The following is a 57671-nucleotide window of genomic DNA, read 5'->3' as shown; positions in this document are numbered from 1 at the left end:
TGTTGCTGGTACTGAGCAGGTGCTTGTTGTTGGTACTGAGCAGGTGCTTGTTGTTGGTACTGAGCAGGCGCTTGTTGTTGGTACTGAGCAGGCGCTTGTTGCTGATGTTGAGCAGGAGCTTGCTGTTGATACTGCTGTTGCTGAGCAGGACGTTCTGTTACATAACGGAAGATCTCAATAGTACCTTGATTAGAGACACCTTGTGTTGCATCAACGAAAATATTTAAGTGTTCTTCTTTTTTCTCAATCACTGTGCGGCCAGTTACATACACTCCTGCACCTTTTTTAAGAAGATTAGCCAAACCATTTAATTTTCCACGAGGTGCAAATCGAGATACGTTATGACCTGTAGGCTTACTAATTTTTTCGCCATTTAAGCCCAAGTACTCGTAATTAGTTATTACACGAAAAGAAATTACATCTCGTTCACCTGCTTGTCGAACTACTGCATCCGCACTTAAGTTACCTGCAACTGTTTGTTTATTAATGTTCATATTTACTTCCCCTTAATCTTAAATAAGGTGCCTGATTCTTTGAGTTTTCTAAATTTCAAATTATTATGCACGATTCATTATACTCTAAAAGCACTATTGCTGTTTAGGTCTATATTATATAACTATTAGTATTATACGGTCAAGTTGTTTAGCTTATTTTTTTACTTAATATATCTAATTTAATAACTTTAGATTTGGGTTTTGATTGCTGATCTAGAAGTGAAATGGATTCGATAGTTTGCTCTTCAAGTGTAAAATCAATTTCACCACATAATTTAGCAAATTTTAAACTGTTGTCGTTGTTGTGTTCGCCGATTTTAGAAACGGAGAGCAAAAGAGCGCGGTGCTCATCTAACAGCTCTTGAAAAGAGGCCAAAACAGAGCTAACTTTTTCAGAGCATACATGCCCACTTGCATTGACTTCAAGCCCAAGCTTATTAAGTAAATTATTTGAGTTATATTTATTGTTAAAATTTAAATTGATTATGCCCACTAGCTACACCACTTCCTTAGTTATCAGGTTATATACATTTTGCTTAAAAATAAAATTTGGGCGATTATACATATTTAGGTATAGTCTGGCAACTCGCATCGTTAAACATAAAACAAAAAACAAAAACCAATATAGTTGTTTTTCGTGTTTCTATTCTAGATAATGAGCTTAAAAACTTAAGGTCTATTCTAATGACGATAATGAAAATTAGTCCATCGAAGGATGCAAACAGGCGACTGTATTTTAATGTTCAAGAAATGGATAATGCTAAATCATTTCCTGTTTGGATAAATGAGGTGGCAGACGGAAAGGCTCTACTAGGCCACAGAGGCCGGATGTTCGTCTGTGGCAATGAATCGTCAGGAAAATGGCTAGAAGTATCTGCGCCACTTCGAAGAACTGACATTAATGGTAACTACGAATATGAGCCCAAGAAAAATGCAAGCGGTGATTTTGTTGGCAGCAATGGCAATGTTGTTACCAATGAAGATGATGCTGAAAGACAATATGTCTTTGTTACTGACAATAATAGTAATATAAAGTACGGCCTGATAGCATCAATAAAGGTAGTTAATACAAAGTTAGATAAGACAACAGGCAATCGTATACCTACCAAGTCAACTTATCTTAATTCTAAAGTGTATAGTGATAGTGAAGCATACGAAATAGCTAAATCAGTTTTTAATCTTCAAATATCAAGCAATGAAGATGAAAAGGCAGAGAACAAAACAATGATCAATGAACAAAAAAAATCGATGGGATCTTATTTTTCTATGTTTGTTGATTCTGGCTCTGAACACCTTTCTAAATTGGGTTTTGAATTCCGTGACAGTGGCTCTGATAGTCATTATTCTATGTGAGTTGGGCGCCGGATATCTATATCCGGCGGCTTATAAAAACTGGATACTAAGGGTTAAGCGACTTTTTAATTGATTCTGGGCATTTATATCGAATAACGACCTTTCTTTTCGCAATAACCGATTGACCTGTCTTAGGATTCCGTGCCTTTCTTCCCTCTGGTAAAATTGACGGATAAAACACACCAAAATTACGTATTTCCACGCGATAAGTTCCTTCTTTTACCATCTCTAACATAGCTAGCAATTGGTCTAGAGCAACTTTGACAAGTTTGGGATGCACATTTGGCAGTTTATCAATTGTATGCTTGATAATGTTTGGCTGGCCCACTCGTTCGTTTGTATTGCTTTTACCGCTCCCTGTTCTTAGTGTTACAGAATATCGAGGAGTGATTTCGGTGCTTTCAAGAGTTTTTAGGTTTCTTCCTGGTCTGCCGACTTTATAGCTTACGGTCAAACCGCCAATCTTTGTGAGCATAACCGTTTTCTTTTCTACCACAAAGTCAGTGATTGCAGAAAGCAATGCTTCAACTAAAGATGAAGCTTGTCCATTTTCAATGTCGGCCTCTTGTTCAACACGTAGCACTAAATTTTTTTTGGTTAAGTTTATAAGTTCCTTGCTAGGAACTTTTCTTGATATGAACTGAGCCATTAATATTACCTATTTCATTGTTTATACTGATTTAATTGTACTTAATATACATTTTATATGGTTTGTGTCAATATAGTAAGTGTGCAGGCTTCAGTTTTTTGGGGAGTGAGTAAGTTTAATTGCGCTATCAACTCACTTGCAGATAGCAGAATTAAACTTACATTTGAATTAGTAAAATCTAGTTAATCTGATTTCCGCTTCTTTTGATAAAAGTTTCTCTGTTACACGTTTTTTTATTTCAGGATCCTTAACTCCATTCATTATTTTATTTATTTGATTTAAGACTTCGTCCTCAATCTTATCTATGTTGTCTGATAAACCAGGCTCTATGTTTCTTTCATTGGTATAAATAACACCATAATTCTTAAATGACCCACTCTTGGTTACAACTGTGCGTTCATTAACAAAAGAATATCGAGTCAAACTATTCACATTTGAATTAACATCTAGACAAAATAAATAGCACAATAATGTTGGTGTCATCATAAAACTATTTGTTGATATTTGAGTTAAAATATTTAGATCATGGCCTTTGGTTTTGCCCCATCTTAAAAGCAACTCTACATTTTTATTATGTACGTCTGTGTAGCTATCCGTTATGAGAATATCTTTGCTAGTACTTAGCCCCTCTTTAGATGCTAGGCCTAATAAATGATTCATGATATTGGTGTTATGAGTGCACTTTCTCATAACTACGTCAGAATTAATGGAAAGGCTTATTTTTTTCTTGGTAGACTTAAAAGAGATAGAATAATACTTACAAATAATTGCAAATAAGTCAGACAGCTTAGCATTACCCATAAGCTCTCCCTGATAGTCATAAATCATCATAAGAGCATTAACAGGTATTTGGCTGATTGCTTTATTTGGTACAGCCTGACTCCTCTTTATCAAGCCTTTAAAGTACGCTTTATTAACAGCATCAGATATCTTGCCAAGGATCATTTTTTTTGAAGACAAAACCCTATTATGAAAGTCTTCATAGAAAACTAATTCATATGGGTATGTTTCAAGATTACTACTGGTGTGAGTATATTCATTGCAAAGAATAAGGGCCATCTCTGTTGCGCCCTCTATCCCAGAATCAAGATAGGTCAGTATATCTTCATTAAAAGCAATATAGCCTAATCCATCGGTCCATGAAATGCTTCTTATGCTTCTTCCTATCAGTATTTTTCTTTCTACTACAAACTCACCTAGCAACTTGCTGAACTCTCTAGCAGCCACTTTTGAGCCTGCTATCAAAGACTCTCTAGCTGCCGATTGCCTACTTGTCAGGTCTTTAATGCCTATCGTACTGATACTATCATCCAAACCCTTAGAGAGTAGTTCAATAGGAAGAATAACCTTATTAGAAATATCATCACTACTTCTACGTAACCCCCATATTGTACAAATGGTAGATATTTTTCTAACAAAATCAGGTACGGTTGAAACGCCCCACTTCTCAAGCTCAGAGTAACTTAATACAAATGCTACCTTTTGCATTGATATTGCCTCTGCATAGCTCTCATAGCTCTTTTCCACTATTGTCAAAGGCAACTTACTTGATGAAAAAGAGTTAATCGAAATCGCTCGACCTTTGTAGTCTTTAATTAATCCGTATTTAAATACGTCAAATACTTCATCGCTTTTAGACATTAAGCCTCTAATAATTACACCTCTCGTGTAATCATCTAATCTTCTTGAGCGTATTTTTTTTCTGGCTTCTTCGTATGCTTTTTTTCTAACAACTGAAGAAATATGGATCCATAATTCATCGTCATCACTGATTTCATTCCTAGCCATATTTAATACTAGGTTTTCTTTAGAAACAACGTCTGCATTTAAAGAACCATATTCGTAAGCTCTGATTGTTTTAACATAGGCACCTTGACTATAAATTCTTATGCCGTAGCCTGAATTACTCCATTTAATTTTTACTTTTTCGTCTTCATAATCCCAATCAGTGTCGTTCATTTGTCCTGAAGATAGCTTTTTATTTATAACAACATCATTAGAAAGGTAAAAGACTAAGTCTTCTAATTGATTGATGGTAGAAATGAGTTCATGTTTAGATAGAGGGTTGTATAATTTACCCTTGACTATACAGCCAGAAGTTTTTTTCTTGATGCCCGATTCAAGCTGGTATCCCATGTTGAGATTATTAACGTCGGTATGGATCCTAAATTCATTTGAAAGCCACGTTATTTCACCGAACTTCATTATTTGACCGCGACCTATTCTAAATAGGCCGAATTTTGCATCTCCTTCAACATGAGGCGTTCCGAATCTACCAAAGTGCTTTTTGATGTTTTCGACACTGTCGAACCCTTCGCCGTGATCAATAACTTCAAATCCATCTTGGCTAATGTTGACTTCAATGGTTTCAGAACCTTTGTCAATGCCATTAATGACTAATTCTCTTAGTCCAGTTGCTAAGGTGCCATTTTGAGAAAATATAAAACTTTTAATAACAGAGTCATCAACACTGAATGCATTTAAATTGTTCACTTAAAATCCTATTTTTCTCTTAATATATTGAAATTTTGATTAAAGTGCAACATCATGAATTAGAGCAGGAGGAAAGGAATTGTACACAAATGAAAATAATACGAATAGTGAGAAGAGTTAGAGAGTAGGCTTCGAAAAAAGTTACGAAGCCTAAAAATTAAATTAAACTAAATTAAATTATCCCTACGCTTCTTTTTAAATCATTTAGTTCTTTTTTCATTCCACTATTTAGCAATGGGAATCGAGCATAAGTTTTTGGATCAAGAGAATCTTGCTCAATGTGAAAACCTGGTGCTGAACGGTCTCGTTTCCACTGATTGCGAGAAAACAACTCAAAATATCTCACGATAAAGTTAACCAACTCTAAGTCTGTATATTCATTCGTTTTCTCTCTTAGAGACAAGAATAAATCACTTGGCCCACGACGAGAAACAATTGTTTCGCTGATAATTAAATCAAGAATATAAAATGGCATTAGGTCATCTTCATCATTTTGCTCTGTCGGCCTAAGCTCTGCTGTTGGCTTTTGATTAATAACAAGATCAAGTCCAGGGATAGTTATCGTATTATCGCCAATAGCAGTACCTTGAACATATAACCATTCAAGAATTTCCAGTACTTTGCTTTTTCTAATGCCTATAATTGGTGCTAAACATCCAGCACTATCGCCATCCATCGTTTGGTAACCAACAGCGGACTCACTCATATTACTTGTAGTCATCAGTAAGCGGCTTGTGGCGTTAGCAACCATCCATAAGCCCGGCACTCTTACTCTAGCTTGGATGTTCTGAAGAGTTATATCGTCAGTTTCCCAAGTTAGCTTTCTACCAATGTAGCTTTCAACCTTTTGAGTATATCCTAAAATTTCCTGATTGATATTCCATGCTCCGAAATGAGCCCCTATTGAATTAGCCAAGTTTTCAGCCGCGTCAAATGTAGTGTCGCTACTGTTCTCTGTGCCTTGATAAACACACCAAAGCATTTTTTGTGCAACTGCTTTCTTCAATTCTGGAGACGGTAATTTCAGCGCTTCTAATTCAGGATAAATGCTCTTCATCCAGCATGGTAGATCAGTAAAGCAGTTAACATTAAAGTCATTAAATACATTTTCAATGATTATTAAAATTTCAGCAGCACATAATGCTGAATCTGCGCCTCCGCTTAACGACAGCATGTAACCTTTAACGCCCGTTTTTTTCAGCCAATCATACATTCCTAGTGCAACTGCTCGCACCGTTTCTTCATGCTCTAAATTTTCAGACAATTCCCAACGACTTTGTTGACGATACTCGATGGGAGGCAGCACTTGCTCAGTGAGATCAAATCCTATTTTAATATGATTAGAAGTCGCATGGGTTAGAATGCTTTGACTGCTAGCTTGGTGCACTAATCTATTTTCCCATAAATCAATGTCAGCAACACTTACATCAATGTCATCGAAAAACAATCGGCGACCACGAGCGACAATTTTTCCATTGCTTGCAATGATGTTTCCACCATCATAAACCGTTCGACCTGACTCACAACCGTTGATGTTTGCATAAATGTACGCGGCACCAAATGCTCGAGATCCTTCGCATATTAATTGCTCTCTTATTTTATATTTCCCTACAGCAAAATGACTCGCACTAGGGTTAATAATAAGATCAACACCTTTCGAGAAAAGGTCTACACCAGGTCTTGAGGCAACCCAAGAGTCTTCACACACTTCATTACCAATGATTACTCCATCAAAGTCGAATGTAACATCACCCACAGGAACTTTACTGCCCATTATTTCCATTACTATGGATTCGCCTTTAGTCCACTTGTTGAACCATCTTGGTTCATAATGCACACCATTTTTTGCTAGATTCTGCTTTAAGTAGATACCTTGAATTTCAAGATTTCCATATTTGTTAGCAATGAATGCAGAAGCATTATACATGCGGTTGGCAACAACCAATGGGAATCCAACAACAACACTTACAGACTTTGGTATTTTTAGGTTTTCTAACGATTTAAACACCATATCTTCAGTGTCGGAAAAAAAGAACATATCTTCATTACCGTAGCCAGTAATTGATAACTCAGGTGTAACTATAATGCTTGCGCCTTTAGAAACGGCATCCGCTATGCCTTTATTAATTTTATCTACATTACCATCCCAATCTCTTGGGGTTAGGTTTGCGCTTATTGCGGCTACTCTAATTTTATTTCTTTTTAATGACATGCTTAATACCCCTAGAGGACTTGTGATTGTAGCTATACAAAATGAATGCATAGCTACAAAATTATGGCTTTTAACCTTTAACGTCGTATTTGAAAACTTTTTTTAGGTATTCAACGTAAGATTGATCATCACACATCGATTTGCCCGGTGAATCCGAAAGTTTTGCAACTGGGTTATCATTAAGCTCGACCATCTTCATTACAATGTTCATAGGTTTAACACCTTCTACATCACAAGTTAAATTAGTTCCGATACCAAAGCTAACGTTAATACGGTCTTTAAATCGAGAATATAGGTCTAATACTTCTTGGCCAAGCTTTAGTCCATCTGAGAAAATAAGCGTCTTGGTTTTTGGATCAATGCCTAATTTTTCATAGTGAGCAATGGCTTTTTCACCCCACTCAAAAGGACATCCAGAATCATGTCTCATGCCACTAAATAATAATGAAAAATACTTATCAAAATCATTTAAAAATGCATCCATTGAAATACAATCAGTAAGTGCATCGCCTAACTCACCTCTGTATTCATCAGCCCATGCTTGAAGTGCTGCTTTTTGAGAGTCAATAAGTCTATGACCAGACAGTGCTTGATGAGCCTGCCACCATTCGTGTGCTTGAGTGCCAATTGCTTTTAAGTCTAGCTCTCGAGCAATATGCACATTGCTTGTTCCAACAAAATGGTCTGGCATTGCATGTTTCAAGTAGTCAACCACAGCAAATTGTGTTTTAAATGACAGTCTACGTCGAGTACCAAAGTCAGCAATATTAAGATCCGATAGATCAATTTTTTGCTCTGATGCAAGCTGGTAAAACGAACTAACTTTTTGAGATAACTTATGACGAATGTCGTCTAAATCAATGTTCGGATGAAGAGCTTTGTTTCTAATTTCACTAACGATTGCAAGAATAATTATTTCCCACATTGTTATTTGAGCCCAGTTACCAGATGTTGTGATAGCCACTTGCCCTTTCTCTTCTCTTATTGAAACATCTTCAGGAAAAAGCTTAAACATTCTTAAATACCCTTTCACAAAAGAGCGCTTAAGTGCAGGTATCTTGTTTTCTAAAAAAGAAAGCTGATCAGAGGTAAATCGAAGATCACCTACCATTTTAACTTGCTTAATGATTTCAGGAATATATGGAATAAGGTCTTCACTATCACGACAAAGAAATTTCATTTTAGCTTCTGCTGCCATGTATCGACTAGATATTGGTTGCAACATGTATATCTTATACATGTCAGTATCCATAAGGCTATTGATAATAGGCATGCCATCTTCTGCGAAAACAGAGGCATTAGGGGTTAATAAATTCTTTTTCTTTCTAAATAGTAATTCTGACATATGTTTTCTCGACTTATTCGTTTAATTGAATTAAGTATAAATAGGTTACTATCACATTGCAAGTAACCTATGGCAATTTGACTGATTTTTTTTATTGATATATATTAAGTTCTAGAAAATAGCTCTGAAATTAAAATAACAACCAACAACATCGGCTAAAAATGACAATTAAATATAATATGCTATTGATCTCATTGATTGCATCGACAATGATGCCAGTAACATCACATGCAGAATCAAATAACAGCCAATATCAATACACCGGTTATAAAGCTTGGGCTTATTATACCTATGCAAAAGCAAATCTAAATAACATTGTAAATAAAGAAGTGTTCATGAGAGCATTCGAAGAGTACTCGTATCTTGATAAAGAAAAAGAAGTGTTAACAATCATAGATTATTCAAAACCTTCAAGTTCGAAAAGATTTTATGTTATTGATGTCAAAAATCCAAAGCTACTCTATAACACTTATGTCTCCCATGGCATTGGAAGTGGAAAATTATATGCCACTGAATTTTCTAACAATATAAACTCCCTACAAACATCACTTGGCTCATTCATTACTGCTGAAACATACTATGGAGCCAATGGATACTCATTAAAAATAGATGGCTTAGATAAAGGCATCAATGATAATGCGCGAAAGAGATACATTGTTGTTCACGGTGCCCCATACTCAAAGCATCAAGCAATTGAAGCAACAGGCATGCTGGGTCGAAGCGAAGGATGCCCAGCATTACCCTCAAACCTATCTAAAGAAATAATTAACACAATAAAAGGCGGGAGCATTATATATAGCTATGGGATAAAGTTCTCTAGTTAACACCAATCTTCATATTGACAATATTCATAATTTGCATACTATTAGCCCTTATTTTCAAATAAGGGTAAATTATGACAATTAAAGTTGGAGTTTTAGGCTCTGCATTCTCCCCACCCACTCTTGGGCATCTTTCTTTAATAGAGCAGTTTAACCAATTTGATGAAGTTTGGTTAATTCCTTCATTTTCCCATGCCTTCGGCAAGAATATGTACCCATACTCTTTTCGACTGTCTTTGCTTCAAGCATTTGCTCAAGATATAAATCAGAGTAAAGGTTATGAATTTGTTGTTTGCAAAGATATTGAAAGTAAGATCTCAAGCAATAAAACTGGTCCAATTTATACTTTTGATGTCCTTTCTTTTCTACAAAGTGAACTTGGAGAAAGTCACAAATTCAGTTTTATTGCAGGACCGGACAATAAGGAAGGCTGGAGCAAGTTTTATAATTCAGAAAAGATTCTTGATAAATGGGAAGTTGTTTTTGGATTAGAGTTTAAAGCGATTAGAAGTACTCTTGTTCGCGAGCTTATTGCTACAAATAAAGACTTTTCGTCATTAGTAACACCAGGAGTGCATGAAATATTGATTAACTCGCACATTACACAGGAAGAAGGCATCTGGTCTGTATCTCCGAAGGAGGGAGTTCTTTGAGCAACACAGAAGATATAGCAAGCGTTGAAATAAGCCGTGATGACATCTTGAACAGAAGAGTTAAGCGAGTGTATCTTCTTTTGCAGAACCATAAAGGAACACCAAATAATAAGCTGCAGATTGTTGTTTCTGGATACGACAACGTAACTGAAGAGCTTTATCAGATCAAAGAAGTCCGATACTTCTTTAAGAAATTACTTAAGCGCTTTAACAATATTCTTAGCCCCACTATTTCAAGTGAGTCAATATACATCGCGTTAATGTGCATGATCCCAACTAAAGGAACAGTTACATCAGAAGAAATGGGCTTTGAGCAAACGAGAGCGATTATGCGACTTTCCGATAAATCCATATACGGGAAAGAACTTTCTTCCCATATAGCCATATCTGCACTTTCTAAGTACGGCAATGGTGTTGGTGTCTTAAACATCGCTGCTAAAAATAAAGAAGATGATTTCATTCAATCTCTCATTGAAGGCCAGATGGATATTACTTTAAAGCTGGCTATGGAAAAAAATATTTTTATTAAAGTAAAAAACTGGAATCATAATGGCAATATTTTAATATGCTTTTATACAGGCAGAACACATCGATTTAAGGTGATTGAAGAAACTATTTTAAGAGAAAAAATGGATGACCTACACTCCCATTTGTCCAAAATTATATTAGATTTTTTAAGTAAATTAGAGCCTTATGTCAATTAATATCAATTAATAATTGACCATTTATACTAAATTTACTATAATTATAACTCAGAATTTTGGCCTCTGAGAATAGATAAACTGACACTTACTGTGTCAGTTTTTGTTTTATATTAATCCAAGGCACTTACATGTTACATAAAAACACACAAATAAAATCCGGCATTAGTGGTTCGTTTCACAAAGTATTTAACAGCAATTACTTTAGTGTTTCATATACTCAGTTTACATTTATGGTTTCACTTTATTTTGGAGTAATGTTAAACCTACCAATTTTTCTTGAGTTCCTTAAAGTTACTGAGGGAAACCCTTCAGTTGGAATATTATTTCTAATAACAATTCCTATTACCTTAGTAGCAGCATTTAATATTATTTATAGTGTTTTTGCGTTTCCCTATATAGTAAAACCGATCATCATTACATTATTGGTTACTTCTTCTCTTGCTAGTTTTGCTACTTTAAATTACGGAACTATTTTTGATCTGGATATGATTGAAAATATCCTGCAAACAGATTCATCTGAAGCTGGTTCATACTACAGTTCTAAAGCATTAATATATTTTATTTTCACAGGCTTGCTTCCATCTGTTTGGGTATTGTTTGCCAAGCTTGAAGTTAAAGATTCTATCTTTAAAGAAATTTTAAGCAGAGTTTGTTCAGTACTTTTATCCATTGTTGTTATTCTTACTGTTTGTGCATTTTTCTATAAAGATTACTCTTCTATTGGCCGAAACAATAAATATATGAATATGCTTATTGTTCCATCACACGCCTACTCAAGTTACAAGTACATTAAGAAGAATTACTTTGTTAACCCGATTGAATATAAACAAGTCGGAACAGATGCTAAAATTTTGCCAGCTAAAAATGGGAAGCCTACTCTAACCATTTTTGTATTAGGTGAAACAGCTCGAAGTGCGAATATTTCATATAATGGTTACGAAAGAAATACTAATCCTTATACGCTAGAAGATGATCTTATTTCTTTCCAAGATACTGAATCATGCGGCACTGCAACTGCTCATTCTGTACCTTGCATGTTTTCGTCGTTAAATAGAAATAACTATAAAAAACGAATTGCTAAAAATTCTGACAATTTTATTAATGTATTACAACATGCGGGTGTCAGTACTTTATGGATTGAAAATGATGGCGGCAGTAAAGGTGTTGATAAACGCACACCATCTATTACTATTGATAGAAGTGAAGTAAATGAATTTTGTGACGGAAATTCTTGTCACGATGGAGTCATGCTCAAAGATTTAAAAGACAGAATAGATTCAATTGATGACAATAATGATCTGTTCAAACAAAAGAATCCTAATGGTGACAAATTTGTTGCGATTCATTTAATGGGTAGTCATGGGCCTACTTATTGGAAACGATACCCTAAAGAAATAGGAGTATTCTCCCCTACTTGTGATCGAGCTGATATTGAAAATTGTTCAGACACTCAAATTACAAATACCTATGACAATACAATTGTATATACTGACTCAATTATTCATGAGGCAATTTCTATCCTTAAAGACTATAGTTCAGAATATAATGTTGCCTTGATTTACTTAAGTGACCACGGTGAGTCACTTGGTGAAAATGGCATTTATCTGCATGGCTATCCTTATTCATTTTCTCCAGATGAGCAACGTCATGTTCCTTTTTATCTTTGGATGTCAGATGACTTTATAAGTGAAAGAGGAATTAATGAGAATTGTCTAAGAGATATTGCTAAAAACAGTACTGTTTCACATGATAATTTATTTCACACCGTTTTGGGTATGGGCGGAGTTATCAGTGAAGCAATCAATCCAGATTTAGACCTTATTCAAAAGTGTAAATCATAGTGATATTTAAGTTAAAGATATAAGATTTCACTAATAATTCTTTAATAAAGCCTAAAATAACCATTATTTTAGGCTTTACTCATTAATATCCCTAAAAACAGCAAGTTTTACCTAAAAAAAAGGTGTGTTTTAAGCCCCTGTTCAACAGGATTTGCCACAACAATCCATCACAATGAAAATAATTAAAATAAAATATTTAATCCTTATAATTATTTAAAGATTAAATTATTAAATTTACAAACAATCACTAATCCAACTATCAAATATTACTTAAAGTGTCGGTTTCCGACACATAGTTTGACCAGGCCTAATTTTAAATCCATAACATTCAAATTATAAAAATAATTAATCGTCGGTTACCGACACTTCTAATTGTTAAGCCTTAAAATAGAACAGATGCTCACTTTGCTTAATTGAATTTATCAATATTTAAATCAATACGTTTTTACATAATACATCACAATACGTACTACAATAAATTACGTATAACTGTAATACGTAAGTACACCGTGCTCCTTTATTTCTGCTGCTTACATAGAATTAGAATGTTAAGGATTATGCATCACCATACGTAGTGCCTCATAGCCAGACAGATGCATCCAAAAAGCCATAGCTCTTATATCATTTTATATATAGACACCAACTGTAATTAAAGGTATATTTTCTGTTTTATACCAATTTAAATACGTATTCTAAGGGCATAATAATGAATGACACCATTTCAAATCCAATCAATAAAGAAGATGTTCGATTAGCAATAATTGAGATCAATGGAAATGGTGAAAAGCCCACGAATGAGCTAATTAGAAAAATACTTAATAGAGGCTCTTTTTCAACAATACAAAAATATAAGAAAGAGATACTTTTAGAGGAACAGACAACTATCAAGTCAGTTGTTTCATCAAAAATAATGGCACAAGTTGAACTTCTGGCATCTACTATTCTTGAAGAGTCAACATCAAAGCTTGTTGCAAGCGAGACTGAGTTTAAGGCCCAGTTAGAAAGTATCGAGGGCAGATTCATAAAGTCTGAAGAACGAGCTGAGAGGCTGTCCAGGAAGCTTGATGATGAGATGAAGGATAGCGCAAAGCTCAGAATTCAAATCACAGAACAATCTAAAGAGATGGATAAAACAAATAACACGTTAAATCTAAGAGATTTGAAAATCGAGTCCCTTTCACAAATCATTCAGAATAACGAAAATCAAATAAAGCACCTAATTAATGTCGATGGACAATTAAAACTAACGATAACTGAAAACAAAACTCAGTATGCAAAAGAAAAGAGCGCGTTAGAAACTAAGCATGCAGAGGAACGTAATAAGCTTTCTCAAATAATAGACGACACAGGCAATGAGCTTAAAGCCAATAAAGCATTATCTGAAGATCAAAATAGAGACATTATTGAGCTCTATGAACTCCTTGAAAAAGAGCAAGAGGCACAGAACACGCTAACTAAAAACTTAGCTGCAGAAACCAAGGCCTTATCTAAAGCGATTAAAATTAATTCAGAGCTAACAGCCCAACTGTCAGAAGAAAAAACTAAGCGTGACCAAGAATCAAAAAATACTAATGAAATTATTGCAACAATAAGAGAAAGAGAATTAAATCTTACGAATCAAAATAAATTACTAATTCAAGAAAAGAGCGATCTCCTAAGTATGATTTCAGATAAGCTTAATAAATAATCCGACACCAGAGTGTCGGATGTAGAGTAAATTAACTTAGTAAATCTTTTGTGATCTGCTCATGTGAATTTCTTTCATTCTCCCTTATGACATGGTCACACACACAAAGCATTGAAGAGAAGTAGATTAACACTGCAGAACCAACTAAGTAGCCACATGACGTTAGCTCTGGGGGTAAAATCATCACAAAATAATCCAATATCGATATGAATGAAATAATAATAAGAACTATCGATGATGCTGCTCTAATGTAAAGCATCTGCCCTTTTCTTGTGCTAAAAAAAGTGCTCACAAATAACGAATTAATTATCCAATTAATTGGAACCATTGAAATAGCATACATTAGGTATTTAAATATCCCATCTGAAGCTCTCTCTCTGTTTGCTAAGATTATCAACTCTTTTACTCTCATAAAATAGCTTTGATAATCCACAGAGATAAGATCTAAAAATACAAAGAAAGATGGTATAAGTAAAAGTATTAATAAAGCGAAAATAAATCCGCCTGAGACTGACTTTGAGATTTTAGATGCCGGTGATCTAATAAAGTTCTTAATGTCCTGCAGCCAGTTTACTTTATTGTGTAGCAATACACTTTTTGTAATGTGCTTCATTAGCGGGTATGAAAAGTATAGCCCGAACACGGAACCAATAAGAACCATGTCTATCGAAAGAAAAACACCTCTATCCATGGTCATTATCCCTTGTGTCATGTAATACATAGACACTCTTAGAATAACGCCTATAAGGATAATTCCGAGAATAAAGTCTTTAGGGCTTTTCATAAATATTTTATGGGCAATTTTAATGCTTTCAAAATATCCGTTGTTCTTTAATTCAATGTTCATTTATGTTTGGGCGCAACAAGACTTTTAGGTCTTTGCACTCTCTCCTGTTTAATTTGATTTAATTTAATTTTTTAAGTCGGATTTCAGGTGTTTTATACGACTGGCTCGTCTAAATTAAGCTCACTAAGATATCCGCTTACTTGCTTAATTCTTTTTTTGCACCCCTGAAATCCCTTTAGACCGACTTCGACTAGAGGAACAACTAAATCAATGTCTGGCTCTGACATGCTCAGCAATTCAGCACTACTGTTTTTCAATGAAAAGTAACTTTCCATATAAGATGGCGCCGAGCTTAGCTCTCCATGAACCAGGGCTAAAACCTGCTGTGCAAGTTCCGGTGACAGTGAATCCAAGTCGATAAATCGTGGTTGTTCTTTTTGCATTAAAATAATCCTTCTTCGTTTTCTAAGCTTTTTTATTGATTATATTTGCACTCAATATTCCGTCTTTCATTTGAATATCAACCACATCATTTTTGTTTATCTTTAACGTGCTACCCAGTGCTTTATTGTCATTATCTTTAATGATGGCATAACCTTGAGATAGCACTTTAACTGGATCTCTATAGAACACCGATAATGCCAATTCTTTTGATGATGACTCGGCCAGGGTTACCGTTCTTAATGCCACGTTAACCAGATTATCTCTTTCTAAACTAGCATTCATGTCAGCCTTAGAAATCACCACTCCTGCACTAGTCTTTAGCTCAAATGCTGCTTTTGATAATGTTTCACTTAGATTTGATACAGCATGAGCACTAAATCTATTTAAATCGTTCATCATATTTTTTGCAGATGTAGTCGTAGCGATGATGTCACCAGCTATACCTGAAATAACTAAGCTTGGCGTTGGCCTTCTTATGCAAGCTAGCTTATCCAAGACTGTTTCATCTCTATCATGGCCAATACCAACGATAACCGGTATCGGAAAACGACAAACTCTTCTGGCAATTTCAATTTCATTCATTGCATAGAGACCTGCTTTATCTCCGCCACCACGAATGATAACTAGCGCGTCGTATTGGGCGCCCATATAAATTTTTTTCGCTATTTCATCGAGTCGAACACACATTTCATTTAAGGAATCTTTACCTTGAAATTTGGCCGTGAAGTAATCAAAAGAACAAAGTTCATGTTTTGACAACAAGTCGGCCTGAGTTCTAAAATCTCCTAGCCCTGCGGCATTTTCCGGCGCAATAACAGCAATATTATTGTAATCAAAAGGAAATAGCTTATTCTTATTTGCATCAATGATGCCTTCTTGAGTAAGCGAATTGATTATTTTTGCTGTTTTAGCTTCCATGTCACCGACAGTAAATCTCGGCTCAAAAGCATTGATAACTAATCCTACGCCGTATTGCTCATGAAACTGGACAGTCGTTCTAAACAACACTTTCATATTCGGGCCAAGCTTAATCCCTGTCGCTTTTTCAAATCCAGCTATGATGCCGGAGTTGGAGTAAAATATCATCGCCCTTCCCTTGGCTATCTCCCTATTGTTTTCATCATATTCTGCTATTTCTATGTAGGTGTTTCTCCCATGCTTAATATCAATTATTTCAGCCTCAACCCAAACTGAGCTATTAAAAGCATTATCGACTGCTTGTTTAATGTGAGAGAGAACTTTGGACAGCTTTACGCCCTGGCTTGTTATAACGTCATCAGAAATATTCTCGCGGTACCAATTTGAAAAATGGAGGATCCAAAACTCTTTGAAAGGAACGACATCTATTCCCATTGGGACATACCAATAACAAAAAGCGCCATTATTATATAAAGGTTTCGCGCCCAAATTAACGGCTCTTTGTTTATCTTTAATGGGCACTGATAATTCAAGATCAGCTTGTAGAATGAAGGGTGAATACATGTTATTCCTTACTATTATATACATTAAAATATGCCTTATTAGTCATATAAAGTCAAATCAGCTTTAATATATGCATAAATCTACAAATAGCATCAGAATGCATCAAAGGTTTGATACCAACTAATGAAAATTATTGATATACTATTTTATTTTTAAACCAAAAAGACAAGGTATTGGTAAGGCTTATGAAGTTAAACATATTAAAAATAATTAATCCTGAGAATCTAAAGAAAGCATTTATATTTCAAGCAGTTATCTTTGCCAGCATGCTAGTCATTGCATTGTTTTATCAATTTTACTTCGATGAGGAGCCATGTCCTCTTTGTGTGCTTATTAGACTGGTTGTTGTGGCTAATTTAATTGTAAGCTTACTTATGCTTTCTATGCCTGGTAAAATAAGCTGCATGATCGGACTTTCTTGTCTCAGCATGCTTAGCTTTAGCGGCTCAGATATTGCAATGGAACTTTACAAAATAGAGACTGGTGAAATCATTGCCTCATGTGGGTTTGCAGCACCTTTTCCGTCATGGTTCCCCATTCATGAGTTAGCTCCATTCATGTTTAATCCCACAGGACTTTGTGGCGGCGTTGTCGAGCTGAGCACTCATTTCTTAATTGCTTCTACAGTGCTACTCATTTGGTTTACCGACACCCTATTTAATTGTAAAACAGCGACAGAATCACTATACGCTTTAATTCACTCAGTCTTTGTTTACGTAATCACATACATTATTTATGCGAGCGGATTAGTCGAATCTCATAGTTTTTCTATGAATGAAGCTTTATTTTTAATGTTTGGCGTATATAAAACAATTATTGTTTCATCGACTGGCTTTTATGCTGGCGTATTAGCCATCGCACTTCTCAATAGAGCTAAACCCCAAAATCAAGTTAATAAGTGAGAATAAAATGAAAGAGAAAAACAAGAGAACTGAATCAGTATTCTATGAAATTGAACAAGCTACTGATGTGAAGATTCAGCAGACTATCACCCCTTTTCTTCACTTGAACAACTTAACTATCGCAACATCTGAAAGTGTTACGACGGGCCTTCTGCAGGCCGCTATTGGTAAGCATTCAGGGGCATCTAAACATTATGTGGGCGGTGCGACAGCATATAATCTACAATTAAAATCCAAGCTATTTGGCATTGATTATGATCATGCAAACTCATGTAACTGCATCTCATCAAGAGTTGCAGAAGAAATGGCAAAAGGGGCGCTATCTTTGTTTATGTCGGATGTTGCTGTTGCTACTACCGGTTACTGCGAACCTGGCGCACTTAATGAATTCGGTCCTGCTATTGCTTACTTTGCCGTTGCATTAAAGTATAATGGGAATGTCATTGTTGAATCTGGAGAAGTTAATGTTGAGTCATTATCTACTCATGAAATAACAACTCCAAGAGAGCTTTGCCAAAAGATAATTGCAAATTCAGCAATCTCATTGCTCGAGTCAGTTATTATTAATTTAACTAAAAATTCAATTAATTCACAACAGGATGCTTAAATGAGTACACACAGAGACGAGATTGACCATTTTGAAAAAACAGTGAAAGAAATGGGCGGACAGATGACGCTTGGCTTGTGCAGCAAAGGTTATGTTGATGACATCAGTGTTAAAGGTCTTGATGGAATATCCGATTTCAATAAATTGCCCCCTATCCTTGCAATGGAGACATTGAGACCTGTTGTTGGTCCTATTGCTAGTCGACCTAGCTTCTCGAAAACTGAGCCTGGGCTTGTTGGTATTGATACATTCATTTTTTCAGAATCTCAGGGCAAGTGCTATGGCGGTACCAATAGATTGGTGAATATTCTTAATTCAGCCGGGCGCATCTGGGAAGGCGAAAAATTTGCCGCTAAAATCACTGCTGTTGGCCAGACTGAAAAATTCTTTTGCCTTACCGACGGTGACTTGCAAGAATTTGAAACCAAAGATGATCTGCTCAAATTCAATCCAAAACAATCTGGCTTTGATAACGGATATGACGCTTAATAACTGTTCTTAATTAAATTTGATAACGGATATGAGGCTCAACAACGGTACTTAATTTAATTTGATAACGGATATAATGCCTGGAAAATACTTTATGTTTTAGCTGTGCGTTAACTTATCCACATCATTTTAACACCTATGACACCACTAGAATCTCTTCTCCCACTCTTCTGAGCTGCCCTTAAACACTAAAGGTAGCTCTTTATATTCTCATGTTACTGCTCTACTAATGACAAGTGTCGACAGGCCTGTTGACTAACTATGCACAGCACTTCGTTGTTATTTATCCGTCTTACAATAAACTTATAGGAACCTGTATGGGTGCAAATATGGGATGTCGGCGAACGGCAAAAGACTCATGCGCTCAAAATTGACACGAAACCTAATTGGTATATAGTATAATAAAATAATAAAGATGTGCCAAAGAGCACATTGGAATACAACTATGTTTCGTTCATTTTTTATAATCTTAGGGATGCTTTTTAGCATGTCCTCTTTTTCATCGGAATATTTTGAGTACGATAAGCAATTACACTTTGTGGCAAGTGCGGGAATCGGTGCTGCTTCAGAAATCTACTTTGACGACAACTCCAAAAGCCTCGCTCTATGCGGCGCTGCAGGCATTGGCAAAGAAGTATATGATGAAATAACTTATGGTGGCTTCAGTGCTGAAGACTTGGTTGCTGATGCTGTCGGCTGTTTAGTTGGAGTATATGGAATTGAGATATCTGGATGGAAATTAAATGTAGCTAGAGAGGAAAAATCAACTTTCCTTGGTGTTGCCAAGAATTTTTAATTAAAACATACAAAAAGCAGTTTATATTGCATGAGCTCCAATGAAATTCCTTGTATAATATGTCAAACATTACATCTTATTGGGAATAAAAATGGATAATAGTAATAAAATTGTAGTTATTGACGGCTCTTCATACTTATTTAGAGCCTTTTTTGCAGCCCCTCCTTTCGCAACATCTGCGGGACTAAAAACCGGTGCGACATACGTTTTCATTAATATGGTCAAAAGCCTAATGAAAAAGCATCCGACAAATAAGCTTATCCTTACTTTTGATGCAAAAGGTCCTACATTTAGAAATGACATGTATTCTGAATACAAGTCAAACAGACCTCCAATGCCTGAAGACTTAAAGCACCAACTGTACTTTATTACACGATTAATTACCGCAATGGGCATTCAAATTGTTTCTATCCCAGGGGTTGAGGCAGACGACGTGATAGGCACGATTGCTAAAAATGCTTCAGAGATTGGATTTGACGTACTTATTAGCTCTGGTGATAAGGATATGGCCCAATTAGTGAGCGATAACGTAACTGTCATTGATACAATGACCGATAGCTATCTAACCGTGCCACTTGTTCAAGAGAAGTTTGGTGTCCCGCCTCATTTTATCGTTGATTTTCTTGCTCTCAAAGGAGACAAAGTTGACAACATACCGGGAGTAATCGGTATTGGTGATAAAGCTGCCGCGACACTTATTCAGGAAATTGGTGGCATTGCTGACATTTACCGGGATGTTGACCGCGTATTGTCTAGCTCGATTCGTGGCGCTAAAAGAGCCCGCACACTACTTATTGATCAAAGAAACCAAGCTGAGCTATCGTACTCGTTGGCCACGATTAAAACAGATGTCCCTCTGGACTTTAGTTTGGAGTCAATCAATATCAAAGAACAGAATAACGAAGAATTTATAGAAATAGCTAAAGAGCTAGAGTTTAGTAAGTGGCTAACCGAAATGGGCGCATCTAATGACGATGTGCCCACATTCACACAAACAGAGACCGCACTAGCTGATGAACTAGATTCCTTTATTGGAAAGATTGCTTCAGATGACCATGTAGGTGTTTCTTTCTTTACCGACGCTAATAATGATGACATTTATATCGTACTGACAAAAGGCAACGAATCAATGTCGGTAATCTTCAATGGCTCCATTGAACAAAAAAAATCTATCTCTTCATCTTTGCAAGTACTCTTTACCAGTGACAGAACGGGTCTTATTGTTTCAGACTTATGGAAGGAGAATGCCTACTACTTAAAAGAAATAAATGTAGAACCACATGGTCCGTTAGCTTCTCTAACTCTATTATCCATGATCAAGTGCTATAAGTTCGACAATCATTCAGTCGAGGGCATTTTTCAGCGAGAACTAAGTCAAGAGTTACCTAAGCAATCTAAGGGGACTAATGCTTCTCAAGAAAACAGGCAAAGAAATGTACTTTTATCTCAATTCTGTCTGTTATCACTCAATAGCATCATAGAGAAGCATCCAGAGTCAGTGGATGAAATACTGGGGGCAAGAACCTTAAAAGTCGCTGACTTGTCACCATTAGCGCTAGAACATCGCCTTGAAGGTCACTTGTTCACAATAGAAAATAACGGAGTGCTCATTGATAAAGATAAGATGGCGTCAATTTCTGTTGATCTTAATAACAAGCTAATTAAAACGAGCCAGATGTGTTATGCGATCGCAGGCAAAGAATTTAAAATAAGCTCTCCAAAAGAAGTGTCGATTATTTTGTTTGAAGTTTTAGGTATTGGACCCATTGGCAAAAAAGGGAAATCAGGCGCCTATTCAACCAAAGAAGAAGTTTTAGATAAACTTGCGAGTGATGGACATGAAATAGCTGGCCATATCAGTCAATTTCGCTCTCTAAGCAAACTGATTAGTACTTATGTCGACAAGTTACCTAAACTAGTAAGAAAAGATACGGGTCGCGTTCATACCACTTACAATCAAAATGTAACTAAAACGGGCCGTTTGTCATCTACTAGTCCTAACCTACAGAACATTCCTATCAGAAGTGAAGATGGTAGAAAAATAAGAGACGCTTTTGTCAGTCCTGATGGATATAAAATAATAGCTCTCGACTACTCTCAAATTGAATTAAGAATTATGGCCCACCTGTCAAAAGATAGAAACCTGATAAATGCATTCATGAATAATGAAGACGTTCACAGTTCAACTGCGGCAAGCATTGAAAACGTTTCATATGAAGAAGTCACTGATCAAATGAGGCGCAATGCAAAAGCGGTTAATTTTGGCCTTATCTATAACATTAGCGCTTATGGGTTAGGCAAAGAGATTAAGGTAAGCACTAAGTCTGCTCAAGCCTATATCGACGCATACTTTATTAAGCACCCGTCTGTTATCAAGCATATCACTCAGTCTGATGCGTCTGTAAGGGAAACATGTGAGGTCATGAGTCTTGGTGGCAGAAAGTTCTACTATGCCGATGCACAATCAAACAATGGCCTTGTTAAGAAAGCTGCGCTAAGACAGGCGCTTAATGCTCCGCTTCAAGCTACCGCCGCAGAAATCATCAAGCGTGGAATTATCTCTATTTGTGAAGACTTTATTAGTAAGCACACTAATAAGGTCTCATTGATAATGCAAGTGCACGATGAATTGGTGTTTGAAGTAATAAATGGTTTTGAAGAGGAGGCCATTGAAGCGCTGTCATCAATCATGAATGCTTCTGCAGAATTACTTGTGCCCCTTTGTGTTAATGGCGGTTCAGCAGAGAATTGGTCTGGTGCCCATTAATTAATTCATTTCTTCTATTTTAGGCCCTGCCTTCTAGCGGGCCTAATGAAATTAATAAGTAACTATTGACCGTTACGAGTTATACTATATAGTATATAGTATAATTAAACTAACCCATACGATGAGAGCATCATGCCTAAGAAAGCAATAGTATTTGATCTTAATAACCTTCTTTACCGCAAATTTTACACCTCTATACCTCGCTATAACAATGATGGTTTGCGTAATGATGTAACCCTAACAATCTACTCGGAAATGGCCGCTTTAAAAAACAAAATTGGACAAGAAGATGAAATCATTATTGTCTCTGACCATAACGGCCCTACATTCAGACATCATCTTGTTGATTCATACAAATCTGACAAGAAAGGTATGCCTGAAGAGCTTAAATGCCAAGAAGACTCGCTTATCGAGCTGCTACTGACCTCTGGGTTCAAGCTAATTAGCAAGCCTGGCTATGAAGCGGACGATGCGATAGGAATGGTCTGCAACCACTTTATAAACCATGGCTTTTCCAACATTGAGATTCATTCAAACGATAAAGACCTTTTGCAATTAATTAATGATAATGTCTCAGTATTCAATCCATCAAGCAGAAAATTGTTTCGTCGAGCGGAAGTTATTCAAAAATACGGCATTCCTCCTGAGATGATACCGGATATGCTGGCTATCGCAGGCGACTCAGCGGATAGCATCAAAGGCCTTGAAGGTGTCGGTGAAAAAACCGCGTGTAATTGGATCAATGAATTTGGAAATGCAAAGAGCGTATTTTCTAATAAAGAAAACGCAAAAGGTAGAGGGAGCAAATCATTACGAGAATCTGACTTAAATATTGATTTAAATCTTAAGTTGTCAACAATTGTCTCAGACCCATCCCTTTTATCATCTTCAGAAGTTCAAATGCTTTTAAATTGGGAAGCTTCTCCTAACGCAAGTAATGTACTTAAACAAATCAAAGTAGGATCTTCCTTGTCTCATCCAAGCATTATCGGTGCACCAGAAGAAAACAACATCACTACTGCTCCATCTCAAATGTCTTTTTTCTAACAAGAGACATCTGCGCTAAATAGAGTTGATTGGTGGCCTTCACCAATCAACTAACCATTAACACGTAATTTAAGACATTTCTTGCTCAAAAGAATTATCAAAATCTCTTGCCGGGAGCGATGCACACACCAAACTACTTGGATCAAGAACAACCATCGTATCCGCCTCTCTACCCCAAGAGCCTTTGTCGTTTCTGACCCGCATGTAATCAAAGCCCTGCTCCTTTAAGGACTTTGTCATTGCTTTTTTTGCAAGTGGATTAATTCTATCCAACTCTTTTCGCCAATCAACCATTGCATTGTCGAACGTAGCCTTAACTTCATCTTTCCGTTCAGGCGCATTTTGTAGGACATCAATTAACTCATTTGTTATGTCTCCTGTTAACTTACTATATGCTAAATCGGCATGTTCGCGCTCATTAGCGATAGTCAGCCACTCGTTAGACACCTTACCGACGACTTTCTCTATGTTTTTTCTCTGATCAATATCCAGGACTTGCCCTTTTCTCGCGAAAAATGGCATCTGCACTGATTCTTCGCTATAAATATGGATTGGCTTGTCGTCCGGTTTAACAAAAATTCCTTCTGGCATTTGATAATCAGAGTTTGCAGCATCTCCTAAGCCTAGAGCAAGGCCATTATCGACAATTGAGCGCTCATTAGATTTTTTTGTCTCGTGAAAAAGCATTCTAGAAATATCGAACCCAGATTTGTCTAAATAGTATAATCGGCCATATAAAGAATTAACGGGAAAAGTCATCGAATCTGCAGTCTTTATGTGATTAGACAATGAAGATAAGAACTCACCTTGCACATTAATGACCTCTTTTTCATATTCTTCTTTATCCATTCTCATCCAGGTCGCTATATTTTTTAGCTTTTCATGATCGTATGAAATAAATGCATCATGACTGATCTTATTCATTCCGTAGTCCGTGAAGAAATCATCGCTAATTTTTCCGTATGGACTGTAGTAATCGTCCCCTAGCTTAATAAGTGGCATTTTGTTTAGTTGATTGAATACAACAACGTTGTTTTGTTCCCCCAAATAATTAAGGCATTTACTGACACCCGCCATAAAGGCAATGTTATGGCCATTATTGGAGGAAAGCCAATTAGCATTAGGCAATGATTTTAACGTTCTATTAAATATCTCTTCTAAGTGCATTAAGTTCCCCTTCAGAGCTGGTGGTTAGTTTGGAATAAGCGATACACCAAATGTCATTGTTAACCGATTTGATTTAGCATCTTTAAGCTTGTTAGTTTTATGTACAAACCGAGGATTTGTATTATTGATCCAGACCTGGAGGCGTCCTATAGGTGGGAAAATAGCCACTCTTTCTACGTCCAGGTACTCTTTCATCCAGTCCTTACCTGCTTGAATGTCTCTAACCCCAGCTTCTATGCTGCCACCATACTCAATATCTAAATCTTTATCGTTAAAGTATATCAAAGATATCATTTCAGACTGACAGGGCCCGTCCCAATGCCACCCCATATCTTCTACGCCATTCCAAATATCAATATAATCGAGCTTTAGCTTATATATATGCGACATGTCACCAATAACTCGCTCGTCTTTAAGCATTTCTTCAATAAGTTCTCTGAGTTTGACCGGGCAACTGTCTAAACTTGTTTTGCCCATTTTTCTTTCTTCGTTAATTCTTTCACCGTCATCAGACGGTACAACACTTTGTGTCCATTCTGGAATCGTGTTGTATGGCCCTCTTTGATCTGGAACCCATTTGATATTGGTTATTTCATTAAAGATTTTTTGATAAAAGTCCTTAATTACTAATGTTTGAGAAATTCCATTACCGTAGAACTCATTTAGATTGACTTTTGTTCTTCTTGATATCTTTACAGTCATGCCTATCCTTCAATTTATTAAATAGATTATTAGTTTAAGTTGGGTTTAAATTTTAGCAGAATGAGTGGATTATCGTAAACTATTTGGATTTATGTTTTATTTATGCATAGAAAAAAGCCCAAAGCGGGGGAACTTTGGGCTTTTTAAAATCGTTTGGGGGAACGACATTCTGCTTTGTGCTTACTAAAACGGAAACTTTTTATTACTTATTAAAGCAGACTTTAACCTCAATTCTATGAGCGGCACGGCTTTTCGACGGCTTAAAGTCAAATGTAAACTGGTATCCAAGTATCGTTAAAATTTCCTGGAGCCCTTGAACTGAAAATTTTTCAATTTTATTGTTGCGTAAATTACTCGCTCTTGGCTGAGTCATGCCCAGATGGATTGCGATCTCATCCTGGCGCCAATTCTTATCGTCAATGATTCGGTTCGCTGCATTAAGCAGATCTTGACGATACTTCTGTTGAGTCTCTTTTGCAAACTCTTGACGCTCTTTAATTATATCTGGAGTTTCGTTTATTACTTCTGCACTTGATACCATATGACTATCTATTCTCTGTTGAGGCGCATATGTAAAACAGACGTTATTGCCTGTAACATACGCATCTTTAATATTTATGTTTAACCTTACGTTTATCATAGAAATGGATAATTCCCATTAATGCCGGTTACATACAAGCATAAATCATGCTTTTACTTGTATGAGCTAGCCATTTCTAAGTTCCTCCCCAGAAACCACAGAGAAGTCAGACCTAGGCCCTTTCTCTCCTCTATTTGAGATATAATATAGTGAGCAACTATATAAAAGTCAATATGTTTTTATATCTTTTTTTGTAATAAGTGATTTTTGACCGATTGACTAATACCCTTATATTAAGTACTGTTGCGAATTGACTTTATACAAAACAGCATATTAAGAAGAACTTTGAAATGAATAAAAGAAAAACAAAAAAAGAGAATGCATCCTCTTTTCTACACGTTTACGACTTCGATAAAACCATAACAAAAAGAGACTCCTTTACCCTTTTCTTGAAATTTCTATTTGGAAAACGCCTCTATTACACAAAATTACTTTCTATGTACAAAGATGCAATCAAATACTGCCTCGGCAAGATCTCTAGAGACGAACTGAAAGCTCGACTAATTAAAAAATTCTTAACCAATGTGCCTGAGGAGCTGGTAATTAATAAAGCCGAGCTATTTTGCAAAAAATACGCTGATAAGCTACTTATTCCAGATGCTGTTACAAGTATCGCAGGTGCTCGAACATTTGTGAAAGAAATTACAATTTGCTCTGCATCTCCAGAAATAATGCTTTTGCCTTTTGCCAATATGCTAAACATAAAACTAATTGGTACCCGATTAGAAGTTAAACACGGGGTATTAACGGGTCTTATTGTTGGCAAAAACTGTCGCGCTGAAGAAAAAGTTGTCAGACTAAAAGAAAAGTTTGGCGAACTGACTGATTATACTCTCCATGTCTGGGGTGATAGCCCTGGTGATTATGACATGATGAGAATTGCAAACAAATGTCACTGGCGCCCTTTTAGAATGATTGAACACAAGACACCAGATTTCGAACGTAAAATCAAAAAAAGAACAATCGTTACAAAGAAAGGAATTGTTCGTGAAAGAAGGCTTTTCGATACCTTGCGAAATTTTATCCTACAAGCATCTATTCTCAGCGTGACTGCATTATTATTGTTCTGTTTTTATCACACACTGTCTTATACAGCTAATGCGTCAATTAAAAGAAACAATCAAAATGTCGTCGACCTCAATCAAAATAAACAGTCTCTTAAAGACGCGGCATTCTTAATGGAGTTAAATAAAAATCTTCCGAATTATTATGCAAATACGCTTGCTACAACCATTATTGATATTGAAGGTTCTCCCCTAAGAATAATTAAGACCAATAGCGGAAGCACTCTTTATTCAGATGGTTCCCCTGAGCACATTATTGTTCGGGAAAGAAGTGGCGGACTTGCCATGATAGACATCTCTAATCGTAAGACGACCAACATGACCTCTGATTCACTTGTCCCTTACAACCTTTTGTTAATGAGAGAGACAATGGAGGGTCAGTTCGGCGCCTTACTAAAAGCAGATAACGAACAATTTAGAGTTTACATCTTTATTGATCCTGCTTGCGGATTTTGCCATAAGATCAGTGCAGATTCGGATAGTTACCTATCAAAAGGCATCTCAATTGAATATCTGCCGTTCCCTATTTTTGGAGCCCGCTCTGAAGAAATTTTCTTTAGAGTATGGAGTTTACCACCCGAACTGAGAGCAGATGCTCTTGATAAGGCGCAAAATTATTTGATAAAGCACCCTAAGAGCAAGGATGTTGATGCAATCGGTCTCCCAGTGGCAACGAAAGAAGGCATTTCCCTTGTTGAAAACTATAAACAAATAGCGCGCAACCTTGGATTTTCTGGCACCCCAGGTATCTTTCTTCAAAACGGTGAGCTTGTTAAAGGCTATGTTTCTTCAGATAAACTATTTGAAATACTAAACAACTAGTTAGCTGGTGGGCCTTAAGTATATTGCTTATCTGCCCACCCTTTTCCAAAATACATCCCTATAAAATACCGAGGTTGTTATGTTTAACTCCAACGCCCTATTTGCATTGGTTCTTGTGCTTCTGTCGTCCCCGGCAAGTGCTTTCCCTGTTATTGTAGGAAGCATGGCCAGCAATATCATTGTTCTATTACTATCGGCATTTGGCCTGGCTAAAACAAATAAAGAAAAAAATAAAGGCATGTTCATTTTATTTGGCGTGATCGTTATTTTCTTAGGATTTAATCAGTTTAAGAACTCCGAGCTCAGCACTTTATCTCTCGAACATGAGTACTTTTCAGGTCAGGTGAATACGATCGCACCAGATGAATTGTATCTATCAGATGGCACAAAGTCCCTTAAAAGCATTAGAGAGGGAAATGCTGACTACATTATTGTCAGTGACGCCAAGACGCAGTACATTCCAGGCAGTCATATTATTTATTTTGGTGACAAAGAAGCCATTTCTCTTTTCTCAAAAAACACGAACAAGCCTATTTACATCTTTTCTCGTTATAGAACCCATGGCGCTAATGTCGCTGCAATTCTAAATGAAAATAACGCTATGTCAGCGGTTGTTGATTCTGCATTCTTATTCAGTAATTTGTCAGGAAGCGATGTTCTATCTGATCAAATGAATGAAACTTTAAGCATTGATGATATTCAGTACTCTCCAATATATCCAAAATTTAGTGCAATTCAGGAGTCACTTAAAGATGAGAATCAGTTCGTTGTAACTGACACCAATCAGTTTAAGGTTCATAGCTATATGAATGCATCTTTATTGACGGTTGTCGACATTGCTGCAATGACAGATAGTGATTGGTTAAAAATTAAAGAAGGCATGAACCCAAAATTACGAACAAGGTTTTCTTTTGCTTATAATTTAGGAGACGGAAACATACAAGCACTGGTAAAATATGCGTCAACAAAACTTACTCTTCCGCCAAATAAAATCGTTTATTCGAAAACATACCTAAATGCACACCCCTTTACAGAGCTGGCAAGTGACAATCAAATAACACCGGTCTTTTATAAGTCCACTACATGGTTAAGCCCATTAGATATTTATGCTTTGCCTGAGATCAAAAACAAGAAAGTCACTATTGGGTGTTTCACTCGCATCTGTACGGAACGAATTCCACACAATGGTGGGGATTATTTAGTTAGAGACCTTACCAAATATAACCCTTTCACACTAAAAAACTGGAAGTTAACAGTAGAAGATATCCCTTTCGACAAAGATGAAATTATTGTCCTTGCTCCAGAAGACTCAAACACCTCCTTGCTTTCATACTATTTGGCATATGAGCTAGATAGAAAAATGTTTAACTTTCTTGGTTTTACTCATTCAAATAACGAGCTATTCGGCGGCGCCTATTTTTTAGGTGGAGACCGGGCACTAGGTGACAGCTTCCTCATTGATAGCAGCAAGTTATCGATGTTATTGGAGGTTACCAAGTTTACTAACTCATGGACTGACATAAAGCCTCTTTGGGTAACCAGCTCAACATTGATAATCATGGGCATTGCTTTGGGAGCTGTTTCATTACTTGGTGGACTTTGGGCTGTAGGATCCGCTATCGTCTTCGGTTTTTTATCTATCTACTTCAATACGCTATTTAGGTTGCCCAGCGATGTTTACCAGCACATGGCGGTAAACCCTCTAGTATTAACAGCTTTAGCATCATTCTATTTCATCCTTGAAGGCGGCCTTAAACCATTATTTAAATACCGATGGAAAGGATTGATTGGAGCATTAGTTATTTTCACTATTTTGCTTGAAATAATGAGCTACACATCATCTCCGTTTGACCGAATATATTTAGGCTTGTTTGTGACACTTATTTTAGGCTCATTGATTGTTGAATTGAATAACAAGCTAATGTATGTCCCGTCTAAGGTTGGTGACAAGTACATGAAGACGATCCCTTTCCTTAAAAAACACAGCTTTCTACACCAGGGGTTTATTGTTAAGCATAAAACAAAGAATATTCCATTTACGGCTAGAATGTTAGGCGCGAGAAAATGGATAGTGAGGTCTAATCATATTTCTTCTGATGAACAAGCTAACGCAGGCATCTTTGAGACGAAGATAACCTCTCGAAGAAAACTTGCACAAACAATTAAGTTGATGAAAAAGAATCTTATCAACACCCTGCCTGCTAGAGACGTACAGTTTTGGGTTATGCCTTATATTAATTACTCGAAGAAAGGCGTAGCGCGCTCTCACGCTGACGAATCAGGATTTTCAATATCATATTCGATAGATGATGAGGATTTGGTAACCGAAGGCCTTAGCGGAAGCTACAGGACCTTTCACAGAAACCACAAAAAAACATCTCTCGAAAAGAAGATCATGACACTCATAGTAAAAGTAGAATCTTACTATAACAAGCCTGCCCTTATTGAGTTTGGAATAACTCGGCTAAGCAATATTAAGTTATTGCAGGTAAGGATAGATGAACAAACTCACCCGGCTTTTGATTCTGAGATATTAAGTGCATGGAGAGATAGTCATCGATTTGCGGATAATGTTGAATCGAGCTACATGTCTCCTCTTGGCCGCTCCGTTCTGGCAAAACTGTATAATTATTCGATAATTATGGATCATCAACATGTCTACAGAATTAAAGAAGCGACAAAGCCTTTTAATTACATGGATGCTATTAATGCATTAAATGAAATAAAAGAAATTCACAAGAATATTGATGATCATATTCATAAAATGGATTTGAATACTTTTATTCGCCAGATAGCTCACATTGTAGAGCCTGTCTCCAATTGCATAACTAGCGATAAGATAAATAAGGATTACGACGGCCTAGAATCACTATCTCTGGATATTTATAGCTTTATGAGCATAACAGGCGGTACTCTGGCATCAATGGACATTACTGAGCCATGGAGAAGTTTCTCTATTCAGGTTACAGCCAGTGAAAGAGAGGTTTGTAAGTCAATAATGATGCTGGGACTGGCCATGTGCAAATATTTCTATGAGAAATCTGGAATCAATATCGACCATAACTTATCCATAAGCTCACATCTTCTCTCGCGTAAAGGTGAGCCACTGTCTGAGGCCACCAATAGTCTTGATGGTTGGGTTATTGTAAATGGAGAGATGCCAATAAAACGAGTCGGAATCGATGACTTTAAAGATATTCCTGAGCATGAACTGAAGAATTACACTCTAATGGTAAAGTCTTTCCCTAATTCGAGCATGAATATGATTGGTTTATTTGGGGGAGTAATATCAAGGGATGGCTCTCCAATGTCACATCTGGCCATAACTGCAAAAAATTGTAAGGTGCCTTGTAGAATAGGTACCAAGTTCTATGAGCCGATAGGCTAAATAATTAAATATACTAAAATGCTTAATAGCGACAATATTGACCGCAATAATAAATTTAATATACTATTGAGCATTTAAGGGCGAACTGTGCAACATTATTATATCAAGAGAGCAAAATGACTGACATTCTCAAAAATAACAAACAACGAGAGGCATTGTTTTTTACCATCACGAGTAAAATTGCCGAAAACTGCATTGTAGGGTATTTATCAGTTAAAAGTGATGAAGCCCCAGTTGTAAATGAAAGCTATCACAAGATTGGGACTGTTGTTCAGCATGAAAGTGAGGCAATTGCCGTCAGCTTACTAAAAAAACACATGCTGGAGATAACAGAATCAGATTTACTAGCCAATGTGTATGAACAAGAAAGCTTAAAATTAGAAAATCAAAAAACCAGATTGGAAATTAAAATAATTAATCAGCATGAACACAATCGAAAAACAGAAATCCCTTCTTTGTTAGCAAAAATAAAGAATAAAAAAGAAAGCCTGGTCCGCTGCAAAGAAAAGATTATGGTATTAAGGCGTTTTCGAAATATCAAACCGATCGCAGTACCACTTAGCAATTAATTTACATTAAAAGCAGTAAATCTATTTCGATATCTGCTCCAAATAAGCCATCTTTAAGGAGCTTTTATACAAAGAGAGCATCAGCATGCCGACCACTGAGTCTGGATTAACACCCAGATTTTGCGACATCAATCTAAATACTTTCTCAATAGCACCATTTAAACCGTGCTTATTGATGGATCTAGAGGTGTGAAATGAGTGAACTTTATCTTTCCTTGCAATAAGGCATTTGATTGATGCGCCTTCTTTCTTTGAAGGTGCTGCTAATCTAATGTGGTTCAACTTTCCAGCAGTACAAAACAAAGATACTAATGAACTCTCCAAACACATCTGTTCACCTTTCCATTCCCTATCTATCTTTCTCGCTTCAATAAGACTCTTAGCTAATTCGCTTCGGCTCATGTTTGAAATGTTGGTAAAATGCTGCTTTTGTGTGCCATTAATTTTTCTTCTTACATGAATGTAATTTTTCCCATTCATTACTCTTAAAACCACGCTCATAAAAATCCTTTGCTAAATTATGTACTCCTAATTACATATTATATATTAAATTTAGCATAAAAAAAGCCCATAAATGGGCTTTTATATAATAACTTATTGTAACTAATTAATTAAAATCTGTATTTCGCACCCAGATAAGGATTTGCATAACCATCCGTAACTGTCAGGCCTGCAACTAACGATGTTTTTTGAAGAACTTCTTGCTCTAAAGAAACATCTAAAGTTTCAATGATTTCGTTTGTGCCATCCAAATGCATAGATCTAATGTTATATTCTGCATTAAGAACTAGACCAGGATTAGACAGCTCTGATTCAAAGCCTAATGTCACATAATGACCATAACCACCATACTCATTGTCAAAGGCACTTGGGTTCTGTGAAGTATAACCGGCACTTAATAAAATATTTACATAAGGTGTTGCTTCAAGTACTAATCCACCGCCTAACGACAAGTCTTGTTGGCTTAAGGCACTATCTTGACGATCTTCAACTCTTGAAAAATCACCTTCTAGAAAAAAGCCATTACCAACACGATGCTCAATACTTGCAGTGAAACCATCCGCATCAGCAGTTTGACCACTTACATCTGTTTGTTTCCATGTGTATCCTGCACCAATCTCTGTTCCTTCTGTTGCAAGGCCAGCCATTGCAGAGCTAGATACGACAAGAGAAACTGCTAATGCGATAATATTCTTTTTCATTATTAAGTCCTATTTTATTAAAAAGATAAGGCCAATCTTTTGACCCTACATGACATGCAATCTAAATGCGTTAAAATTTATATGTTCCGCCGATACGGTATGCACTTTCTGAGTCTGCAAAGTCAAATGCGCCATTTAATATAAGTGACGATGTCACTTCATATTCTAGCTTAGCTGTTGCTAATCCGTATTCGTAAGCGACTTCTGTGTCACTCCACTCACCTACATAATAGCTATATTCGCCAGTCAGCGTGAGACCGGTTACGCCAGTATCAATATTTAACCCAGCTTTCCCATAGAACCCATCTGCATCAGTGTCGCCTGAGTTGGCTTCAAAAGAATCTTTAAAATAACCTCCACCAACGTAAACGTCGCTAATGACGGTTAAACCAAGGTCAAAGTTGCCACCAATGCCGCCTGACCATTGAACAATATCAGTATCTGAAACGGTAACAGTTTCAGTGTCACTTAATTCAGTACCTACTTTTAGCTCTGCTTCAGCGTATCGGCCTTCAATATAGAAATTATCAGACATTTCGTGCTTAAGGTCAAACACAATTGCATCTTGTGCCTCTACAGCGTTATAAGATTCTGTTTCACCAATGGCAACACTTCCGTAAGTAATACCCAAAGTCGTATCCGTTGCAAATGCTGCGCTAGACATTGTTAATACTGAGGCTGTTGCTACTGCATGCCATAGCAAATTTTTGTGTTTCATTATTTTATCCTGTTTTATCAATACAATAGGTCTTTTAAAAGTTGATATATTATAGCAAGAATTAGCTTAAGTTCAACAAGGCAGTAATGGCTACACCTTACCAAGGAAGAAAACTGGTTCATTGCAAATGACAATTTGCACACATGGTTATAAAAGTCACCTGCTGCGTGATCTTGAATTGATGTTTTAGAGTGGGTTTTAGGTGAGCAGTGCTCGCTATAAGCACAAAACAATCATTTTGTTCCAAAAAAAATAATAAAGCTCAACTTAACTTGCGGTTACATTGACACTTAAATATATTTTAATTATATTAATTACACAAAATATCATTCTTTATATGATACCAATTCATAAGTTAAGGAAGCAAAATGAAAGACTGGACACCGTCAGAACAAGACCTATTTGTTAGTCATATTAAATCTAACGGCGGAGATGCTAGTGCGACTGATTTAAATTTATGCTCTTTGTTTAAAGTAAACAGCATCTATTTCGAAATAAACTTAGATTCATTTGCTATCGATGAGGAGCTGGTCATTTACGGTAAGTTTGTTAAGGAAGATGAAGAAGATGGTGCATTTTTCTTTTCTGCTGAAGAAGTCGGTACCAATCTTCCATATTGTGCAGCAAGAACACTTAGTTCGTCTTTGTGTGACATTGAAGAGATAAGAGACATAATCAACTCAAAGGCTAGAATCGTAATTTCATGGCTGGAACAAATTAAGTCCGAAAAAATTAATCTTTCTGGCTTCGACAAGGAAGCCGGCACACTCGATAATGAATCGATATTTGGTGTAGTTCGAATGGGCGACAGACACTATGTTGACTCGTCAGAAGTGCCATGTCGTGTGTAAGACCTTTTTCTCTAAGCCAGGCAATGTAATAGAAACTAAATAGGCGGCTGTCTTTCTGCTTAATATATTGCCATACCACCTTCACGAGAGGATTATCTAGTGAGCTAGTAAAAGCACAGATTGGCTATATAAGATTTAAGGTACACCGTTTGCTTACCATAGGCCTAGGCTATGAGGCTGACCTGGCATTATGTGTCATCCGAACGGGCGACATCTCTTAAATTGATTTGTCAGGGCATATTTCCATTAATTAATATTTTGGTACAGCGTAGATTAAGCATACGCTGCAGCTCACTTAAGCGTTCAAGCAGTCATACAAGTATTTTATGCTGCTAAAAATGCGCAGACTCACTTCTCTACTGCTAAAAAGCTTCAAACCAAACAACCTATGGCCTAATCCAAACTATTCCACATGAGCGTTATACGCGCTTCTAGGGCATTAAACTAATATCTTCATGCAGATGCAAAAATCCCAGCGAGGCTGTTAACCTGGCTGGGATTCTGTCATTTGATACTATACTAGCTTAGTTCGCTTAGCTTTTTCTTACCTTTTTCAGTAAGAAATAAGAACTCTCTCTTTCCGCTTTTGCTGTCAACAATATCTACTAAGTCTAGGTCCTTCATTGTTTCGATTAAGTCAATAATAACCTGTCTTCCAAGGTATTTAACCTGTGGAGTACGAGAGTTATTTCTTGCGATGAAATTTCTACTAATAGTTGAATCTTGATCTTCAGGAATCATTCCTAGAATAGCTGCCCATACGGTGTTCTTGTCTTCCTCTGGCATCTTGCTGTAGTCAATCTTCTTAACAAAAGTTTCTTCCAGCTCATCTATATCACCGGTTAAGATGTTTAACTCATCATTAACGTTGAGGATTAAATACATCGGGCTACCGCTAAACGTGTAAACACCGTCATCTTCTTTGATTGTAATTGACTTAATCTGAAGAGCCAGGCTCAATGCTTCTTCAAATTCATCATCTTCAATAAGTTTAACACTGTCTCGTAGGTCAGCAGCAGTGATCCCCTGCTCCCCTGCTTCGTAAACATTGATTATAATAATCTTAGCTACATCTTGAGTAGAATAAGAGCTTGAAAGGGCTTTAGATTCAATGCTGTTGTAAATTGTAACAAGAAGGTTACCGTTAGGAATCGAGTCTGGGTTCTTAGCCTCATAAACTCTATTATTAGTCGGACCGGATGCCTTTATTGATTTGCATTCTTCAAGTGAAGTCTTGGCGAACGCGAGATGAGTTTTAACTCGCTTGTCATGCTTCGCAATTGACAATGAAGAGATTATGTCATTCAAGCAAGATTTTGGTTGCTTAATGATAGTTGCCAATATCTTAGATGTCATTTCTAAACTTTGAGTATTCATTTTATATTACCTGTCAATATTTAAAGTCATGTTATATCAGATACTTTATTGATAGGACTCGTAAATGTCAATAAAGATATGATGTTTTGTTAATAAATATTATTTTAATCGCCCAATATGCCCTCTTATTATTAATAAAGAGTAATAGGCAGGTCCTAGATTAATTTTTCATACAGATAATTATTGCATTGTGGGCAGGAAGTCAAAATCGACCGGAAGATTAAATTGCTTTACCATTAAATATTAATTAACAAGCTTTATTTTGTGTTAAGAAAAGCAGACCATCCTGCGGATGAAATAACGACCGCTCTTTTCGCTCCCTCTCCTTCTTACTAGCTGTTTTTTAGGTGTTAACTTTATTTGCAAATAATCAGTTTAATTAACCCTGTAATATTGACTTTTATACCAAATAATATATAATTACTGCATATAAATTAATGAGTCAACGATTCGGGGGAATCACATCATGGAACTATTTTCGCTTAATCCATTTTCGGAAGCAATGGCAACTCAAAATACAGATGTAAACAAGTCTGTAGCAACTGTAGAAAACGACACAACAGCTAGTCTGTTCAACACTTTTACATTCTTCAACGAAGAATATATAGAGCCATTATCTTTAGCTGAAAAAACGTCTAAAACTCCACGATTCTATCAAGCAAATACGGTTAACTCCGTTGCAGATATGCTTGAGCAAGGATTCACTCGAATTGGTGTGAAATCACCTACAGGAACAGGCAAAACGCTTATCACAAAGCTCATTGCTCTCTCAACAAGAGTAAGAAATTTATTAAAAATTGAACCAACAAAAAAAATCAGAGTTTTGTATGTATCGAATAAGCACCGCTTAAACAGACAGGCAGAGGCTGAATATAGAGAAAATAGCTCTGTAGAGCTTATCTTGCAATCTGCTATGTCATCAATTCCAGATGAAGTAATGGAAAAAGGTTGGGATATTACATTTTTAGATGAAAGTCATCATGAAGCGATGCACTCAATTCAAAAAATCCTTACCAAAATGACTAGCCGCCCGTTAATAGGCTTTACTGCTGATGACCAACGAGGTGATGGACTATTACTTAAGTTTGAACGCTTTCATGTTGCGATCAGTGAATATGATGCCGCTAGACGAGGCTTTACTGAAAAGGTAGGCGTAAACACAGTGGTCGATCTAGGAAAAAATGATAAGTCTGAATTAACAATTAAATTGCTTGAAAAATACTCAACGCATATGGGTAATACAATTATTTTTGTACGCACTGAGCGTGAAGCAAGAAAAATTCAACGTCATCTACGTTACAAAATGGGCTTAAAAGCTGGGATTTTGGACTCGCGCCACAAAGAAGATGATCTAGATAAGGCACTTGATAAATTGTCTGAGGGCAAAATTCAATTCTTGGTTAACTGCCAAAAAATAGGCGAGGGAATCGATGCTGAAAATATCACTGATGTTGTACTTGCAAGACACTTTAATAGCCCTGCTGAGAAAAAGCAGTATATTGGTCGAGCTATTCGCCCTGACTCTCCTTGCGCTGTATGGGAGTTCACAAACCCTCTTGTAGACTCGGTTGTTTCACGCGATGTAGTAGGATTAACAAAATACGAAAGACTTATTTCGATTAAAAATAATCAGTGGGATGAAAGATTATTGTCAGGTGAGGACAAAACATGGGGGCAAATGTCAAAATTACGAGTTCAACCAGAAATAACCAGTGAAAACGACCTTGATGCTTACGATCAAGAAATGGAGTCGATAATGTCTAGTGTTGATGACTCTTATTTTGAAGAAGAGCATTTATACCTTATGACTGCATAATTAAAAAATCAGATAAAAACAAAAGGGATTAATTGAAATATTAATCCCTTTTTTATTGACTTAATATACTAAATTTAATATAATATTTGCATGTTCTGAGTTAGGACAAAACAATTATTCGGGGGAATAACCAATGCTTAAATTCGATATCTCACAAATGCGCAGTGTATATGTTTACATTCTTAAAGTAACAACTGATTACGTTTACGTAACAACTACTCGCTCTGGCGCTCCATATAAGGCCAATTCATCACTGCAGGGTGAACACAACGGGCGCAATGTATCTAAGATAAAGATTCACCGTTCAGTTAGCCATAATTACTCTGCTATCTATTTGACTAGAGAGTTCTCTACACCTTGGCTTACTTCATTAAATTACTATGGTGATGAAGTCATATCTATTGAAATACAGCGTGTAAATCGATTTGCGGCAAATGGTTTTCAAGATCCAAATAATTGGCAATCTTCATTTTCTAAAGCAATTATTCTTCTTGCAGATGAAATCAAGAATGAAAAATCTGTTTACGTAAATGGCACAGAAATATTTTGGCCAGAAAAAGTTAAAGAAGATATTGACGATAGTGAATTAAATATGCACAACAGTCAAAATCGTTTTCACTTCACTTCACGCACTGAAACTTCTTTAGATAAAGATGGTTATTTTACTATCAGAAATGTTAATTTTATTAAGCTTGCAACAATGGGCGTTGGTTTATCAAGTGCCAGTGTAGCAAAAGAAGAGGTGAAGATTAGACAATCGATTGAAACGGGCTTAGATGCGCCAATTACTATCAGACATTCTGTTAGATTGGGAACAAGAAAAGGCAAAGTTTTAACATATTATCCTAATGCATTATCACCAACAGAGGAGCAAATTCATGTTTTCTCACCTGTACTTCAATCAAAAGCACTTAATGCAGTTAATGCAAAGACAAAAAAGAAAGATGAAGAATCACTTGTTTATTTTTTAGCATCTTCGAGAAACAAAGCTTATGCTAACGTGAATTTTGCTATAAAAGCCGCTCAAACTATCGGAAGACTTTACGGTTATGAGCACACAGATGATTTGGATATTCAAGGTATTATCGAAGAAACAGGCGAAGTTAACCTGATGAATATTGATGAAGCCTCTAGAAAGATATTGCCAATTAAAATGGATGCTATGACCTCAATTGCGTATCTTTTCAGATTCATATACAAAGAACAAAAATTAAGAAATCTACGCGACTTGTCTACTATGTTTAGATTCTGCATTAACTCAGGTTTAGTATATGAAAAAGATATTTCGACAGATTTCATAGGCAACGTATCGGAAATTCCGCTAGTTAAATTATCCAGTGTTGACCACGTTAAAGAACTTTTTAGCACTCATTAATAGCAAGGGGGAGAAATCCCCCATATTTAATGTTTTTTTTGCTTAAACCTCTCTTTTCTATTGACTAAATATACTAAAGTTAATATAATAAGCGCATATACAGAAAGCACATCCTTGGGGGATATCATGACTACAAACATCGCAATGAACATATTAAGAAACGCAAAAGTTGAAACTAAAATCCTTTTTGATAAAAATGGTAAATTAACTCTTACAATCATTATCAATAATCAATACACACATACTTTCCCTGCCACATCAAGAGAAAGCCGCATGGTTGAAACGTCTGAGCAACGTGTATTAGATGCGTTTTTCAATAACGGCACATACATTATTGTTGATGGTACTATGCAAGATTACCGACCATCTACCTACCGTGGCTTCGTTCAAACGGACAATGCGCTTGATGCTCTTGCTGATATCATTGGTGTTGAAAAGTTTGATAAGTCTAAGTATGCGGATCCTGTTCGAGGCTTATACAATCAAATTCGTGGCAAACGCAATTCTGATGTTTTCCTAGGCGGCACTTGGGATAAATTCAACCTTGACGTAGAGTCATTAGGTTTAGGTGGTGAATTTGAAAATAAGCTTGTTTATCGTTACAGCCCTTTTTCTAAAAATATTCAGACTTCATTTGAAGTAAAAAGACTTGTTTGTGAAAATGGTATGATTGCCAACTCTCCATTTGTTACTTTTGAAGTACCTGTTATTGATGATTGGGAAAATAACCTACAAATTGTAAGCTCGCAACTACAACCTAAAATCAATGATATTCTTCGCGGTCGTTTTGAGTCTATGTCTAAAGACAACAGCAGAGCTAATGTAGCTACGGTTGAGAAAGTTCATGAAATCATACAGTCTCGATTTTTTGAAGTAGAAGATGGTGCTGACAAACAGGTTTTTGACAAGCTTACTCGTTTTAGTGAAGTTACTAATATTACTAAAAATCTAGGGCAATTTTACAAAGAATCGTCATTGTATGACACCAAAGCTAAAGTAAGAATGGATTCACATCTAACGCAGTTTGATGTTTACAATATCCTAACTGAAATGGGAAGTCATGTAGGCAGAGCTGAGGTTACAGACTTTGAAATAAATTCAACTGCCAATAAAATTATTTTTGATGACTTCAACGGAAAGAAAAAAATCAAGCCTACTATCCCTGTTTCACAAGAATCAGATCACAGACGTAAGTTTTTTGGAAATTCTAATTAAAATAACTTAACTCATATAGACATATTATATCAGTTTTGATATAATATCTAACGAAAAGGTAGGCGGCATGCCTACCGATCTTAATTCAAGTGGGAGTATTTAAAAGTGGCTACATTAATAAAATCAATTTCAGAGTTCAAATCACTGGCAAGCGAGGGGCTTGTCTGTTTGGCTTACAAAAACGAGAAACTTGTAGATCAATTTTCTGTTGTGACAACTAACTCAGAACTAATTGAACATTTTATCTCTTTAAATCGTTCTAACAAATACCAAGATGAACATGATGAAAAGATAGAAAAAAACCAAATCCAAGTATTTGATATTCTGAGCCTTGAATACAGCTACATTGAGCTTGAATCTTTTATTGGATATACATTTAATATTGCAAGTGCAAACTCACCTGCCAATAAAAATCTAGAAAGTTTAGAAATTATTAATTTTACTAATGCAGTAACTGAAAATGACGATGAAATTTCTTTCGTTAGTGAAATTAAAGACATAAAGTTTGGAAATGTAGTAAAATTCCTAAAAGATAATGAATACAACGTTATTAATGTAAATGAATATGGCGTAAATACCGATGGTGAACGAATTGCTTTCAATAAAAGCAATACTCGCCTTAGTGATGTTGTGATCATCATAACGAAATCTCATGAGCCATGTTTTGTTAAACTTGAAGAGTTCATGAAAAATAAAAGTAACAAGTCTGATAAAAATGCTTTGGTTTTTGCTACTGCATTGCTTGAAAAAGATGAAACTGGCAATGAAAATTTAGTTTCTCTACATTTGCTTAAGCAAAACACTGAACTTAATTTCTACAAATTAATAAGGAATATAAAATGCACAAACTTACAGACGATAAATTGGTTTCTTTAATCTTTGAATGTTCAGATAACAATGTTTCGGTAAGCATAGAAACTCCGTATGTTGATGGTGTTGAGCAAGAGCTAGTTAATGATCACATTGCTACGCGATGGGCGCGTTTAGGTATGCGTTATTTTTCTCAAATGAAAGAAAAGAAAATGTTCCATGACTTAGCGCCTCATGTTGAGCCAGTTAGAACAAGAATCGTTTTTTCTAATTCAGATCACCTTTTACAAGCATGCTCTGGTGACTTCGAAGAAGAGCTTAACGTTGATCTAGAACAGTTCGATATTGATGATTATGAAATTGCTAATGAATTTTTTAACCAAACAGATGAAGAAAAAGAAATGTCTATAGGCATGAATTTTTATGTAGAAACTATGGATCGTATTGGCGGCTTTTCAACTCCATCAGCAATTGCGGGCTTGGCTGTTTATCGACTACTGTTTGATAACATGAATCAAGTTAAGGCTTAATGCTTAGGAGGCAATTTGCCTCCTAAATTCACCTCTTAATATTTGACAGTGATACTACTTGTGATATAATATCTCGTAAGGAAAGATGTTCTGTGATGTTTGTTAAATAAACATCAGTAAAAATATTTTTCATTCATTTATTAAGAGGTCACTATGAAAGCGCTTAAAGAAGCTTTTATGGTTGAGCTGAAAATTCTTGTTGATAGAATTAAAAAAGACAAAAGTGCTTTAGATAAGATAAAACGTATATGGTACTTTATTTATCGATTACACTCAGAAACTGAGCGATATACACTTTACTGGAACGGAAAAAAGTTCATATCTAATACAAATAGCTTGGATTTTTATTACTACAATGACGCTCTTGATGCGTTTAAATCAAGGCTGCTAGCTAACACTAGCAATTATGTAGAGTTGGTTGAGCATAAGAAAGGCGACAGAACGAACTCTGTTATTAGGATTTCAGTTTAACTGTAATTAAAAACAACGTCCTGACTTAACTATTAGTATAACTAGAGCTAAGTCAGGCCATTTCTTCTTTTTCGTTTATAGTGGCGTTCAAAATCACTGCTTAACTATGCAATGATTTTTTTGCAAGCAAACTAAAGAGAAGTTAAATGCCTCGTAATCGCTACACTACCTTTAATCAAAAAAAAACAAATACATTAAATGAGCCGATGTTTCTTGGCAGTAACGTTAATATTGCTCGGTATGACATACAAAAGTATGAAGTATTTGAAAAACTAATCGAAAAACAATTATCATTTTTTTGGCTTCCACAAGAAGTTAATGTTTCAAAAGACCGTATTGACTACAATTCTCTTCCTGAGCACGAAAAACATATATTTATCCAAAACCTTAAATACCAAATTCTTTTAGATTCCATTCAAGGCCGTAGCCCTAATGTTGCTTTACTTCCGTTAGTATCATTGCCTGAGCTTGAAACATGGATAGAAACTTGGTCTTTTTCAGAAACAATTCACTCTAGATCATACACCCACATTATTAGAAATATTGTTAATGATCCTTCGATTGTTTTTGATGACATTGTAGATAACAAAGAAATCGTAGACCGTGCGCAAGACGTTTCTCACTACTATGACGACCTTATCGAATATACGAAGCTTTATAGCGTATACGGCATAGGCAAGCACACAACAGTCGATGGTGAAGATATTGACGTCTCTCTAATGGAGCTTAAGAAGAGAATATATCTTTGTATTATGTCTACTAACATCCTTGAAGGAGTTCGGTTTTATGTAAGTTTTGCATGTTCATTTGCTTTTGCTGAAAGTGCTCTTTTAGAGGGAAATGCAAAAATCATTAAGTTAATTGCTCGCGATGAGTCGCTTCACTTAACTTCAACTCAACACATGCTTGGTATTTTTGCAAAAGGTGAAGACGACCCCGACTTTAAAGTGATTGCTCGTGATTGCAGAGAACAGTGCATTAAGATGTTTGTAGATGCAGCAGAACAAGAAAAATCTTGGGCTTCATACTTATTTAAAGATGGCTCTATGATTGGGCTCAATACTAACATTCTCTGCCAGTATGTTGAATATATTACCAATATTAGAATGAGCAGTGTCTCATTGCCCCCTGCCTTCCCAGGTGCGACCGAAAACCCTATCCCCTGGATAAACGGTTGGCTTGTTTCTGAAAATGTACAGGTGGCGCCTCAGGAGGCAGAAAACTCACAGTATCTTGTTGCTGCTATTAACAACAAATTAGAGGCCGGTGATTTTGATGACTTCTCATTATAATAACATGCCTAATTAACCCCAAAACTGTGTGCGGAACATTTTCCGCACTTTAACTCAATTCTATATTTAAATTCTCACAACATCAGAACACTTGCATTATTGACTTTTGGCTCATTTAATGCATAATATATACTTCTTTTAATCAACAAGGAGCGACCATTTATGTATTTTTCATAAGGGTTATTCTTTTTAAACTCATTAGGAAAAATCATGCTTGAAGCGATCTTTATTGGTTTCGCATTTTCTGTCGGATTGATAGTTAGTGCAATTGGCTTACCACCACTTATTGGCTACCTAGCTGCTGGTTTTATTATTAGCGCGTTCTCCTCTTTTTTAGACTTACCAGTCCTCGCTCTAAGCTCTTTAGAGCATATTGCTCATTACGGTGTCTTGCTTTTATTGTTTACTGTTGGACTTAAGTTAAATATCAAAAAAGTTGCTCGACCAGAAGTAATTGGTACTAGTTTGCTTCATTTTTTCTTGTCTACTTCAACTTTTGCTGTATCTATCTACTTCATAGTGGGCACAAGTATTGAAACATCTGTAATGCTTGCAACAGCTTTATCGTTTTCTAGCACAGTACTTGCGGCTAAAACCCTAGAAGGAAAGCAAGAATTAAAAGCGTTCCATGGCAGAGTCGCGATAGGCATTTTGATTGCACAAGATTTAATTGCGATGGTCGTAATGAGCATTGCTAGTGGTAAAACGCCATCTGCATGGGCATTCGGACTATTCTTGCTTCCATTGATTAGGCCGCTTTTATATAAAGTGCTTGATTCAAGCGGCAATGAGGAACTTATGATCCTTTTTGGCCTTCTTTTAGCTGTTGTTGTAGGCGGAGGAGCTTTTGAAGCTGTAGGACTATCTGGAGAGCTTGGAGCATTGGCCATGGGCGCAATAATGTCCGGTCATAAAAAATCAGCATTTCTGTCTGAAAGGCTTTGGAGCCTAAAGGAAATATTTCTAGTTGGTTTCTTTTTATCGATTGGACTAAAGGGCCTGCCTACTTACGATGACTTGTATTTTGCTTTTGCTGTCACCATGCTATTACCTATCCAAGTTGTTATCTTCTTTGGGTTGTTGGTTTACTTTAAGTTGAAAGCAAGAAGTGCATTTCTAACAACGATTTCTTTGACAAACTTTTCCGAGTTTGGATTGATAGTCTGCGCTGCAGTCATGCCTGAGTGGACCATTTCAATCGCTTTGGCTGTTACATTTTCTTTTATCTTTAGCGCACCATTAAACCGGTTTGCTCATCCTATTTTTGATAGGATTGAGAAATATGCATCTAAATTTGAACGCAATGTTAGACATCCTGATGAGGAAAGCATTGTTCTAGGAGATGCAACTATCTTAATGATGGGAATGGGTAAAATAGGTGCATCGGCCTACAAAAACTTACAGCAATATGGCAAAACTGTTGGTATCGATTCTGATCAGGAACTAGTTGCCTTACATCGCGAAAATGGCTTGAACGTTCAATATGCTGACGTTGAGCATCTTGGAATATGGGAAAGTTTAGATCTGAGCAACTTGAAGTACTGTGTACTGGCATTAAAGCATACAGAAGCAACAAAAGGCATTATTGAAGCGTTAAGAAAGAAAGGGTTCGAGGGTCTAATCGTAGCTCACTCACTTAATGAGGATGCTGCACAAATAATTAAAGACTCAGGTGCAGATGAAGCATATATAACTGCGGATGAAGCAGGAGCTGGATTAGCATCTAAAGTCGCTTTAAGCATGAAAATGTAGGCTAATTCAGGATGGCAAGCCATGGTTTGCCGTCCTGATTAAGTTGATTGCTTTACTAGGCAGGCACCTTCTTATAAAGACCCCATGCTTTCTCATACAAGATTCTTGACTCATTTCTAGCCTTAGCTATTTGAGACTCCTCTATCTTGCTTAAAGGCCTGTTTTCAGCCTGTGCTAGCCTTTCTATTTTCTGTATGATTTCATAAACATCATGCTCAGCACCTGATTTGATTTTTGAAATCTCGCTTAGATGTATTTGAATTTCTGCAATCATTTTTGTTTTAGGTAACATTACAAGTAAGGACAAATCTCTATAACCAGATCTAACCGGTTCATTAAATCTGTTTTTAACTTTGACCACTTCTAATCTTTCTTGAATCTTATTGAATACAAAATTAACGTCTTTAATTGAGTCTGTTACGAACGACCCTCGTACTATGTCGGTAATTTGTGTTTCGTCACCACCAAATTCATGTTCGGACTTTTGATAAGATCTTTCTTTAGTCTTGATTGGTGCATTGATGTAGCTAACACCGTAAGAGTGACTTATTTCAGACAAGGCTAACTCCAGCTCATCTCTTGCAGGGTTAGCTATCTCATAAGCCTTTTCTAGAGAATTAAAAGGCTGCTTAGCACCTTTGTCGACGTTTTTTATACTTAGCAATTGCCCAGTGTGTAACTCATCAAGTAGTCTTTCAGAATATATATTGTCTGGATACTTGCTTCTCATTCCCTGTATTTCGTCTATTTCATACGCATGAGCTAAAACAGAAGTACGACTAATCATTAGTGCGACTAGTGCAACTGTTCTAATTGATATACTCATTAATTATTCTCCTGTAGTTTCGTAAAAATTTTAAGGTAACAAATCATATTCCCGCCTGTCTTACAAAGCCTGGTATATTAATGTCACAGTTCAGGAAAAAGTTATCAGACAAATCAAACAACGTAATTCTAAATTGAGATTCATAATCGATACTGTAATCACCAGGATGTAAATCGTAGAAAACATTAAGTTTTGATAATTGGTCTGGATCACTTACCTTAAATGAAATGCCTTTCGAATTTATTTCATCTTCTAATTTAATATATGAGCGAGCACTTCTATTTTCATACGTCGTTTCATAGTTAACGGAGTAAGGGCCTTTTATGTTTGGCACACCTTTGGTGATCATTAAACCATCGTCTATCTTGAATGAGAACGGCATTACTTCTATTTTCCGCTTAGACTTATCCCCTAGCTTTACTTCAGAATAAATAAATGAAGTTTTGGAGTCGCCTTTGTTTTTAAAAGCTAAAACTATGTTTGCTGGCCAACCTGCACCAGGCATATCGGTCGCGGTAAGAGAAAGGTATCGCCCTTTACTTTCAGGCCCTGAAGAATGCAAAGATTTTATGGTAGACCACACACCATCTTTTTTGATTTTAAAGTACCCGTTATTAAGCACTAAAACTTCCATTTTATTTAACCCTGATGCGACAAGTTTTTCTGCATTAATTTCTTCATTTAAGATGGGTTTTTCTTTGCCGTAATAAATATCTAATGATTCTAGACTTGTCGGATCTAATGTATCGTTTGGCAAAAATATTTTTTGTTCTCTATACATAAATCGAATTGACTCTTTGGTACATGTGTTTAATTTATCATGTACGACATAAACCGTTTTTGATGGGACTATTTGCAATAGACCATTGTGCTCACTTTCTTCATGAACATCCAAAGCAAGCGATGCAGTACTTAATCCAGTTAGAAGCGGTATTAGTGCCAACCGACAGTTGTTTGAGCTAAGACTTTTAAACATTACTTTCTCCGTATTAACTTTGTTTTTACATTTATTAAACCATACAAGATAACGGTCTAGTTATATTGTCTAAATATGATGTTTTATTATAATCTACTTGATTTAACTTGTTACGATAATATACAATAAATAGGATATTCGGTCAAGTTAGGCCGATTCTTAAAGCTCAAATTACCACAGGCAGGAACAACATGGACTTAAATATAGCCCGCTCGACACAAAAGATTTTCAACATTAAATGCTTTCACGAATGGGTTGAGCATAGTGGAGGCATCACTGACATAATGGTTAACTGCCAACATAACGGTCTCGTATTACCAATAATGCTATCCAAAAAGAAGCAGGTACTCTTATCAATAAAATCCGGTGCCTGCAGAAATCTAAAATACGACATTAATAATGATTTAATTTCATTTTTTGGCGTGTTTGATAACAAAGAATACAAAGTAGTTGTTCCCATTGTGTCGGTGATGTCTATTTCAGAGCGAAGAACTGGCCTAGCTGAATCATTTGATTGTCTTGCTAGCAACATATCAAAACCGGAACCAGTTAATCTTGGTGAAAGGCACTTAACCTTAGTAAGTAGTAATTAATAATGACCAGTTTCTATGCCCTACCAAGACCTATCGATACGCTAAATAAATTATTAGCGAATACTGTAATGCCATATACTTATCTTGAAATTTCTCATCATAGAGTTTCATCATCAAACATCTTCATTGTTGAAGGAAACAAAAAAGATGGTTCTGATAAGATCAAAAGCTCAAATCAAAGTAATTTGATTGATGCTCTTATGTACATTGAGATTGGTGATTTTTCAGCAAGCGATGAAGCACTTTCTGATATGAGAGAAAACTATTCAAAAAACCATCAACACGACCCTTTTATTCTTTTTGCCGAAACAGTAGAAGATAAAATATCTGCTCACCCTTTTTTCTATGTATGTATTAGCAAAAGCTCAAATGAAAAACGATGGAAACTTCATTTTTCTTTTAATAGTTATAAAAAAACATCTTTTAATACCTTATTTTTGACAGAGGATTTAAGTGAGTCTCTTGAAGAAGTCATGATGTATTTTAAATCACTCACAGATATTGTCTAGTTTACTTTATTTTACTATAATATAAGGTTACTGCTATTGTTTAACGTAATTAATATAATTTTTACAAACTTCGTTTAGGAGACGACATGAAAAAAATGTTCAATGCTTTAGGATTACTTGCTCTTGTTGCTAGCACATCTGCATTTGCACAAGGCGGCCCTCAGGGTGGTCCACCGGCTTTTAGTGACATTGACACCGATGGCGATGGCTACATCTCTCAAAGTGAAGCTAAAGGCCCACTTGCTGAGAATTTCAGCAAGCTTGACACAGATGGCGACGGTTATTTGTCAGAAAGTGACATTCCAGAGCCTCCTGAAGGCGGTCGTCAGTAAATATTAAACAATGTTTAAAGCGGCTAATTATATTGGCCGTTTTTTTTGCCTTTAATTCAATCCCAGTATACCAACTCGCATCATCCCACATTCACCGCTCTCAAAAGACTAGCCCGTATATACAAAAACTGATATAATAAGTGCATGTATTCATGAATCTATTACAGATAGGTTTCAAGCTTAAACTATATTGGAGAGCGTATTTTCGCTTTGTATTATTATGCAAAATGTAAGTGTCCTTAAAGCAGGTTCGTTAGCCGTTCACAGACCAAAAGTAATTACCAAGCAATTGGCCGTACAAAGCACATCAGTAGGAAGACGATTAACTCTTTCTTCAAACTGGCTAATGCTAATGGGGTTTAGTGATTCACTTGTTGTTGAAAAATCATTAGGAAAAAACAAAGGTTTTGAGGTCACTCACGCGACCGAAGAAGACATAGATAACAAAAAAGCAAAAAAAGTATATATCAGAGAATACACATCGCGAAGTGCAAACCCACTTAATCCTGTGCTGAAAAGGAAAGAGCGATTAATTCAAGTCACTAAAAAAGATCTAATGCAAATAGCGCTCGGCGGCGTAAACAGAGTGCATGTCCAAATAATGCCTAACAGAGTCGTTTTCACTCCCATTTTTGAGGGTGAGTCATACAACATTGAAGACAATGATAATATAAGCACCCTTGTGGCCTTAACGGGAGGTGTCGACTGCCACACAATGGAAAAACAAGGGTTCTCGATCAAGGCGGCCTTAGAATTTAGACCCAATGAAAAAAGAGATTCCGCAGATTACACGGAAATGACCTCTATGTCGGTTCTTGCAAATAGTAAACCTGAATTACTATTCAATGAAAATATATATGATGTACAGCCTCAGGTCCTAAAAAAAATAGTTGGAACAAGAAAAATTTCTTTTGCTCACTTCTCATTATCGTGCGATGACTTCAGTGCCCTTAAAACGAATAGTCTGAAACAAAAAAGTGTTGATGATATGAGTTCAACTATCGATATGTTTATTCCAATGCTATCCATTCTTGATGTCCTCGACATTCCAACACTGCTTATTGAGAACGTACCCGGCTTCAAAAATAGTATTATCAACGACGTTTTATTGCTGCAGCTCAAAAGAAGAGGATTTAAGGTCAACCAGGATGTGTTTGATGCTAGAAGAGTCGGCAGTGGTAACACGAGCCGAAAACGCTTTTACATGTTCGCTTCAAAGCTTGATGCTGAGTTTTCATTCCCTGCGTTGGAGGAGAATAAATCAGATGTATGGAATGACATTATATTACCGAACTGGGCAGAAATAGAGAAAAAAGAAGTCACCGGCAATAAGACAGTCACGAGCTCACTATCATGTGGCAGAGCCAGACTAATAAAAGAAGGCGACAAGACGGCCCCTACAATCACTAGAGCTCAGTCACAAGACTCTAAAGATGCCGTAGTAATAAAAAAAGATGATCGCTATTACAGATTACCTATTGTCGTTCAGAAAATGCTGAACTCTATTCCTACCGATTTTAATACGGACTGGTTGCCAGTTGATAAGGCGGCACAAATAATAGGCCAGAGCATTTGCTGTAGTCTTCACGGGAAAATCTTAAACTCAGTTAAAGCGCATTTCGAGTCATATAAGCTTAACCAACGTTTAGCTAGCCTAACGCCAATCTAGGCCACCAGCATTACGAAAAAAGCCTCTATATTTAAAACATAGAGGCTTTTTATTGCTTTACTAATTTTCACACTAACTAATCGTTAGTTGTCTTTCACAAAGTTAACATAGTCTCTGCCAAGTTGAGTGATCGTCGTTGCATTAGTTGGCTCAGCAACACAAACGAATTCCCATGAGTCACCTTCTTTTCTTAACGTGCCCATAATGATCGACTCTTTGCCTTTAAATTGCACACTATTAGCAATATCTACTTTTGCAAGAATATTGGTTGGCTTATCAACACTTCCTTCAAAAACACGACAACCCGCATATGGGACAGAGTCCAGTTTCTGATGAAGATAGCTATTTAAAAGCAGCCCAATATTGACTGTTTTTGGATTGATGTCACTTAGTAGAAGTTCGATAACTTCATTATCTAAGCCATCATCTTTTTCGTCACCACTTTGATCATCACCATGATGTTTAATGCCAGGTGCCGTTTTATTTCTGAAGTAAATAGTCTCAAGAATATTGTTCTGTTTATCAAGTAAGACGATTGAGATATCAAAATCAACTGAGATTTTAGACTCGCCAAACAAGAAGTTCTTTTTAGTAATCATCCCCCAGTTAAGACCGAAGAATATTTTATTTAACTGCGAACCGCTTTTCTTTTTTAAGCTGACCTTTTGGCCTTTTTTTAAACTAACCATTATTGTTCTCTATTTTAATTAGCCTAAATTTAATATTTAGGCAAAGTATGTGTGTATTAGGGTGATTTATGTGGAACTATTCGTCAGACAAAGGCAAGCCATAGCTTCGACCTACGCCACCTAAACCTGTTTTAAAACCTTCACTGTTGGCTTTAAAGCCCCATCCATTGCCTTCACGGTAGAATTCAGCAAATACAAAGGCCGTTTCATTAACACCACCAGAAACAAGCTCATGCTTACAGAAAGTTTTTTCTGTTAATACGTCTTCACTGATGTCATCAATTGTATTCAATTCAAAATCTATGTCTTTGGCGTCAATCAAGCGAATATATGAATTAACTGTTTTACTAAAATCTTGTTTACGATTTTTTGCATCATAAATAGAGGTAACGATCACAATTGATTTGATACGGTCAGGAACATCATTAAGTGATATAACTAATTGCTCGCAATCGCCTTCAATTTCTACAGCATCTACAGCATCATCGCCTTCTTCATCATCGCCTGTTGTCATAATTGAACCACAAGGTGAACATTCATGATCATAATAAATAAAATCATCCATGCTTTCTGCTTGGCCTGATTCGTTTAGCATGATTGCACTTGCATCCATGTCAATTGCTAGACCTGAACCTTTGTTTGCTTTCCAACCTAGGCCGACGATAATTTTATTAAGCTTTACTTTGTTTTTCTTTGTTAGAGAGGTTCTTTCACCTTTCGCTAGAGAGATCATTTTAGTCATTTAGTTACCATTAGAGATTGTTTGTAATGCTATTGCCCTTCCTCTGTAACGGATGGGCAACAATTAATTTTTTGGCTTGATTATTCTACTTCGAAACCGAACGAAGTTAATAGAGCGGGTAAACCACCTGCGAAGCCTTCACCTTTAGCTTGTGCGCGCCACACACCATCTTTACGGTAAACTTGTGCGAAGATAATACATGTTTCAATAGAGTAATCTTCTGACAGGTCGTAACGTGCAATTTCTTTATCTGTATCTTTATTTACCAAACGGATATAAGAATCATCGATTTGGCCAAAGTTTTGAGAACGACTTTCAGCTTCATGAATACTCACCGGGATTAAGATTTTGCAGACTGTTTCTGGCAGCTTATCTAATTCAATTTCAATGATTTCCGCATCGACATTTGTATCGGTACCGGTTGTATTATCACCTAGATGTTTGATAGATCCGCATTTAGATTCAGGGTTATGAAAGTAGATAAAAGAACTTTCATCAAAGACTTTATCGTCTTTATCAAGCAAGATGACTGCAGAATCGACATCAAACTTTTTACCTTCTGTTTTTTTAGTTTTCCAGCCTAAGCCTACTTTTAAAATTTTCAGAGACTCATCTTCTTTAAGAAGACTAATGCGAGCGCCTTTTTTTAATGAAATATTCATATTGTTAATTCCTTGTTTTGTAATAAGCACTGTTGTTAGGGACAGTGCTTAAGGTTTTAGTTTTTTTGTTGTACTTAAATCAATTGTGCTTTGAGCCGTTTAGGCTTAATTGCCTTATTCACTGCTATCAGAGACTGAGCAACTATCATTTAAGACTGAGCTTGTATTTAAACTTGTATTTGAGATTGATTCAGAGCAGTTATTGCTTGAGTCGTCATGAACAGCATTGTTTCTGTTGCTATCATGAAAACTATTTGAATGATTATCAGGCTTGTATTTATTAGCTGTATTATCAGTATGTTCAAACTCAGCATTGTGGTCGGCGTTTCTATGAGCCGTATTGCCTTTAATACTCGCAGTACGGTTAGCATTCCCAGTACGATGAGTATTCACAGTGCTATTGTTAGTGGCTTCGCTTGCTAACTTGTCTTCAGCTTTCGTTTCTTTTCGGGCTTCGACAATTGAAGCAATAATGGCAAAGACGATAAAGCTTACACCAATTAGGCCGGTAACAACCTCAGGGACATCATAGAAGCTTTTAACTGCCATTATAATAGCTAGTGCGATGATTGCGTAAAACGCACCATGCTCAAGGTATTTGTACTCAGACAGTGTTCCTTTTTCAACTAGTAAAATAGTAAGAGAACGAACAAACATTGCACCTACACCCAGCCCGATAGCGATAATGAAGATATCAGTGGTAATAGCGAACGCACCAATAACGCCATCGAATGAGAAACTTGCATCTAACACTTCAAGGTACATGAACATTGCTAGGCCATTCTTAGCTACAGCTTGAGCACCTTTAGCAGCGGCTTCACTTCGTTTTTCTTCATTTCCTTCCATGGTTTTAGCAATAAAGCCAATAACTTCATGGCTCAAAACACCTAGCTGAGCAGCAATAGCAAATTCAGTTGTTTCGCCACCAAAACCTAACCCATACACTGAGATTCCGGCTAACATAATGCCTGTTACAATAACTGGGCCTAGTGGTATTTTGCCGATTTTAGTTAGAGTGCTTTCGATCCCGTTGAACCAATTTGTTTCTTTTTCTTCATCGATAAAGTAATTTAAACCAACAAGCAAAAGAAAGCCTGAGCCGAATCCCATCAGAGAAATGTGCTCCTGATGCATATAAGCGGCGTACTGTGCGTGGTCATTGATTGCAATATCAAGCGCTTCTAATGGTGAGATTCCACCAGCAACACAAACAACTAATAATGGGAATACGATACGCATACCGAACACTGCGATTAAGATCCCCCATGTAAGAAAGCGCTTCTGCCATTTCGGGTCCATATCTTTAAGAATGGCGGCATTAACAACAGCGTTATCAAAAGAGAGAGAGATCTCCATGATGGTTAATACTGAGACGATAAAGAGTGCTTTAGGGCCACCGATGAACATAGCCAGACCTAGGCCTAGCGCGGTTAGCAGAAAGCTAAACTTAAAGAATTTTAAATTTTCCATTATTTGTATATACCTTTTTTATTTTATAGTTCGAATTGAGATGGTTCAATGTTGAGTTCTGTGCAGATTTTGCTTACTACTTTTTTCTCATTTTGGTCAAATGAGCCATCAGCAGCACCAATAGAGCAGACGAGACGGATGAGGTAGTTGCTTTTTTCTTTATTGTCACTGAATTTACCAATAGCTTTCAGTGCACTTGCATTGGCGACATCCGCATCGAATTCATACAAATCTTTGTACTTATTAAACATGGTAATGATGTCGTCAGGAGAATAAATGCTGAGTTGATCATCTATTTTTAGAAAATTTAGTAGCTTTGTTTTCTCATCGCTATCTACATTACCATCGGCGCTGGCAACCATGTAGCTTGCAGCAACGACAGCTTCTAGAAACTCTTTACTTTTAAATTTAAGGGCAGATTTTTTAATATCTTCTAACTTACCTAACCCGGTTTTAAGCCAGTCAAATGCCATGTTTGCTTCTCTTTAAGTTAATGGGGCGCGCCCCTTTCGAATGACATAATATAACTAAGTTAATATTAACAGTCAATAATAATTATATTAAATTAAAGATATTAAAATTTCTAAGTTGCCATAAAAAAAGAATTATACCTAAAATAGCTGGCCATTAGAGCTTTCAGTAATTCCACTCCTGGTTAATCATTACCCCCTATGTCACTTAGATCCCCCTCTTTTTTTGTCTGCATCAAAGATGCAATATAACGAGTACTCCCTCCTGTATACTTTCTTATCTTAAATCACCCGCATTTTGATAGCTTGTAGGACATCATGTAGCGTAATAAGGCGATAATGAAGTTTGTTAATGCCATAAATCATACATCATAAATATAGACTCAATATACAAAATAAGATATAATAAGTACTTATCTGGTTTACGAACAAACACCGTTTAAACACATGTTTGCTTTAATTTACGTTAATACAATAAGAAGAACTTAAATGACAAATCTTAATGCACTGCTTCATAAAAAACTTTCTCAAACAGAGATTAAAATCTGGTACCAAACTCGCGAAACGTTCCGTGCCGTTTCTGGTATTGGTATTAAATTTGGTATTGAAAACGGACTGAAGGTTGAGCTTAATGTCTCACACAAGCTAGTCGGTACACTATATGCTGAAGCGTCATCTGATATTACTTGTCAATTAGAAGAAATCTTCACTATGATGCAAGGCGAAGTTTGGTCTCCAAATGGCGAAGCACGACCAATTATTTCAAAGGCCGGGCTGTCTCATACATCAATGTCTGTCGGCGACATTGTCCAAGTCGGAGACCAGTTCTATAGCTGTGATATGATGGGCTTCTTTGATGTTTCGTGCTTTATAAACGAGACATTAAGTGATGCCACTAAACATTAGCTGGTAAAGGTAATATAGCTTCAGTTTTGATGCTATTAAGAGGCCTCAATAATATAAGGTATGCCAGCTAATCTGGCAGCTCCTCACAACGTTATCGATACAGTGACTATATTTCCTCGATAAACCCAATATGACTTAACCTTTCTTTAATGCTTTGACTAACCATATTGTTGTCATTTAAATAGATTTCTTTGTGAACAATATCAAGCCAGTCTATCTTTCCGCCCATACCAAAGGTGATTTTTTCTGTTTCAGAACTTGAGTAGCCGACATACTTGAAAAGAGACTGAACTAACATGGTTCTTAATTCACCAGATGCTCGTTGAATGTCGTCTGTAATAATTTTATCAAAATCAAGTTGCCCGGCTTTTGCATACACGGGTAGTACACTCGCAAAGTACAAAGAGACTGTTGTTTGTATTTCTGACAAGTCGAACTTCAGGCCTTCTTGTTTGAGTTTTTTAGCACTCTCTACCGCGCTGGTGGATATCTTTTTAGCTTCCCTCAGGTTTCTTTTCATTTCATCTGAGATGCTGCTATGTTTGATCTTAATTTCATACATTAGTTTTGTGGCATACAAGATTGCGTAATTACCCACTTTTCTCAGCCCCATTCTTAAACAAGCTTCTTTGATAGAGGTAATTGAGTTTATTTGACCTAAGTAGTGAATAGTGTTCGCCATCTTAATGAGAAAGCCGGTTAAGCCAGGGTCCCTTTCAATCGCTTCGATAACCTCGTCTACAGAGCTGTCAGAAGATAAGCATATTTTCTTTATGTCCATGAGATGTTTAGGGATACTAATTAATGAAAACTCTACACCTTCGTTAATATCATCGTAAACACTCGATTTTAAAGCGTCAGAAATTTTACTCACCTCTAGTCTCCTTGTTTTTATTGTTATGACTTTTATTGGCGATGGATTCTATCTGTTTGTTTGAGAATTCTCAAGGTCTCATTGTCTTTGCGCTAAGTCCGTGTATTATTTAGGCTTTTATTTTTATTTCGATGTGTTTAGTACGTGGTCTCAGATGCACCACTAAAATTGACCGTTATACTATTTGTGGTTATAATAATACCTTGTATCACTGTAAACTAAAGGCGACAGATGTTTAATTCCCCACTCCTTCTCTCTGAAAACAAACAGGGAAGAGATATCGTAGCTAGTGATATTCATGGTGAATTCCATGAACTCAAAAAAGGACTGAAAAAAGTCAACTTTGACCCACAAGTTGACAGAATTCTTGTCGCTGGTGACCTGGTCGATAAAGGACAAAATTCTAAAGTGGCAATTGAGTGGCTTAAACAAGATTTCTTCTTTTCTGTTTTTGGTAACCATGATGCTCAATTTGCATTTTTTAATAACGAACACCTCTTTAGTTCAAATAAACCTTTAACTTGCTTTCCGATAGACAATTGGTTCTTTGGCTTATCTGAAACCCAACTTAAAGACATGGCAGCATTATTCCTAGATAAACTCTATCCAGCCATCCAAATAGAAACAGCAAATGGCTTAGTAGGCATTGTTCACGCTTCTACACCTATCGGGATGCCATGGGAAACAGTTGTCAAAAAACTAACGGAGCAAGATCACGACTTCTTGCATGATTGCATGTGGGATAGAGGGATTGCTAAAAAAGCCATTAGAGAAATGACAAATCACGAACCTCTTTCAAAAGAAGAGAATGATAGATTTTCTGTGCCTGGTCTAAAGCATATATTTCATGGGCATACCTATAGTGCAAGAAATAGCTTTAAACATTACTCCATTGGCAACCGATACTTCATTGATTCTGCAGCCTTCAAGCATAAGCATATGCCGCAATCAGGGATCACTCTTTTTGATATCAATGATCCTGTTAATCCTATTTATCGTGCGGGCCTTTAATAGACGGTATTAATAAATCTAAAGCGGAACACCGAACCCAAACCAAATTAAAATTAAAATTAAAAATATAATTGGAAAAATTTACAATGAAAAACAAATACAAAGTAATGGCATTTGTAACCGATGGAAAGGGCAATATATTCATCGACCAAGAAACGGCACTCTTAAGTGAACAAGTCACATTTGATAGGCCGCTTAATATTAACAATAGCTCAGACACCCTCTCAGTACAGAACGCGGTATCAATAAGAAATGCGTTTATGGGCTATGTGACTGCAGTATCTGTTTTGCCTTGTTACGTCGAAGAATCTGAAACGCTAAAAGATGTAAGATTCTGCATTATCGTGACTGATGAAGAACATGTAAATAAAACGAAACTACCGATTAAAATTCCGTTCAGTGTTGTACTTGACCAATACACTTCATTTATGAAAGAAGCGGGTGACCCAAACAATAACTTAGTCATGACGAATTACTTTTTCGAAGTAAGCTCAAAAATCAATGCCGTATTAAGCGCAACCTCGGCAAGCGATTATGTAAAAAAATTGAGCGCCAAAAACTCACCAAATAAGAAGTTAATTTGTCCTATCTGTAAATCCGTCGCGCTT

55 protein-coding genes (2 of these 55 running past the window's edge) are annotated in these 57671 nt (G+C 36.4%); 31 read left to right on the top strand and 24 right to left on the bottom strand.

Annotated elements, in window-relative coordinates; genetic code table 11:
• Nucleotides 1–494, bottom strand: part of the annotated coding region (locus tag SP041_RS01405) for a single-stranded DNA-binding protein (protein WP_137297266.1) (this coding region is incomplete at its 3' end). Its footprint begins 167 nt before the window's first position; 494 of its 661 annotated nt are in view.
• Nucleotides 495–642: 148 nt separating this feature from the next.
• Complete coding sequence (locus SP041_RS01400) at nt 643–987, bottom strand: hypothetical protein (protein ID WP_137297265.1); 345 nt, start codon at nt 985–987, stop codon at nt 643–645.
• Nucleotides 988–1283: 296 nt separating this feature from the next.
• Here SP041_RS01400 and SP041_RS01395 point away from each other — a divergent pair, with 296 nt between their 5' ends.
• Complete coding sequence (locus tag SP041_RS01395; protein WP_137297264.1) at nt 1284–1847, top strand: hypothetical protein; 564 nt, start codon at nt 1284–1286, stop codon at nt 1845–1847.
• Between the two features lie 46 nt (nt 1848–1893).
• Here the strand turns inward: SP041_RS01395 and SP041_RS01390 are convergent, their stop codons facing one another.
• The 4 genes from SP041_RS01390 to pncB form a co-directional block, all read right to left on the bottom strand.
• Nucleotides 1894–2496 carry an HU family DNA-binding protein gene (locus SP041_RS01390; protein WP_137297263.1) on the bottom strand — a complete coding sequence of 201 codons (603 nt, stop codon included), beginning with the start codon at nt 2494–2496 and terminating at the stop codon, nt 1894–1896.
• A 168-nt stretch (nt 2497–2664) separates the two neighbouring features.
• Nucleotides 2665–4989, bottom strand: a complete 2325-nt coding sequence (locus tag SP041_RS01385; protein ID WP_137297262.1) for an ATP-binding protein — start codon at nt 4987–4989, stop codon at nt 2665–2667.
• A gap of 172 nt (nt 4990–5161) precedes the next feature.
• Complete coding sequence (gene nadE, locus SP041_RS01380) at nt 5162–7201, bottom strand: NAD(+) synthase (RefSeq protein WP_170968514.1); 2040 nt, start codon at nt 7199–7201, stop codon at nt 5162–5164.
• 70 nt (nt 7202–7271) lie between these two features.
• Nucleotides 7272–8546 carry a nicotinate phosphoribosyltransferase gene (gene pncB, locus SP041_RS01375; RefSeq protein WP_137297260.1) on the bottom strand — a complete coding sequence of 425 codons (1275 nt, stop codon included), beginning with the start codon at nt 8544–8546 and terminating at the stop codon, nt 7272–7274.
• A gap of 209 nt (nt 8547–8755) precedes the next feature.
• Here pncB and SP041_RS01370 point away from each other — a divergent pair, with 209 nt between their 5' ends.
• From SP041_RS01370 to SP041_RS01350, 5 genes are all read left to right on the top strand, one after another.
• Nucleotides 8756–9370, top strand: a complete 615-nt coding sequence (locus SP041_RS01370) for a murein L,D-transpeptidase catalytic domain family protein (protein WP_137297259.1) — start codon at nt 8756–8758, stop codon at nt 9368–9370.
• Between the two features lie 71 nt (nt 9371–9441).
• On the top strand, nt 9442–10020 hold the full coding sequence (locus SP041_RS01365; protein ID WP_137297258.1) for a nicotinate-nicotinamide nucleotide adenylyltransferase: 579 nt from the start codon (nt 9442–9444) through the stop codon (nt 10018–10020).
• Nucleotides 10017–10724, top strand: coding sequence for a hypothetical protein (locus SP041_RS01360; RefSeq protein ID WP_137297257.1), 708 nt, complete (start codon nt 10017–10019; stop codon nt 10722–10724). The genes SP041_RS01365 and SP041_RS01360 overlap by 4 nt, the downstream gene beginning before the upstream one ends.
• A gap of 128 nt (nt 10725–10852) precedes the next feature.
• Nucleotides 10853–12565, top strand: a complete 1713-nt coding sequence (locus SP041_RS01355) for a phosphoethanolamine--lipid A transferase (RefSeq protein ID WP_137297256.1) — start codon at nt 10853–10855, stop codon at nt 12563–12565.
• 706 nt (nt 12566–13271) lie between these two features.
• A complete protein-coding gene (locus SP041_RS01350) occupies nt 13272–14252 on the top strand; it encodes a DNA-binding protein (RefSeq protein ID WP_137297255.1) in 981 nt (326 codons plus the stop codon).
• 31 nt (nt 14253–14283) lie between these two features.
• Here the strand turns inward: SP041_RS01350 and SP041_RS01345 are convergent, their stop codons facing one another.
• The 3 genes from SP041_RS01345 to xseA all read right to left on the bottom strand — a co-directional run bounded on the left by SP041_RS01345 (nt 14284) and on the right by xseA (nt 16965).
• Nucleotides 14284–15099, bottom strand: a complete 816-nt coding sequence (locus SP041_RS01345; protein WP_137297254.1) for a hypothetical protein — start codon at nt 15097–15099, stop codon at nt 14284–14286.
• Between the two features lie 92 nt (nt 15100–15191).
• Complete coding sequence (locus tag SP041_RS01340) at nt 15192–15482, bottom strand: hypothetical protein (RefSeq protein WP_137297253.1); 291 nt, start codon at nt 15480–15482, stop codon at nt 15192–15194.
• A 22-nt stretch (nt 15483–15504) separates the two neighbouring features.
• Entirely contained in the window at nt 15505–16965 is a 1461-nt protein-coding gene (gene xseA / locus SP041_RS01335; protein WP_170968513.1) for an exodeoxyribonuclease VII large subunit, read from the bottom strand.
• 185 nt (nt 16966–17150) lie between these two features.
• On the opposite strand from xseA, the gene SP041_RS01330 reads away from it, so the two are divergent.
• The 6 genes from SP041_RS01330 to SP041_RS01305 all read left to right on the top strand — a co-directional run bounded on the left by SP041_RS01330 (nt 17151) and on the right by SP041_RS01305 (nt 23573).
• Nucleotides 17151–17867 carry a disulfide bond formation protein B gene (locus SP041_RS01330; RefSeq protein ID WP_137297251.1) on the top strand — a complete coding sequence of 239 codons (717 nt, stop codon included), beginning with the start codon at nt 17151–17153 and terminating at the stop codon, nt 17865–17867.
• A gap of 7 nt (nt 17868–17874) precedes the next feature.
• Nucleotides 17875–18474 (top strand): CinA family protein, encoded by a 600-nt coding sequence (locus tag SP041_RS01325; RefSeq protein ID WP_137297250.1) that lies wholly within the window; start codon nt 17875–17877, stop codon nt 18472–18474.
• On the top strand, nt 18475–18963 hold the full coding sequence (locus tag SP041_RS01320) for a hypothetical protein (RefSeq protein ID WP_137297249.1): 489 nt from the start codon (nt 18475–18477) through the stop codon (nt 18961–18963).
• Nucleotides 18964–19408: 445 nt separating this feature from the next.
• The gene (locus SP041_RS01315; protein ID WP_137297248.1) at nt 19409–19759 is read left to right on the top strand and encodes a hypothetical protein; all 351 of its coding nucleotides are present in this window, start codon (nt 19409–19411) and stop codon (nt 19757–19759) included.
• Between the two features lie 91 nt (nt 19760–19850).
• On the top strand, nt 19851–22526 hold the full coding sequence (polA, locus tag SP041_RS01310; protein ID WP_137297247.1) for a DNA polymerase I: 2676 nt from the start codon (nt 19851–19853) through the stop codon (nt 22524–22526).
• 132 nt (nt 22527–22658) lie between these two features.
• A complete protein-coding gene (locus SP041_RS01305) occupies nt 22659–23573 on the top strand; it encodes a 5'-3' exonuclease H3TH domain-containing protein (RefSeq protein ID WP_137297246.1) in 915 nt (304 codons plus the stop codon).
• A gap of 69 nt (nt 23574–23642) precedes the next feature.
• On the opposite strand, the gene SP041_RS01300 is transcribed toward SP041_RS01305, so the two are convergent.
• From SP041_RS01300 to SP041_RS01290, 3 genes are all read right to left on the bottom strand, one after another.
• The gene (locus SP041_RS01300) at nt 23643–24740 is read right to left on the bottom strand and encodes a hypothetical protein (protein ID WP_137297245.1); all 1098 of its coding nucleotides are present in this window, start codon (nt 24738–24740) and stop codon (nt 23643–23645) included.
• 24 nt (nt 24741–24764) lie between these two features.
• On the bottom strand, nt 24765–25442 hold the full coding sequence (locus tag SP041_RS01295; RefSeq protein ID WP_137297244.1) for a hypothetical protein: 678 nt from the start codon (nt 25440–25442) through the stop codon (nt 24765–24767).
• Between the two features lie 202 nt (nt 25443–25644).
• Complete coding sequence (locus SP041_RS01290) at nt 25645–25983, bottom strand: XRE family transcriptional regulator (RefSeq protein ID WP_170968512.1); 339 nt, start codon at nt 25981–25983, stop codon at nt 25645–25647.
• A 389-nt stretch (nt 25984–26372) separates the two neighbouring features.
• Here SP041_RS01290 and SP041_RS01285 point away from each other — a divergent pair, with 389 nt between their 5' ends.
• The 3 genes from SP041_RS01285 to SP041_RS01275 all read left to right on the top strand — a co-directional run bounded on the left by SP041_RS01285 (nt 26373) and on the right by SP041_RS01275 (nt 31925).
• The gene (locus SP041_RS01285) at nt 26373–27968 is read left to right on the top strand and encodes an HAD-IB family phosphatase (protein WP_137297242.1); all 1596 of its coding nucleotides are present in this window, start codon (nt 26373–26375) and stop codon (nt 27966–27968) included.
• 79 nt (nt 27969–28047) lie between these two features.
• Nucleotides 28048–31356: a hypothetical protein gene (locus tag SP041_RS01280; protein WP_137297241.1), complete on the top strand. Its 3309-nt coding sequence runs from the start codon at nt 28048–28050 to the stop codon at nt 31354–31356.
• Between the two features lie 116 nt (nt 31357–31472).
• Nucleotides 31473–31925 (top strand): hypothetical protein, encoded by a 453-nt coding sequence (locus SP041_RS01275; RefSeq protein ID WP_137297240.1) that lies wholly within the window; start codon nt 31473–31475, stop codon nt 31923–31925.
• Between the two features lie 21 nt (nt 31926–31946).
• Here the strand turns inward: SP041_RS01275 and SP041_RS01270 are convergent, their stop codons facing one another.
• The 3 genes from SP041_RS01270 to SP041_RS01260 all read right to left on the bottom strand — a co-directional run bounded on the left by SP041_RS01270 (nt 31947) and on the right by SP041_RS01260 (nt 33845).
• Nucleotides 31947–32426 (bottom strand): hypothetical protein, encoded by a 480-nt coding sequence (locus tag SP041_RS01270; RefSeq protein ID WP_137297239.1) that lies wholly within the window; start codon nt 32424–32426, stop codon nt 31947–31949.
• Nucleotides 32427–32536: 110 nt separating this feature from the next.
• Nucleotides 32537–33127 (bottom strand): outer membrane beta-barrel protein, encoded by a 591-nt coding sequence (locus SP041_RS01265; RefSeq protein ID WP_137297238.1) that lies wholly within the window; start codon nt 33125–33127, stop codon nt 32537–32539.
• Between the two features lie 70 nt (nt 33128–33197).
• Complete coding sequence (locus tag SP041_RS01260; protein WP_137297237.1) at nt 33198–33845, bottom strand: hypothetical protein; 648 nt, start codon at nt 33843–33845, stop codon at nt 33198–33200.
• A 368-nt stretch (nt 33846–34213) separates the two neighbouring features.
• Between SP041_RS01260 and SP041_RS01255 the strand changes: the two genes are divergently transcribed.
• The gene (locus tag SP041_RS01255) at nt 34214–34696 is read left to right on the top strand and encodes a hypothetical protein (protein WP_137297236.1); all 483 of its coding nucleotides are present in this window, start codon (nt 34214–34216) and stop codon (nt 34694–34696) included.
• Between the two features lie 519 nt (nt 34697–35215).
• Here SP041_RS01255 and SP041_RS01250 read toward each other — a convergent pair.
• Entirely contained in the window at nt 35216–36073 is an 858-nt protein-coding gene (locus tag SP041_RS01250) for a hypothetical protein (RefSeq protein WP_137297235.1), read from the bottom strand.
• Between the two features lie 466 nt (nt 36074–36539).
• On the opposite strand from SP041_RS01250, the gene SP041_RS01245 reads away from it, so the two are divergent.
• The 8 genes from SP041_RS01245 to SP041_RS01210 all read left to right on the top strand — a co-directional run bounded on the left by SP041_RS01245 (nt 36540) and on the right by SP041_RS01210 (nt 45334).
• Nucleotides 36540–37889, top strand: coding sequence for a helicase-related protein (locus SP041_RS01245; RefSeq protein WP_137297234.1), 1350 nt, complete (start codon nt 36540–36542; stop codon nt 37887–37889).
• Between the two features lie 133 nt (nt 37890–38022).
• Nucleotides 38023–39264, top strand: a complete 1242-nt coding sequence (locus tag SP041_RS01240) for a hypothetical protein (protein WP_137297233.1) — start codon at nt 38023–38025, stop codon at nt 39262–39264.
• 126 nt (nt 39265–39390) lie between these two features.
• On the top strand, nt 39391–40479 hold the full coding sequence (locus SP041_RS01235) for a hypothetical protein (RefSeq protein WP_137297232.1): 1089 nt from the start codon (nt 39391–39393) through the stop codon (nt 40477–40479).
• 105 nt (nt 40480–40584) lie between these two features.
• Nucleotides 40585–41355, top strand: coding sequence for a hypothetical protein (locus SP041_RS01230; RefSeq protein WP_137297231.1), 771 nt, complete (start codon nt 40585–40587; stop codon nt 41353–41355).
• Complete coding sequence (locus tag SP041_RS01225) at nt 41319–41819, top strand: hypothetical protein (protein WP_137297230.1); 501 nt, start codon at nt 41319–41321, stop codon at nt 41817–41819. Before SP041_RS01230 ends, SP041_RS01225 begins: the two co-directional genes overlap by 37 nt.
• Before the next feature lie 153 nt (nt 41820–41972).
• Nucleotides 41973–42290: a hypothetical protein gene (locus tag SP041_RS01220; RefSeq protein ID WP_137297229.1), complete on the top strand. Its 318-nt coding sequence runs from the start codon at nt 41973–41975 to the stop codon at nt 42288–42290.
• Between the two features lie 146 nt (nt 42291–42436).
• Nucleotides 42437–43582, top strand: coding sequence for a class Ia ribonucleoside-diphosphate reductase subunit beta (gene nrdB, locus SP041_RS01215; RefSeq protein ID WP_137297228.1), 1146 nt, complete (start codon nt 42437–42439; stop codon nt 43580–43582).
• A 210-nt stretch (nt 43583–43792) separates the two neighbouring features.
• Nucleotides 43793–45334: a cation:proton antiporter family protein gene (locus SP041_RS01210; RefSeq protein ID WP_137297227.1), complete on the top strand. Its 1542-nt coding sequence runs from the start codon at nt 43793–43795 to the stop codon at nt 45332–45334.
• Nucleotides 45335–45389: 55 nt separating this feature from the next.
• On the opposite strand, the gene SP041_RS01205 is transcribed toward SP041_RS01210, so the two are convergent.
• Both SP041_RS01205 and SP041_RS01200 read right to left on the bottom strand, forming a co-directional pair.
• Nucleotides 45390–46160 (bottom strand): GTP pyrophosphokinase, encoded by a 771-nt coding sequence (locus tag SP041_RS01205; RefSeq protein WP_137297226.1) that lies wholly within the window; start codon nt 46158–46160, stop codon nt 45390–45392.
• Nucleotides 46161–46203: 43 nt separating this feature from the next.
• Nucleotides 46204–47136 (bottom strand): hypothetical protein, encoded by a 933-nt coding sequence (locus SP041_RS01200; RefSeq protein ID WP_137297225.1) that lies wholly within the window; start codon nt 47134–47136, stop codon nt 46204–46206.
• A gap of 191 nt (nt 47137–47327) precedes the next feature.
• Between SP041_RS01200 and SP041_RS01195 the strand changes: the two genes are divergently transcribed.
• From SP041_RS01195 to SP041_RS01180, 4 genes are all read left to right on the top strand, one after another.
• Nucleotides 47328–47729, top strand: coding sequence for a hypothetical protein (locus SP041_RS01195; protein WP_137297224.1), 402 nt, complete (start codon nt 47328–47330; stop codon nt 47727–47729).
• 2 nt (nt 47730–47731) lie between these two features.
• Nucleotides 47732–48238 carry a hypothetical protein gene (locus SP041_RS01190; protein ID WP_137297223.1) on the top strand — a complete coding sequence of 169 codons (507 nt, stop codon included), beginning with the start codon at nt 47732–47734 and terminating at the stop codon, nt 48236–48238.
• 86 nt (nt 48239–48324) lie between these two features.
• Entirely contained in the window at nt 48325–48570 is a 246-nt protein-coding gene (locus SP041_RS01185) for an EF-hand domain-containing protein (RefSeq protein WP_137297222.1), read from the top strand.
• Nucleotides 48571–48790: 220 nt separating this feature from the next.
• Complete coding sequence (locus SP041_RS01180; RefSeq protein WP_137297221.1) at nt 48791–50239, top strand: DNA cytosine methyltransferase; 1449 nt, start codon at nt 48791–48793, stop codon at nt 50237–50239.
• Nucleotides 50240–50322: 83 nt separating this feature from the next.
• Here SP041_RS01180 and SP041_RS01175 read toward each other — a convergent pair whose 3' ends face one another.
• From SP041_RS01175 to SP041_RS01155, 5 genes are all read right to left on the bottom strand, one after another.
• Nucleotides 50323–50928 (bottom strand): TerD family protein, encoded by a 606-nt coding sequence (locus SP041_RS01175; RefSeq protein ID WP_205961144.1) that lies wholly within the window; start codon nt 50926–50928, stop codon nt 50323–50325.
• Nucleotides 50929–51004: 76 nt separating this feature from the next.
• The gene (locus tag SP041_RS01170) at nt 51005–51670 is read right to left on the bottom strand and encodes a TerD family protein (protein WP_137297219.1); all 666 of its coding nucleotides are present in this window, start codon (nt 51668–51670) and stop codon (nt 51005–51007) included.
• A gap of 80 nt (nt 51671–51750) precedes the next feature.
• Entirely contained in the window at nt 51751–52332 is a 582-nt protein-coding gene (locus SP041_RS01165; RefSeq protein WP_137297218.1) for a TerD family protein, read from the bottom strand.
• Between the two features lie 114 nt (nt 52333–52446).
• Nucleotides 52447–53802 carry a DUF475 domain-containing protein gene (locus tag SP041_RS01160; protein ID WP_137297217.1) on the bottom strand — a complete coding sequence of 452 codons (1356 nt, stop codon included), beginning with the start codon at nt 53800–53802 and terminating at the stop codon, nt 52447–52449.
• A 23-nt stretch (nt 53803–53825) separates the two neighbouring features.
• Nucleotides 53826–54275, bottom strand: coding sequence for a TerB family tellurite resistance protein (locus SP041_RS01155; RefSeq protein WP_137297216.1), 450 nt, complete (start codon nt 54273–54275; stop codon nt 53826–53828).
• A gap of 486 nt (nt 54276–54761) precedes the next feature.
• On the opposite strand from SP041_RS01155, the gene SP041_RS01150 reads away from it, so the two are divergent.
• Nucleotides 54762–55178, top strand: coding sequence for a hypothetical protein (locus SP041_RS01150; RefSeq protein ID WP_137297215.1), 417 nt, complete (start codon nt 54762–54764; stop codon nt 55176–55178).
• 106 nt (nt 55179–55284) lie between these two features.
• On the opposite strand, the gene SP041_RS01145 is transcribed toward SP041_RS01150, so the two are convergent.
• The gene (locus SP041_RS01145) at nt 55285–56052 is read right to left on the bottom strand and encodes an HDOD domain-containing protein (RefSeq protein ID WP_137297214.1); all 768 of its coding nucleotides are present in this window, start codon (nt 56050–56052) and stop codon (nt 55285–55287) included.
• Between the two features lie 231 nt (nt 56053–56283).
• Here SP041_RS01145 and SP041_RS01140 point away from each other — a divergent pair, with 231 nt between their 5' ends.
• Nucleotides 56284–57063, top strand: a complete 780-nt coding sequence (locus SP041_RS01140; protein ID WP_137297213.1) for a metallophosphoesterase — start codon at nt 56284–56286, stop codon at nt 57061–57063.
• An 86-nt stretch (nt 57064–57149) separates the two neighbouring features.
• Nucleotides 57150–57671, top strand: the 5' portion of a protein-coding gene (locus SP041_RS01135; protein WP_137297212.1) for a hypothetical protein. It continues 159 nt past the right edge of the window; 522 of the gene's 681 nt are visible here — the first part of the coding sequence; it begins with the start codon at nt 57150–57152; its stop codon lies beyond the right edge, outside the window.

The organism is Psychromonas sp. SP041 (assembly GCF_000470315.2).
Classification (GTDB): Bacteria; Pseudomonadota; Gammaproteobacteria; order Enterobacterales; family Psychromonadaceae; genus Psychromonas.
Note: the sequence above shows the minus strand (reverse complement) of the source record. Positions and strands in the feature narration are given on the sequence as shown.

What these genes read in the sequence shown, in the direction of transcription:
- SP041_RS01170 (WP_137297219.1), bottom strand. Translation starts at nt 51,670, where the DNA reads ATGACTAAAATGATCTCTCTAGCGAAAGGTGAAAGAACCTCTCTAACA.
- SP041_RS01345 (WP_137297254.1), bottom strand. Translation starts at nt 15,099, where the DNA reads ATGAACATTGAATTAAAGAACAACGGATATTTTGAAAGCATTAAAATT.
- SP041_RS01235 (WP_137297232.1), top strand. Translation starts at nt 39,391, where the DNA reads ATGACTACAAACATCGCAATGAACATATTAAGAAACGCAAAAGTTGAA.
- SP041_RS01175 (WP_205961144.1), bottom strand. Translation starts at nt 50,928, where the DNA reads ATGGTTAGTTTAAAAAAAGGCCAAAAGGTCAGCTTAAAAAAGAAAAGC.
- xseA (WP_170968513.1), bottom strand. Translation starts at nt 16,965, where the DNA reads ATGTATTCACCCTTCATTCTACAAGCTGATCTTGAATTATCAGTGCCC.
- SP041_RS01295 (WP_137297244.1), bottom strand. Translation starts at nt 25,442, where the DNA reads ATGACTGTAAAGATATCAAGAAGAACAAAAGTCAATCTAAATGAGTTC.
- SP041_RS01210 (WP_137297227.1), top strand. Translation starts at nt 43,793, where the DNA reads ATGCTTGAAGCGATCTTTATTGGTTTCGCATTTTCTGTCGGATTGATA.
- SP041_RS01155 (WP_137297216.1), bottom strand. Translation starts at nt 54,275, where the DNA reads ATGGCATTTGACTGGCTTAAAACCGGGTTAGGTAAGTTAGAAGATATT.
- SP041_RS01260 (WP_137297237.1), bottom strand. Translation starts at nt 33,845, where the DNA reads ATGAAACACAAAAATTTGCTATGGCATGCAGTAGCAACAGCCTCAGTA.
- SP041_RS01305 (WP_137297246.1), top strand. Translation starts at nt 22,659, where the DNA reads ATGCCTAAGAAAGCAATAGTATTTGATCTTAATAACCTTCTTTACCGC.
- SP041_RS01180 (WP_137297221.1), top strand. Translation starts at nt 48,791, where the DNA reads ATGCAAAATGTAAGTGTCCTTAAAGCAGGTTCGTTAGCCGTTCACAGA.
- SP041_RS01220 (WP_137297229.1), top strand. Translation starts at nt 41,973, where the DNA reads ATGAAAGCGCTTAAAGAAGCTTTTATGGTTGAGCTGAAAATTCTTGTT.
- SP041_RS01340 (WP_137297253.1), bottom strand. Translation starts at nt 15,482, where the DNA reads ATGCAAAAAGAACAACCACGATTTATCGACTTGGATTCACTGTCACCG.
- SP041_RS01200 (WP_137297225.1), bottom strand. Translation starts at nt 47,136, where the DNA reads ATGTTTAAAAGTCTTAGCTCAAACAACTGTCGGTTGGCACTAATACCG.
- SP041_RS01370 (WP_137297259.1), top strand. Translation starts at nt 8,756, where the DNA reads ATGATGCCAGTAACATCACATGCAGAATCAAATAACAGCCAATATCAA.
- SP041_RS01320 (WP_137297249.1), top strand. Translation starts at nt 18,475, where the DNA reads ATGAGTACACACAGAGACGAGATTGACCATTTTGAAAAAACAGTGAAA.
- SP041_RS01205 (WP_137297226.1), bottom strand. Translation starts at nt 46,160, where the DNA reads ATGAGTATATCAATTAGAACAGTTGCACTAGTCGCACTAATGATTAGT.
- SP041_RS01325 (WP_137297250.1), top strand. Translation starts at nt 17,875, where the DNA reads ATGAAAGAGAAAAACAAGAGAACTGAATCAGTATTCTATGAAATTGAA.
- SP041_RS01150 (WP_137297215.1), top strand. Translation starts at nt 54,762, where the DNA reads ATGACAAATCTTAATGCACTGCTTCATAAAAAACTTTCTCAAACAGAG.
- SP041_RS01160 (WP_137297217.1), bottom strand. Translation starts at nt 53,802, where the DNA reads ATGGAAAATTTAAAATTCTTTAAGTTTAGCTTTCTGCTAACCGCGCTA.
- SP041_RS01250 (WP_137297235.1), bottom strand. Translation starts at nt 36,073, where the DNA reads ATGAATACTCAAAGTTTAGAAATGACATCTAAGATATTGGCAACTATC.
- SP041_RS01140 (WP_137297213.1), top strand. Translation starts at nt 56,284, where the DNA reads ATGTTTAATTCCCCACTCCTTCTCTCTGAAAACAAACAGGGAAGAGAT.
- SP041_RS01265 (WP_137297238.1), bottom strand. Translation starts at nt 33,127, where the DNA reads ATGAAAAAGAATATTATCGCATTAGCAGTTTCTCTTGTCGTATCTAGC.
- SP041_RS01255 (WP_137297236.1), top strand. Translation starts at nt 34,214, where the DNA reads ATGAAAGACTGGACACCGTCAGAACAAGACCTATTTGTTAGTCATATT.
- nrdB (WP_137297228.1), top strand. Translation starts at nt 42,437, where the DNA reads ATGCCTCGTAATCGCTACACTACCTTTAATCAAAAAAAAACAAATACA.
- SP041_RS01365 (WP_137297258.1), top strand. Translation starts at nt 9,442, where the DNA reads ATGACAATTAAAGTTGGAGTTTTAGGCTCTGCATTCTCCCCACCCACT.
- SP041_RS01275 (WP_137297240.1), top strand. Translation starts at nt 31,473, where the DNA reads ATGACTGACATTCTCAAAAATAACAAACAACGAGAGGCATTGTTTTTT.
- SP041_RS01350 (WP_137297255.1), top strand. Translation starts at nt 13,272, where the DNA reads ATGAATGACACCATTTCAAATCCAATCAATAAAGAAGATGTTCGATTA.
- SP041_RS01290 (WP_170968512.1), bottom strand. Translation starts at nt 25,983, where the DNA reads ATGGTATCAAGTGCAGAAGTAATAAACGAAACTCCAGATATAATTAAA.
- SP041_RS01245 (WP_137297234.1), top strand. Translation starts at nt 36,540, where the DNA reads ATGGAACTATTTTCGCTTAATCCATTTTCGGAAGCAATGGCAACTCAA.
- SP041_RS01165 (WP_137297218.1), bottom strand. Translation starts at nt 52,332, where the DNA reads ATGAATATTTCATTAAAAAAAGGCGCTCGCATTAGTCTTCTTAAAGAA.
- SP041_RS01300 (WP_137297245.1), bottom strand. Translation starts at nt 24,740, where the DNA reads ATGCACTTAGAAGAGATATTTAATAGAACGTTAAAATCATTGCCTAAT.
- SP041_RS01280 (WP_137297241.1), top strand. Translation starts at nt 28,048, where the DNA reads ATGTTTAACTCCAACGCCCTATTTGCATTGGTTCTTGTGCTTCTGTCG.
- SP041_RS01390 (WP_137297263.1), bottom strand. Translation starts at nt 2,496, where the DNA reads ATGGCTCAGTTCATATCAAGAAAAGTTCCTAGCAAGGAACTTATAAAC.
- SP041_RS01195 (WP_137297224.1), top strand. Translation starts at nt 47,328, where the DNA reads ATGGACTTAAATATAGCCCGCTCGACACAAAAGATTTTCAACATTAAA.
- SP041_RS01330 (WP_137297251.1), top strand. Translation starts at nt 17,151, where the DNA reads ATGAAGTTAAACATATTAAAAATAATTAATCCTGAGAATCTAAAGAAA.
- SP041_RS01185 (WP_137297222.1), top strand. Translation starts at nt 48,325, where the DNA reads ATGAAAAAAATGTTCAATGCTTTAGGATTACTTGCTCTTGTTGCTAGC.
- pncB (WP_137297260.1), bottom strand. Translation starts at nt 8,546, where the DNA reads ATGTCAGAATTACTATTTAGAAAGAAAAAGAATTTATTAACCCCTAAT.
- SP041_RS01190 (WP_137297223.1), top strand. Translation starts at nt 47,732, where the DNA reads ATGACCAGTTTCTATGCCCTACCAAGACCTATCGATACGCTAAATAAA.
- SP041_RS01240 (WP_137297233.1), top strand. Translation starts at nt 38,023, where the DNA reads ATGCTTAAATTCGATATCTCACAAATGCGCAGTGTATATGTTTACATT.
- SP041_RS01270 (WP_137297239.1), bottom strand. Translation starts at nt 32,426, where the DNA reads ATGAGCGTGGTTTTAAGAGTAATGAATGGGAAAAATTACATTCATGTA.
- nadE (WP_170968514.1), bottom strand. Translation starts at nt 7,201, where the DNA reads ATGTCATTAAAAAGAAATAAAATTAGAGTAGCCGCAATAAGCGCAAAC.
- SP041_RS01225 (WP_137297230.1), top strand. Translation starts at nt 41,319, where the DNA reads ATGCACAAACTTACAGACGATAAATTGGTTTCTTTAATCTTTGAATGT.
- polA (WP_137297247.1), top strand. Translation starts at nt 19,851, where the DNA reads ATGGATAATAGTAATAAAATTGTAGTTATTGACGGCTCTTCATACTTA.
- SP041_RS01285 (WP_137297242.1), top strand. Translation starts at nt 26,373, where the DNA reads ATGAATAAAAGAAAAACAAAAAAAGAGAATGCATCCTCTTTTCTACAC.
- SP041_RS01355 (WP_137297256.1), top strand. Translation starts at nt 10,853, where the DNA reads ATGTTACATAAAAACACACAAATAAAATCCGGCATTAGTGGTTCGTTT.
- SP041_RS01315 (WP_137297248.1), top strand. Translation starts at nt 19,409, where the DNA reads ATGTTTCGTTCATTTTTTATAATCTTAGGGATGCTTTTTAGCATGTCC.